Here is a 57,540-nt window from a genome sequence, read left to right as displayed (position 1 = left end):
CCGAAGACCTGGTCGGGGTTGCTCTTGGGCGTGCCGAGCGGGTTGCCGTCGGCGCGCTTGACTCCGAAGGCCTCGGCGGTCTGCTTGATCTTGCAGAGGTCGGTCATCTGCGCCATGGCGGCGAACGCCGAGTTCACCGAGTACTTCGTCGCGTCGACCGCATTGTTCGCGACGTTCGAGTCGTCGTTCAGCGGGTTCCACGGGTCGCCGCGCCAGGTGCCGTTGCAGCTGTCGGGGAAGGAGGTGAAGGCTCGCCGCGAACCGTTGAACGTCTCGGTGAGCGAGTGCCCCTCGTTCAGCCATTCGGCGAGGGTGAAGACCTTGAACGTCGACCCGGGCTGGAAGCCTCCCGAGCCGCCGTAGGCGTAGTCGGTCGCGTAGTTCACACCCGTGAAGTTCGGGTCTTGCGCCTGCTCATCGGAGTTCGTGTAGTGCTTGTTGACCGACATCGCGAGCACCTTGCCCGTGCCCGGCTGGACCGAGACGGCGACCGAACCCACGTCGAACCGCGGATCGCTCGAGGGCACGTTCTCCGCCATCGCCTGATCTGCACGGGTCTGCAGCTCGAGGTCGAGGGTCGTGTCGATCTGCAGACCGCCGCGCTGCAGCATCCGCAGGCCCTCGTCGACATCCTCGGTCGCAGGGTCGTCGTAGTTGTTGCGGATGACCCACGTCACGTAGTCGCAGAAGAAGGCGGCGCCGCCGGCCGTCGTGCAGCCGGTGCTCGGTTCGCTGATATTCGGCTCGACCGCGGTGGCGAGCGCCTCGTCGGCCTGCTCCTGCGTGATCGTCTTCTCTTTGAGCATCTCACGGATCACGTAGTCGCGACGCTGCTTGTTCGCCGCGTACGGGACGAGCTCGCCGGTCTTCTCGTCGACCGACTCGGCGCCGTTCGCCGGGTCGTCGGGCTGGTCGAGGCGGAACTTCTGCGGGTGGTTCACGATCGCGATGAGGCTCGCGGCCTGGGCGATCGAGACATCCTTCGCGCTCACGCCGAAGTAGTACTGCGCCGCCGATTCGATGCCGTAGACGCGGCCGCCGAAGGCCGCGATGTTCAGGTACCCCTGCAGGATCTCGTCCTTCGAGTACTTCTTCTCGAGGGCGATGGCGTAGCGCATCTCCTTGAGCTTGCGGTCGGCGCTGACCTCGGTCGCGGCGTCGTACGCGGCCTCGACCTCTTCCTGCGTGTTCGCCTTGCTCACGCCGTTGTTGATGAGCACGTTCTTCACGTACTGCTGCGTGATCGACGAGCCGCCCTGCGTGTTGCCCTTCAGCACGGTGTTGACCGCACCTCGGATCGTGCCCTGGATGTCGATGCCGCCATGCTCGTAGAAGCGCGGATCCTCACCGGCGATCGCGGCATCCTTCACGAACTGGCTGATGTCGTCCCACGCGACCTCTTCGCGGTTCTCGACGAAGAACGAGGCGAGAAGCTGCTTCGAGCCGTCGGGCTTCGTCGCGTAGATGTCGGACTTCTCGGCGAGCTTGTCGATCTCGAGGTACCCGGGCAGGTTCTCGAACATGCTGATGCTGCTCGTCGCCGCGATACCGGTGACGGCGATGGCCGGGGTCACGGATGCCGTGACGAGCACTCCGGCGAGCGCGCTCATGCCGACGAAGCCCAGGAGGCCGCCGGCCATACCGCTCATCGATCGTTTGGGGGCAGACATATAGTGGAGCGTAGCGGAGATGGCTGGTAATACGCGCGATGCGGGCGCTGATTCGGCGTCTGCCCAGCCGCCTGGCAGCCCCTCCCATGCTGTTCGCGAACTCGAGACAAGGAAGCCGAATGCCCACCTGGGAGTACGTAACCACGCCGCTGCTGATCCACAACACGGCCGCGATCCTGAACAACTGGGGTTCCGAGGGGTGGGAGCTCGTGCAGATCGTGCAGGGCCCCGAGGGCGGCCTCGTCGCCTACCTGAAGCGCCCCGTCGGCGGCGAGAGCTCCCAGGCCGCGCAGGCGGGTGCGGCCGCCGCGGCCGAGGCCGCGAAGCAGTTCGAGGGCGAGCAGTGAGCGCCGAGGCGCGCCTGGTCGAACTCGGCATCGCCCTGCCCGACGTCGCCGCGCCCGCGGGCGCGTATGTGCCCGCGGTCATCCACGGCGACCTCGTCTACACGGCCGGTCAGCTGCCCTTCGTCGACGGCGCGCTGCCCGCGCAGGGCAAGGTCGGCGACGGCCACGGCCTCGTTCCCGCAGCGGATGCCGCCGAGTACGCCCGCCGGTCGGCGCTGAACGCGCTGGCGGCCGTCAAGAGCGTGCTCGGCTCCCTCGATCGGGTGACGGGCGTCGTCAAGGTCACCGGCTTCGTCGCCTCCGACCCGTCGTTTACCGGCCAGCCCGGCGTCATCAACGGCGCCTCGAACGTGCTCGGCGAGATCTTCGGCGAGGCCGGCCGCCACGCCCGTTCGGCCGTGGGCGTCGCCGTGCTGCCGCTCGACTCGCCCGTCGAGGTCGAGCTCGTCGTCTCGTTCGCGTGAGCCCGGCGCGGCCGAGCGCCGCTCCCGCCTGAGCGCGCCCGACATGAGGATGCCGCGGACGGGAGACCCCGCCCGCGGCATCCACTCGGGGAACACCCCGATGAAGCTCAGCGGACCTGCGAGCTGATGACCTCCATGATCGAGGTGTCGGCCAGCGTCGTCGTGTCGCCGATCTGACGCCCCTCGGCGAGGTCGCGCAGCAGACGCCGCATGATCTTGCCCGAACGCGTCTTCGGCAGTTCCGGCACGATGAACACCTGCCGCGGCCGGGCGATCGCGCCGATCTGCGTCGCGACGTGCTTGCGGAGCTCCTCGCTCGTCGTCGTGAAGTCGGCCGCGAGCACCGCCTGGCTCTCCTTCAGGATGACGAAGGCGACGACGGCCTGGCCGGTCGTCTCGTCGCTGGCGCCGACGACGGCCGCCTCGGCCGTGTACGGGTGGGCGACGAGGGACGACTCGATCTCGGCCGTCGACAGGCGGTGCCCCGACACGTTCATGACGTCGTCGACGCGGCCGAGCAGCCAGATGTCGCCGTCCTCGTCGCGGCGGGCGCCGTCGCCGGCGAAGTACTTGTCGCCGAACTTCTCCCAGTACGTCTCCTTGAAGCGCTCCGGGTCGCCCCAGATGCCGCGCAGCATGCTCGGCCACGGCTCCGTGACGACGAGCAAGCCGCCGCCCTCGCCCTCCACGGGCGTGCCGTTCTCTTCGAGGATGTCGACCGAGATGCCCGGGATCGGCGTCTGCGCGCTGCCCGGCTTCAGATCGGTCACGCCCGGCAGCGCCGAGATCATGATGCCGCCCGTCTCGGTCTGCCACCACGTGTCCACCACGGGGATCGAGCCGCCGCCGATGACGTGCCGGTACCAGATCCACGCCTCGGGGTTGATGGGCTCGCCCACCGACCCGAGCAGGCGCAGCGAACGCAGGTTGAACTGCTGCGGGATCGAACGGCCCTGCTTCATGAAGGAGCGGATCGCGGTCGGCGCGGCGTAGAGGATCGAGACCTTGTACTTCTCGATGATCTCCCACCAGCGCCCGGCGTGCGGGGTGTCGGGCGTGCCCTCGTAGATGACGCTCGTCGCGCCGTTGGCGAGGGGCCCGTAGACGACGTAGGAGTGGCCGGTGATCCAGCCGACGTCGGCGGTCGACCAGTAGACATCCGTCTCGGGGTGCAGGTCGAAGACGTTCTTGTGGGTGAACGCGACCTGCGTGAGGTAACCGCCCGAGGTGTGCAGGATGCCCTTCGGCTTGCCGGTCGTGCCGCTCGTGTACAGGATGAACAGCGGGTGCTCGGCGCCGAAGGCCTTCGCCTCGTGCTCGGGAGATGCGGCATCCCGCGCCTCGTGCCACCAGATGTCGCGATCCGTCCAGGCGATGTCGTTCTCGCCGCGGCGGACGACGAGCACGTGCTCGACCGAGCCGCCGCTCTTGGTGACCGCATCGTCGACGGTGGGCTTCAGCGGGAAGACCTTGCCCTTGCGGTACCCGCCGTCGGCGGTGATGACGAGCTTGGCCTCGGCGTCGTCGATGCGCGAGGCGAGGCTGTCGGAGGAGAAGCCGCCGAAGACGACGGAGTGGATCGCGCCGATGCGCGCGACGGCGAGCATCGAGATCACGGCCTCGGGGATCATCGGCAGGTAGACGGCGACGCGGTCGCCCTCGCCGACGCCGAGGGACTCGAGCACGTTCGCGGCACGCTTGACCTCCTCGGTCAGCTGCGCGTACGTGTAGCTCTTCGAGTCGCCGGGCTCGCCCTCCCAGTGGAAGGCGACGCGGTCGCCGTTGCCGGCCTCGACGTGACGGTCGAGGCAGTTGACGGCGACGTTCAGCTCGCCGTCTTCGAACCACTTGGCGAACGGGGGATTGCTCCAGTCGAGCGTGCGGGTGAACGGCTTCGACCAGGTGAGCAGCTCGCGGGCATGGTCGGCCCAGAAGCCGAGCCGGTCGGCCTTCGCCCGGTCGTAGAGGTCCTCGGAGGCGACCGCTTGAGCGGCGAACTCGGGGCTCGGGCGGAACCGCCTGATCTCCTCGAGGGTGTGATCGATCTCGACAGTCATCGTCGTTGTCGCTCCTTCGCGAATGGGTCTTGCACAGTGGGATTCGCCTGCCCCACCAGCACCCTACCCGCGTTTCGCCGGTGCGCTGCATCCGCCCGTCACGCTCCGACGTGCCGTGTTCAGGGGTGCTCGCAGAGCCGGCTCGGAGCCGTCAGACTGTGAAAACACTGCAGTCTTCTGTATGTCGGCACAAATGAGGACAAAAAGTACTTGCGTATGGAACGGGAATCCGTAAACTGGTCTCCGCCCGAACAACTTCGTTTTTCGAGGCCTGCAGCGCCTTGGATTCCCCCCAATCCACGCGCTGCCGAGGCGGCACCTGTTCCCCCCAATGGGTGCCGCCCCCTTCTTTAATATCGGCGGTTCAGCAGAACGGCAGAGCGCGAGTCCCTCTCCACAACGGCGTGGAGGGGGACTTTCGCGTTGGCGGGTGGATGCGCCGGGTGCGGGTCTCGGGTCTCTGGTCTCTGGGCCGGTGTGGGCCGGTGCGGGCCGGTGCGGGCCGGGCGCGTGGCGGCTGCCCGTTCGTAGGAGTACCGATCTCCCGCTGGAGTGCCGGAAAGTCAGCACTCCCACGGGAGATCGGTACTTCTCGGGGTACCCGGACGCGAGATCGGTACTCCTGTGGGCGGGCGTGCCGCGCGGGCGGGGTGGATGCGGTGGACGGGGCGCGGGTGGATGCGTCGGGTGCGGGTGCGGGTGCGGGTGCGGGTGCCGGTGCGGGTCTCGTGTCTCGGTTTCTGGGCCGGCGCCGGGCCGGGCGCTGCGTGCCGCCGGCTGCGACCGGTCCTCCACAGGGGCGTGCCGTGAACGGGTTCTCCAGAGATCCGCCGGAACGGCCCCGGCGGGCCCGGCGCTCCGCATAGCCTCGCCGGCATGATCGTTCCGTTCGTCGCGACGCCCTCCTGGCTCGCCGAGGGCCGCCCGGCGGCCGTGCCCCGAGTGGATGCCGTCTCGCGCCCCGCCCGGGGCTCCGCCGGCCCGGGTGCCGCTGCGCGCCCGGCGCCCGTCGAACGCGCGGCGGCGTCGGAGGGTGCGGCGGTGTCGGAACGCGCCGCTGGACAGCGCGGGCCGGCGGGCGTGTTCGTCGCCGCGCCATCGGGTGGGGCCTCGGTCGCGCCGTCGGGTGCGAGCGACGGCGCGGCGTCCGGCACCGAGCGCGACGCGGCATCCGTCGACGTGTCGGCGCTCGGCCCGCTCGCCCCGTTCGCCGACGACGAGCGCGTCACCGACCTCTTCGTGAACGGCGAGAGCGGATTGTGGGTCGACCGCGGCGACGGGGTCGTGCCGGCCGCCGGCTGGGAGGCCGACGAGGCCGAGGTGCGCCGGCTCGCCGTCGCCCTCGTCGCCGCCGGCGGCCGCCATATCGACGAGGCGACGCCCGCCGTCGATGTGCGTCTCGGCGCGGGGATCCGCGTGCACGCCGTGCTGCCGCCCGTCTCGCGCTCCGGCACGCTCGTCTCGGTGCGCATCCCGCGGCAGGCCGGGCGCACGGTCGCCGAGCTCGCCGCCGGCGGCATGCTGACCTCCGCCGAACTCGGGCGCCTCCGCGCCGCCGTCGCCGCCCGCGAGAACCTGCTCATCACCGGCGCCGCGGGCACCGGCAAGACGACGCTGCTCGCAGCCCTCCTCGCCGAGGCGCCGCCGCGCGAACGGATCGTCGTCGTCGAAGACGTCGGCGAGCTCGAGATCGCCCACCCCCACGTCATCGGCCTCGAGGCCAGGCAGGCGAACCTCGAGGGCGCAGGCCGCGTCGGGCTCGACGCGCTCGTCCGCGAGGCGCTCCGCATGCGCCCCGACCGGCTCGTCGTCGGCGAATGCCGCGGCCCCGAGCTGCGCGAACTCTTCGGCGCCCTGAACACCGGCCACGACGGCGGGGCGGGAACCCTGCACGCGAACTCCCTCGACGACGTGCCGGCGCGCCTCGAAGCGCTCGGCGCATCCGCCGGCATGGGCCCGACCGCCGTCGCACGGCAGGCGGCCAGCGCCTTCGACCTCGTCGTGCACCTCGAACGCGCGGGCGGTCGCCGCCGCGTGCAGGGCATCGGGCGCCTCGAACTGCGCGGCGAGCGGCTGGAGGTCGCGGCATGATCGCCGGGACGCCCGCACCGCTGCGCGCACGGCTCGCCCCGCGGCTGCGCGCCCGACTCGCCCGCCGCCCCGACGAGATCGCCGAACGCGAACGTCTCGCCCAGCTCGCCGAACGTCTCGCGGTGCTGCTCGGCGCCGGCGTCGCGCCGGCCGCGGCCTGGCGTCATCTCGCCGAACTCGGCGGCACCGATGCCGAGCGCATGCGGCGCGCGGCCGAGCTCGCCGCGCACGGGCATCCGCTCGCCGAACTGATCACCGGTGCGGATGCCGCAGCCCACGGCCCGGCCGAGCCCGGCTGGCGCACCCTCGTCGCCGCCTGGGACGTCGCCGTCGCCGCCGGCGCACCCCTCGGCGACGGGCTGCACGCGCTCGCAGAGGCCCTCCGCGGCGAAGCGGAACTCCGCCGCGAGGTCGCGACCGCGCTCGCCGGGCCGCGCTCGAGCGCCCGGCTCGTCGCGTGGCTGCCCGTCGTCGCCGTCGGCTTCGGCGCCGTGCTCGGCTTCGACACCATCGGCACCCTCACCGGCACCCCGATCGGCGCCGCGAGCGGGGCGGTTGGGGTGCTGCTGCTCTGGGCCGGGGCCGCCTGGAACCGGCGGCTCGCAGCCAGGGCGGCACGCATGCCCGACGCGCCCGGGCTCGAACTCGAGCTCGTGGCGATCGCCATGTCGGGCGGCGCCTCGCTGCCGGCCGCGCGTCGGCTCGTGCGCGAGACGCTCGGCCGGCTCCTGCCCGACGCCGGCGACGGCCGATCCGCCGACGAGGTGCAGGCCCTCGCCGAACGTGCCGGCGCACCCGTCGCCCTCCTCTTGAAAGCCGACGCCGCAAGGCTCCGACGCGACGCGCGCGCCGCCGGCGAACTGCGTGCCGCATCCCTCGGCACCGCGCTCATGATCCCCCTCGGCGTGTGCGTGCTGCCGGCCTTCGGGCTGCTCGGCGTCGCACCGCTGCTCATCTCGGTCGTCACGGGAACCCTCGGATGACCCCCCAGACCTCGTGCCGCCATCGCGCCGGAACCCCCGGCCAGACGAAAGGAACCCACCATGACCCGTGACCGCGCTCTCCGACGACCCTTCGACGCCGCTCCGCGACGGAACGCCCTGCTCGGCCGCCTCGCCGAGGACCGGGGCGCCGCGACCGCCGAATACGTCGTCGCGACCCTCGCCGCCGTCGGCTTCGCCGGGCTGCTCGCCGTCATCCTCGCCGGCGACGAGGTTCGCGGCATCCTCACCGATCTCGTGCGCAATGCGCTCACGGTGGGCTGACGCCGGCGACCGGGGCAGCGTGACGGCGGAGTTCGCCGTCGCGCTGCCCGCGGTGGCGCTCGTGCTCGCCGCATGCCTGGCGGCGGTGCAGCTCGTCACCGCCCAGGTGCGGCTGACCGATGCCGCAGCGGATGCCGCACGCGCGCTCGGCCGGGGCGAGGCCGCCGCATCGGCGGCCGCACTCGTCGAACGGATGGTCGGCGGGGCGGCGCTCGCCGAACGCCGCGAGGGCGAGTTCGTCTGCGCGACCGTCACCGCCGGCGGCGGGGGGCTCTTCGCCGCCGTCGAGCTGCGGGCGGACTCGTGTGCGCTGGCCGGCGGGCTGTGAGGGGGGCCGTGCGGCCGGCGGACGCGCCGGGGCCGGTCGCCGCCGAGGCGGATGCCGGGCCGCCGATCTCCTCCGAGCGCGGCGCGGCCACCGTGCTCGTCGTCGCGATCGTCGCGGCGATCATGACGGTGACGGCGGTCGTGCTCCCCGTGCTCGGGATGCTCGTGCAGAGCGCGCGTGCCGCGAATGCGGCGGACGCGGCGGCGCTGGCCGCCGCCGACGCGGTCGCCGGGGTCGTCGACGCGGTGCCCTGCGAGCTCGCCGCGCGGGCCGCGGCGCTCGGCGGAGCCGAGCTGACCGGCTGCGCCCTCGACGGCCCCGTCGCCGACGTCTCGGTCTCGATCGCGCTCGGGCCCTTCGACACGACCGCGACGGCACGCGCCGGCCCGCCGGGCTGGCCGGGGTGATCCGGTCGCCCGTCGGTCGATCGGTCAGTCGACGCTGGTCTCGATGAAGCGGTACTCGACGGCGCTCGGGCGATCGCCCGAATCCTCGTACTCGAGCCCGGCGCCGCGCGAATAGATATAGCGCTTGCCCGCTCCGGGGATCTCCAGCCGCGGCCGCGGATCACCGGATTCGAGGAAGGCGGTCGAGATCGTGCGGCCCTCCAGCGGGCCGTCGCTGAGCTTCGCCGTGTAGGTGCCGAGTGCAGTGCCCATACCGTCATTCTCGTCCGGTCCGCGACGGATGCAAGGAAGAAGGGACGGCCGTTTCGGAGAGTCGGCTTGAGGGCGCTCCCGGCGGATATGTGTATCGTGTGGCTGACGGAGGGCATCCGTCGCGCCGCACGCGCACCGCTCGGGGGAGCTTCTCGCCGTGCGCAATCCGCCATGACGTGTGAATAAGAGGAGTCTGGTGCCAACACTGGTCATCGTCGAGTCGCCGACCAAGATGAAGTCGATCGCCCAGTACCTGGGCGACGGCTACGAGGTGCTGAGCTCGGTCGGGCACATCCGCGATCTCATCGAGCCGAAGAACCTGCCCGCGGACCTGAAGAAGGGATCCCTCGGCAAGTTCTCGGTCGACGTCGAGAACGGTTTCGAGCCCTACTACGTCGTCTCGGACTCGAAGAAGAAGACGGTCGCCGAGCTGAAGCGTGCGCTGAAGAACGCCGACGAACTCCTCCTCGCCACCGATGAGGACCGCGAGGGCGAAGCGATCGCCTGGCACCTGCTGCAGGAGCTGAAGCCGAAGGTGCCCGTGCGCCGCATGGTCTTCCACGAGATCACGAAAGACGCGATCCAGAAGGCGAAGGACCGGACCCGCGAACTCGATACCGCCCTCGTCGACGCGCAGGAGACCCGACGCATCCTCGACCGCCTCTACGGCTACGAGGTCTCGCCCGTGCTCTGGCGGAAGGTCGGCCCCGGGCTCTCGGCCGGCCGGGTGCAGTCGGCGGCGACGCGCCTCGTCGTCGACCGCGAACGCGAACGGATCGCCTTCGTCACCGCCGCCTACTGGGACCTTTCGGGCCGCTTCGCGCCCGACGCCGACGAGCCCGCCAAGAACGCCTTCGAGGCACGACTCGTCCGCCTCGACGGTCGCCGGGTCGCGACCGGTCGCGACTTCGACGACCGCGGGCGGCTGACGAGCGACGCCGTCGTCCTCGACGGGCCGACCGCGAACGCCCTCGCCGACGCCCTCCGCGACGACACCGTGCCCGCGCGGGTCTCCAAGGTCGAGTCGAAGCCCTACTCGCGCCGCCCGGCCGCCCCGTTCACCACGTCGACCCTGCAGCAGGAGGCCGCCCGCAAGCTCCGCCTCTCGGCGCGCGACACGATGCGCGTCGCGCAGTCGCTCTACGAGAACGGCTACATCACCTATATGCGCACCGACTCGACCTCGCTCTCGCAGCAGGCGATCACGGCCGCGCGCACCCAGGCGACCACGCTCTACGGCGCCGACTCCATCCCCGACAAGCCCCGCAGCTACGCCTCCAAGTCGAAGAACGCGCAGGAGGCGCACGAGGCGATCCGCCCCTCGGGGGAGGTGTTCCGCCTGCCCTCCGAAGTGCAGTCGGCACTCCGCGGCAGCGAATTCAAGCTCTACGACCTCATCTGGAAGCGCACCGTCGCCTCGCAGATGGCCGACGCCAAGGGGCAGACGGCGACCATGACCATCGAGGTCGGGCCGACGGCGGATGCCGCGGGCACCGGCATCGACACGACCGCCTCGATCGGGGGTGCGACCGCCGAGTTCACCGCGAGCGGCACCGTCATCACCTTCCGCGGCTTCCTCGCCGCCTACGAGGAGAGCCGCGACGAGGACGAGCGCGACGAGACGCCCGGGGAGGCGAAGCTGCCCGCGCTCGCCGAGGGCCAGCAGATCCACCTCGCCGAACTCGAGGCCAAAGACCACGAGACGAGCCCGCCGCCCCGCTTCACCGAGGCGAGCCTCGTCAAACGCCTCGAAGAACTCGGCATCGGCCGCCCCTCGACGTTCGCGTCGATCATCTCGACCATCCTCGACCGCGGCTACGTCACCCGGCGCGGCCAGGCGCTCGTGCCGAGCTGGACGGCGTTCTCGGTCGTCAGGCTCCTCGAAGACCACTTCGGCGACCTCGTCGAATACGACTTCACCGCCGAGATGGAGGACGACCTCGACCGCATCGCCGCCGGCGACGCCGACCGCCTCGACTGGCTGAACGAGTTCTACTTCGGCGGCGACCGCCACCGGGGCCTCCGGAACGTCGTCGACAACCTCGGCGATATCGACGCCCGCGAGATCAACTCGGTGCAGATCGCCGAGGGCATCACCCTGCGCATCGGCAAGTACGGCCCCTACCTCGAGGTCGCCGACCCCGACGCCGGGCCCGACACCCCGCCCCGCCGCATCAACGTGCCCGAGGACCTCGCGCCCGACGAGCTCACCCGCGAGAAAGCCGTCGAGCTCATCGAAGCACCGGTCGCCACCGACCGGGTGCTCGGCCGGCATCCCGAAACCGGCAAGGAGATCGTGTTGAAGGACGGGCGCTTCGGCCCGTACGTCACCGAGCTCGAACCGGAGCCGGAGACGGCCGGGGGAGCAGGCGCCGCGGCATCCACCGGGGAAACCGCGAAGCCGAAGAAGGGCACGAAGAAGGCCGCCGCGGTCAAGCCCCGCACGGCATCTCTGTTCAAGACGATGGACCCGGCCGAGGTCGACCTCGACACCGCCGTCAGGCTGCTCTCGCTGCCGCGCGTCGTCGGCGCCGACCCCGGAACGGGCGACGAGATCACCGCGCAGAACGGCCGCTACGGGCCCTATCTGAAGAAGGGCACCGACTCGCGTTCGCTCGCCACCGAGGACGAGATCTTCTCGATCGACCTGCCGGCGGCGCTCGAGGTGTTCGCCCAGCCGAAGTACGGCGCCAGGCGCGGACCGAGCGCCCTGAAGGAGTTCGACGCCGACCCCGTCAGCGGCAAGCCGATCAAGGTCAAGGACGGCCGGTTCGGCCCGTACGTCACCGACGGCACGACGAACGCGACGATCCCGCGCGGCGACTCGGTCGAGGACATCACCTTCGAACGCGCCGTCGAACTGCTGCAGATCAAGCGCGACAAGGGTCCGGCGAAGAAACCGGCCGCGAAGAAACCTGCCGCTGCGAAGAAGCCTGCGGCCAAGAAGCCCGCGGCGAAGAAGCCCGCCGCGAAGAAGGCGCCCGCGAAGAAGGCGCCCGAGGCGTGAGCGGAGCCGACGGACTCTTCATCACCTTCGAGGGCGGCGACGGCTCCGGCAAGACGACGCAGGCCGAACTCCTCGGCGCCTGGCTCGCCGAGCAGGGCCGCGCGGTCGTGCGCACCCGCGAACCCGGAGGCACCGCGTTCGGAGCCGACGTGCGCGAGATCGTGCTGCACAGCCGCGGCGACATCGATCCGCGCGCCGAAGCACTGCTGTACGCGGCCGACCGCGCGCACCACATCGCGACCATCGTGCGCCCGGCCCTCGACCGCGGCGACGTCGTACTGCAGGATCGCTACATCGACTCCTCGGTCGCCTACCAGGGCGCCGGCCGCGTGCTCGACCCCGAGGCGGTGCGCGGCATCTCCGCCTGGGCGACGGGCGGGCTCGCCCCGCAGCTGACGGTGCTGCTCGACCTCGACGCGGCGACCGCGCGAGGCCGGCTCGACGCGGCCCGCACCCGCTACGACCGGCTCGAGGCCGAGGCCGCCGAGTTCCACGAGCGGGTGCGGGAGGCGTACCTCGCGATCGCGGCCGCCGAACCCGGCCGGTTCCTCGTGGTGGATGCCGCGCTGCCCGTCGACGAGATCGCCGCGCTCGTGCGCGACCGCGTCGCCGAGCTGCTCTGACCGCGCTGTCGGCGGCGCCGGGTAGCGTGGACGCATGAGCGTGTGGAGCGAACTCACGGGGCAGGACGCGGCCATCGCGGTGTTCCGTGCCGCGGCGGGCGCCGGCGGCGGTTCGCAGTCGATGACGCACTCGTGGCTCGTGACCGGCCCGCCCGGCTCGGGCCGCTCGAACATCGCCTCCGCATTCGCGACCGCCCTCATCTCCGGATCGCCCGACGGCGACGAACCCACCCGCATCCAAGTCGAGGCGCGCAGCCACCCCGACCTGCACGTGCTCGCCACCGAAGGCGTCATCATCAAACGCGACGACGTGCGCGAGATCGTGCGGCGCTCGCACTATGCGCCGAGCGTCGGCCGCTACCGCGTCATCATCGTCGAGGACGCCGACCGCATGACCGAGCAGACCTCGAACTTCCTGCTCAAAGAACTCGAGGAGCCGCCGGCCGAGACCGTGTGGATCCTCTGCGCCCCGAGCGAGGCCGACCTCATCCCGACGATCCGCTCGCGGGTGCGGAGCGTCCGCCTGCAGGTTCCGTCCGTCTCCGACGTCGCCGAGCTGCTCGTGCGGCAGGGCGGCGTCGAACCGGCGCTCGCCGAGCGGGCCGCGCGCGAGGCGCAGAGCCATATCGGCATGGCCCGCAGGCTCGCCCAGAACGCCGAGGCCCGCGAACGCCGTGCCGAGACCCTGCAGCTCGCGCTCGGCATCCGCAGCACCGCCGACGCCGTGCTCGGCGCCGCCCGCCTGCTCGCGATCGCCGGCGAGGATGCGAACGCGATCGCCGAGACGCGCGACGCCGAAGAGCGCGAGCAGGCGCTGCGGTCGCTCGGCCTGCAACCGGGCCAGCCGGTGCCGGCGGGCCTCCGCGGGCAGCTGCGCGCCCTCGAAGACGACCGCAAGCGGCGTGCGACCCGCAGCCTCCGCGACGGCATCGACCGCATCCTCGTCGACCTCGCCTCCCTCTACCGCGACATCGTGCTCGTGCAGCTCGGCGCCGGCCTCGAGCTCGTCAATGCCGCCGTCGAAAGCGAGGTGCGCCGCGCCGCCGAAGCATCCACCCCAGAGGAGACCCTGATGACCCTTGACGCCGTCCAGACCGCGCGCGAGCGCATCGAGGGCAATGTGCAGCCCGCGCTCGCCCTCGAGGCGATGCTCGTCGCCGCGATCCGTCGGCCGGCCGAGCGGAGGGTCGCATGAGCGCCGTCGGCCGGCGCACGCGGCGGCGGATGCTCGCGGGCGCAGCGATCGCCGTGGCCGGCGTGCTCGGGCTCGCCGGATGCGTGCCGTCGTTCTTCAGCGAGCCGGAACGCACCTCGACGCCCACCGACGAGAAGGTGGATGCCGAACTGCAGCCGTTCTATTCGCAGCGCCTCGAATGGGAGGACTGCGGCGAGCTCAGCTGCGCGACCGCGACCGCGCCGCTCGACTGGGACGACCCGGCCGCCGGCGAGATCGAACTCGCACTCGTGCGCGCATCGGCCACCGGCGAGAAGATCGGCTCGCTGCTCGTGAACCCGGGCGGCCCCGGCGGCTCCGGCTACGACCTCGTCGCCGACTCGCTCGACTTCGCCGTCGGCCAGCCGCTGCAGAAGCGCTTCGACGTCGTCGGCTTCGACCCGCGCGGGGTGAACCGTTCGACCGCCGTCGCCTGTTTCGACCCGGCCGAAATGGACGACTACCTGTACGGGCTGCCTGAGAACCCGCGCGGCAGCGACGAATGGATCGCGGAGGCCGAGGCATCCACCGAGGCGTTCGGGGCGGCCTGCGCCGAGAACACCGGCCCGCTGCTCGGCGAGGTCGACACCGTATCCGCCGCCCGCGACATGGACCTGCTGCGGGCCGTGCTCGGCGATGAACGGCTGAACTATCTCGGCTACTCGTACGGCACCTTCCTCGGCGCGACCTACGCCGAGCTGTACCCCGACAAGGTCGGCCGCCTCGTGCTCGACGGCGCCATCGACCCGTCGGCCAGCGATTTCGAGGTCACCAAGGCGCAGGCCGTCGGCTTCGAAAGCGCCCTCGCCGCATACCTGGAGGACTGCCTCGGCGGGCGGGACTGCCCGTTCCGCGGAAGCGTCGACGACGCGATGGCACAGGTGCGCGGGATGCTGGATGCTGCCGACCAGAGCCCGTTGCGCGGCAGCGACGGCCGCTACGTCGGCGCCGACACCCTGCTGACGGCGATCATCTCCCCGCTCTACAGCCAGGACTCGTGGACGTACCTGTCGCAGATGATCGCCACCGTCATGCAGGGGCAGGCAGACGCTGCCCTGCAGTTCGCCGACCTCTACAACGGGCGCAACGAAGACGGCACGTACCTCGACAACTCCACCGAGGCGTTCCGCGCCATCAACTGCCTCGACTACGAGTACCAGGACGACGCCTCGGTCATGCGGGAGCGCGCCGCCGAGATGGAGCAGGCGGCACCCGTCATCGGCACGTACATGTCCTTCGGCGACACCGCCTGCGTCACCTGGCCCGAGCAGGGCCGGCGTGAGCGGGCGGAGATCCACGCGAGCGGCGCCGACCCCATCCTCGTGATCGGCACGAGCAACGACCCGGCGACCCCCTACGCGTGGGCCGTCGCGCTCGCCGAACAGCTCGATTCGGGCGTGCTCGTCAGCTACGAGGGCGAAGGCCACACCGCGTACAACAAGTCGAACTCCTGCGTCGGCGACGCCGTCGAGGACTACCTCATCGACGGCGTCGTGCCCGAGCAGGACCCGAAGTGCTGACCTCCGCCGGGCGCCCGATCCGGGCCTTCCGCTCCGCGGATCGGGCCGCCTCGGCGCGCCCGGAACGGGTATTCCGACCTCGGTTCGAGGCTGCCGGCCGGCACCCCGTCCGGCCCTCCGGCCCTCGGTTCGGAGTTGCGCCGGAACTCCGCTAACATGGACTCTCGTGCCGATCGCAAGCGATCGACGCGCCGCCTTAGCTCAGTCGGCAGAGCGTCTCACTCGTAATGAGAAGGTCGTGGGTTCGATTCCCACAGGCGGCTCCATATCCCCATTCCACGTCGACCCGGGCGTCGCGTCCGCAACGGGGATGCCCGTCGAGGTCGAAGGCGTCACCACCGGAAACCCGGCGCCCGCGATCACCTCTCGGATGATCAGCCGTGCTGTCGTCGGGCTCGTTCGCCGAATGCATCCAGCGCGGACAGAATCTCGCGGGCCTGCCAAAACCGGTTGCGCCGGCCTTCACCGATCTGTGTGAGGACTCCGGCTTCGACGAGTCCGTTGATCGCGTTCTGCGCGGCGACCTCGCTGATGTGCAGTCCGATTGCGACGCTCTTCGCGTTCACGACCGGCTGCGCAATGAGGTACTCCTTCAGCCGGTGGATGGAGGAGTCGCTGCGGGCGGCGACGCGCTCGTCCCAGCTCGCCGCCGCTGCTCGGATGTCGGAGACGAGGACCCGGCCGTTTCCGACCGCCGCGAACGCGGTCTCCGCAACGGCAGCGACGATCGCATCCGGATGCCCGGAGCGATACAAGGTCAAGGCGTCGAAGTAGCCGTCGGTGTCCTGAAGGAGCCCCGCCGAAACCGGTACGGCGACGTTGCGCGTGAGTCGGCCGTGACGGAGCATGCCCTGCAGCAGTGCACGACCGGTGCGGCCGTTGCCATCGGGAAACGGGTGCACCGTCTCGAATTGGGCGTGCGCGATCGCGGCCTGCACCAGCACGGGGATGTCGGTGCGTTCGGCGAACTCGACCAGGTCTGCCATCACCCGGGGCACGCGCTCATGATGCGGAGGAACGAACCGCGCGTCGTGCGGGGAGATACGTCCACCGCCGATCCAGACTTGCACGTCCCGCCAATGACCTACGTAGGAGGGCGCGGAGTCTGCGAGCAGTGCATCGTGCATGGTGATGATCGATTGCTCGTCGAGCTGGTCCGCCAGCGCGATGGCAGCCTGCATGGCACGGGTATTCGACACGACCAGCCGGGCATTCTCATTTCGGGCACGGCCGAGTTCTGCAAGGGCGACCTGCTCTGCGCTCGACGTGAGATTCTCGACCTCGGAACTCGAGGCGGACTCCGTGCGGAGCAGAATCGAGGCGAACGGTGCGGCGATGACGCCCGCCTCCGCGCCGAAATGCGCGAGCTCCTGGCTCGCATCGTCGGCCAGCGCCATCGTCGCGGGTTCCAACTCGACCTGCCTGGTCGCGATGAGCGGCGGCACGGCCGCCTTACCAAAGATAAACCGATTAACCTTTGGTATGGATGTTCCGTGTTCCGCGAGTGGATCACCTCTCCGCGAGTGCACGAAGCCCTTCCAGTGCTTCCGTGACGGCGATGCTCGGCGGTCGGGGGTCGTCGTCGACGGCCCAGCGGGCGAGGCCCTCCATCATCGCCGCCTGCAATGCCGCCGCGGCCGCGCGCGGGCCGGTCGTGGACTCGGGGACATCCAGGCGGCGGGCGATGAAGGCGACGAGTTCGGTGCGCCAGCGCTCGAACGCGTCGGAGCGGATCGCCTGCAGTTCCGGGGTGGTCGCGATCAGGCGGAGTCGCTGCCGGCTCGTCTCGAGCTCGTCGACGCCCCGATCGAAGGCGATCGACATGGCCGTGGCGACGGCGTCGACCAACGGCGTTCGCTCATCCGCATCCGAGAGCGCCTCGCGCACGATGTCGAAGGAGGACTCGATGCTGCCCCACACGAGATCGGCCTTCGTCGGGAAGTAGCGGTGCAGGGTGCGCAGGCTCAACCCGACCTCGTCGGCGATGCGCGACATGGTGACGTTCCCGTAGCCCTCGCGGATGACGGTCTCGAGGGCGGCGGCGCGCACGGTGCCGACATCGGCGATCGGCGGTCTGCCGGTTCGTGCCACGATGCCTCCCGAACGACCACGCTAAGCCCTTGTCGGCGGATTCAACTTATGACAGAGTGTGTCAGAAGTTGCGCGCACACCCGAGCGGCGCGCCGGTGCGACAAGGAGGTCGCTGCAGATGCAAGCTCAAGAGTTCGATGTGATCGTGGTCGGCTACGGCGACGCCGGGGCTGCGGCCGCGATCGAAGCCGCCGACGGCGGTGCGCGGGTGCTCGTGCTCGACGTGGCGTCCGGCGGCGGGGCGAGCGCGCTCTCCGGCGGAGTCGTCTACGCCGGCGGCGGCACCGCCCAGCAGCGCGAGGCAGGGTACGACGACACGGTCGAGAACCTCTACGCGTATCTGCGGCAGGAGGTCGGCGGCGTCGTCGACGACGCCACCCTCCGACGCTTCTGCGAGCAGAGTCCCGCCACGATTCCGTGGCTCGAGGCGCAGGGCGCGACGTTCGGCGGCAGTCTCGCGCCGTACAAGACCTCGTACCCCACCGACGAGCACTACCTCTATTACTCCGGCAACGAGAAGGCGTACCCGTACATCGAGCACGCCGAGCCCGCACCGCGCGGCCACCGGACGGTGGCGAAGGGCCTCGCCTCGGGCAAGGTGCTCTGGCAGGCGCTTGCCGCATCCGCACGTCGCAAGGGCGTCGTCTTCGTCCCGCTCGCACGCGTCGACGAGCTCATCATCGAAGACGGCGCTGTCGTCGGGGTGCGGTACCGCGTGCTCGAGCAGTCGCACCCGAACGCGGCCAAGCACGCCAAGCTCACCAAGCGCAGCGGCAAGATCGGCAACTGGGCCCCGGGTTTGGTCGCCGGAACCGTCGCCGAGATCCACCGTCTCTGGGAATCCGGGGCCGTGCGCCGTGAGGCGCGTGCGGCGGCCGTGGTGCTCGCAGCGGGCGGCTTCGTCTACAACGCCGAGTGGATGCGGCGTCATGCGCCCGAGTTCACCGGGATCTCGCCGCTCGGCACTCCCGCCGACGACGGCTCGGGCATCGCCCTCGGAATGGCCGCCGGCGGGGCGACGGCCGAAATGGGCAAGGTCACCGCATGGCGGTTCCTGTCGCCGCCGAGCGGATTCATCGAGGGCGTCACCGTGGGCCTCGACGGCCGGCGGATCGCGAACGAGGACCTCTACGGAGCCACGCACGGCAATGTGCTCATGCGCGAATTCGGCGGCAAGGGCTGGGCCGTCTACGACTCGGTGTCGTGGAAGAAGGCCCGCAGCCAGTTCTGGTCTCAGACCCAGATCTTCCAGAAGCTGCAGGCCGCGTTCCTCTTCACGATCGGGCATAAGAAGGCGCGTTCGCTCGAGGCGCTCGCCCGCAAGGCGGGTGTGGATGCCGGTGGGCTCCGCGCCACCGTCGACGCCTACAATGCGGGCATCGCCGCAGGCGCAGACCCGGCTCGCAAGGACCTCGAACTCTGCACGCCGGTCGCGAAGGGGCCGTTCTACGCCTTCGATATCTCGGTGGATGCCTCGCCCTTCTACCCGATCCCCGGGCTGACACTCGGGGGCCTCGTCGTCGACGGCGAGACCGGGCTCGTCGCACGTGAGGACGGCTCGCTCATCGACGGCCTCTACGCGGCCGGCCGCAATGCCGTCGGCGTGTGCTCGAACAGCTATCTGAGCGGCCTCTCGCTGGCCGACTGCATCTTCAGCGGCCGCCGCGCCGGAGCCCATGCGGCGGCGCTCGCACGCACCGCAGGTCCGAGTGCGGCGGCACCGGCGGTCGCCGCCGACTGACACCGGCGCGAGCGCGGCGGGCGCAGCGGTGACCGCGCGCGCCCGCCGCCTCCGCTATCGTCGTGCCATGACTCGACTGCGCTGGGGCATCCTCGCGACGGGCGGCATCGCCCACGCCTTCACGTCCGATCTGATCGCGAACGCCTTCACCGTGCAGGCGGTGGGGTCGCGGCGCGAGCATGCGGCGCGGGCCTTCGCCGAGGAGTTCGGGATCCCGAACGCGCACGGCAGCTACGAGGAGCTCGTCGCCGACCCCGAGGTCGACATCGTCTACGTGGCCACGCCGCATCCGTTCCACGCCGAGAACGCCCGGCTCGCGCTCGAGCACGGCAAGCACGTGCTCGTCGAGAAGCCGTTCGCGCTGAACGCGGCCCAGGCCGAGAGCGTCGCCCGCCTCGCGGCCGAACGCGGCCTGCTCGCGATGGAGGCGATGTGGACGCGGTACCTGCCGCATATGAACCGCATCCGCGAGATCATCGCGGCCGGCACGCTCGGCGAGATCCGCTCGGTGCACGCCGACCACACGCAGGATCTGCCCGAGGACCCGGCCCACCGTCTGAACGCCCCCGAGCTCGGCGGCGGCGCGCTGCTCGACCTCGGCATCTACCCGATCTCGTTCACCTGGGACGTGCTCGGCGCGCCGGCGACGATCGATGCGCGGGCGACGTTCAAAGACACAGGAGTGGATGCCGGAGTCGCGACCGTCTTCGGCTACGCCGACCCCGCGCAGATCGCCACGACGTTCTCGGCGAGCGACACCGCCGGCCCGAACCGGGCGGTGATCCTCGGCACCGAGGCCCGCATCGAGATCGAGGCCGTCTGGTACACGCCGACCTCGTTCCGGGTGATCGCGAGCGACGGCACCGTGCTCGAGGACTACTCCTCGGTCGTGAACGGCCGCGGCATGCACTTCCAGGCGGCCGCAGCCGAACGGTACGTGGCAGCCGGAATGACCTCCAGCGACATCCTGCCGATCGAGCAGACGGTGCAGATCATGGCGACCCTCGACGACATCCGCGGGCGCATCGGCCTGCGGTACCCCGACGAAGGCGCCTGAGCACCGCCCGACGCGCCGCCCCGTTCGCGCGAGGGATGCTCAGGAACCTTCTGGGTGAACCCCGGCATCTTCTCCACACCCGCCAGTAAGATGCGGGAAGATATGCGCGATCATCCGAACGGGCCGCGAGGCGAGGGCGGACGCCGCCCCCCGGAAGAGGGGGACGACCTCCTCGCCGCTCTGCTGCGCCGTCCCACCGGAAAGCCCGGCGCGGGCGACGCATCCGAAGAGCACCCGGCCGAGGACGGTGCGCGCGGCGACGAGGCGCGTGACGGTCGCGACTCCCACGACGCGCGCGGCGACGAGTGGATGCCCCGGGCCGGCGCCGCCGAGGAGCACCGCGACGATCGCGAACCCGGCGCCCGCCCGGCGGCCGAACCGCCGTGGGCGGCCGGCGAGCCCCTCGCGGGGCCGGATGCGGCTGCGCCCGCGCCGTCGGTCGAACACTCCGCCGCAGGCGGCGAACCGGTGCAGCTCGCCCCCCGCCCCTCGGATGCGGCCGCGTACCTCGCCGACATGCACGAGCGCGCCCGCGACGAGCGGGCCGCCGCCGAGCTCGACCCCGGGCAGCAGGCGGCCGCGCCGTGGTGGCTCGGCGCCCCCGGCGCCGGGGCCGACGCGCTCGAACCGGATGCGGGTGACACGACGCTCGAGCCGGATGCCGCTGCGGCATCCACCGCGGCCGATGATGCATATGCCGGCGGCGGAATGCCCCGCAGCTGGTCGCTCGAGGGAGAGACCGCGGCGGGCGCCGAAGCCCGGGCGGGCGCGGGCGAACCGGACGCCGCGACGCGGTGCATGGATGCAGCCACCGGCTCGGGCGGCTTCGGCGGTGGCGGAAGCGGCGGCGGCCCGGGCGGTGGCGGGAGCGGCAGCGGCGCGGGCGGAAGCGGCAGCGGCGCGGGCGGAAGCGGCGGCGGCGGATCCGGCGGCCCCGGCGGCATGGGCGACCGGTTCTCGGGCGCCATGGCATCCATCGGCGCATGGGCGAAGAAGCATCGCATCGCGCTCCTCATCGCGGTCGGCGTCATCGGCTTCGGCGGGCTCGGCGGGGGAGCCCTCGCGATCGGCCTTGCCTCGAACCAGCAACCCGCGGCGGCGCCGGCGACCGCGACCCCGACCGAGGAGGCTCGCCCCTCGCCCGACGCGGCAGAGACGCCGACGCCCGTCGTGCCGCCGAAGATCCGCGAATGCTCGGTCGCCGAAGCCGCCGCCGATCCGCGCCTTGCCGAGATGCAGGCGCAGGTGAAGAACGCGACGACCGGCGAGGTGCTCTTCGACCGCGGGGGCGACACCCCGAACCGCACCGCGAGCGCCCTGAAGGTCATCACCTCCGCGGCCGCACTGGCGACCCTCGGTCCCGACCACCGGGCGACGACGACGGTCGTGAAGGGGTCCGAGCCGGGCTCGGTCGTGCTCGTCGGCGGCGGCGATGTGACGCTTTCGCGGACGCCGAGCGGATCCGAGACCGTCTACCCGGGTGCCGCCCACCTCGACGATCTCGCCGCGCAAGTGCAGGCGGCGTGGGCCGCCGACCCGGCGAACCCGCCGATCCAGAAGATCATCCTCGACACCGATTTCTTCGGCGGCGTCGAATGGCAGCCGAGCTGGAACGAGGTCGAACGCTGGGACGGCTACATGCCCTCCATCACGGCGCTCATGGTCGACGGCGACCGCGACGACCCCTACGCCGACGTCTCCGCGCGCAGCACCGACCCCATCGGCCGGGCCGGGCAGGCCTTCGCCGAGACCATGGGCGTCGGCGTCGTCGAACGCGGCAGCGCCCCCGACGGCGCGCAGGTGCTCGGCAGCGTGCAGTCGCCGACGGTCGCGCAGCTCATCGACAAGTCCCTGATCGTCTCCGACAACACGACCGCCGAAATGCTTGCGCGCCTCGTGGCGATCGAGGTCGGCACCGGCAACTCCTTCGACGCGATCGACGCGGCCTTCAAGCAGGCCCTTGCCGGGTACCGCATCGATCTCAGCCAGGTGCACTTCGCCGACGGGTCCGGTCTCTCGGACGACAACTCGGTCGCGCCGTCGTACTTCACCGAACTGTTCCGTAAGGTCGAGGCGCGCGAGGGCGCCCTCGGCATCATCTTCGATTCGCTGCCCGTGGCGGGTGGCCCGCGCGGCTCGCTGTCGTACGACGACCGCTTCATGGGCGACAACGCCGAAGCCGACGGGCAGGTGTTCGCCAAGACCGGGTGGATCGAGACCGGCTACACGCTCGCCGGCATCATCCACGCGGCCGACAGCACCCCGCTGACCTTCGCGATCTACGCCCTCGGTGACGTCACCGACGAGGCCAAGCAGGCCATCGACACCCTGACGACCGCGTTCTACCGTTGCGGCGACAGCCTGTCGAACGAGTGATCGCGCCCGGAGCGAACGTCGGGACCGCGCGACCGCGCGAGGTGCGAGGATGGATGCAGGGGGCCACGGCATCCACTCGTGAGGAGCGATCATGAGCCGCGCACTACTCGTCGTCGACGTGCAGAACGATTTCACGGAGGGCGGCGCCCTCGGCGTGCAGGGCGGCGACCGCGTCGCCGGGGCGATCAGCGACTACCTCCGCGGGCATCGCGGCGAGTACGACCTCGTCATCGCCTCGCGCGACTGGCACGACCCCGAAAGCGACAACGGCGGCCACATCGTCCTCGACGGCGAGCCCGACTTCCGCGATACCTGGCCGCCGCACTGCATCGCCGGCTCGAAGGGCGCCGAGTACCACCCGCTGTTCGACCTCGACGGCGTCGACGCGCACTTCCGCAAGGGGCAGGGCAAGCCCGCCTATTCGGTGTTCGAGGGCGAAGCGGACGACGGCACCACCGTCGCCGAGCTCCTCATCGAGCGCGGCATCGAGTCCGTGGATATCGTCGGCATCGCCACCGACTACTGCGTGCTGCAGTCGGGGCTGGATGCCCTGGCGCACGGGCAGCATGTGCGCATCCTCACCGACCTCGTCGCCGGCGTCGCGCCCGAGACGAGCGCGGCCGCGCTCGCCGAACTCGGCCACGCAGGCGCCGTCATCGCCGAGGGCGAGGCCCGGTGACTCCCGAATCGGCCGGTCCGCCGCTGTATGCGGAGGCCCACGACGGCACGCTCATCGCCTATCGGGTGAGCGCGGCATCCGCACCCGACGACGCCCGGCCGGTGCTGCTCGTGCACGGCTTCGCCTCCGACGCCGAGACGACCTGGATCCGCACCGGGTGGGTTCGGGCGCTGAACGCGGCCGGACGGCCCGTCATCACGGTCGACCTGCGCGGGCACGGCGCGAGCGACGCACCGATCACGGCCGATGCGTACGCGCCGGCCGTGCTCGGCGCCGACCTCCTCGCCGTCCTCGATTCGGCCGGCGCCGACACCGTCGACGTCGTCGCGTATTCGCTCGGCAACCGCGTGGTCTCCGCCCTCGCCGAACTCGCCCCCGAGCGCATCGCCTCCGTCGTCATCGGCGGGGCCGGGCCGCGCGAGCTCTTCGCCGCCTGGGACCTCGACGAGGCGCGCGCCTACATCATCGAGGACCGGAAGCCGGGCAACCCCCTGATCGCGCAGGTGCTCGGACCGGCCCTCGAGGCCGGCGCCGACCCCTCGGTGCTGCTCGCGGTGATCGCCGGGATGAGCGGCTCGGAACTCGCGGTGCCCGGCGGCATCCGCACCCTCTTCGTCGTCGGCGAGAACGACCCGGTGCCGGCCGGCGCACAGGATCTCGCGCACGAGTGGGGGGCCGGGTTCGTCACGGTCCCGGGTCGCGACCACATCTCGACGCTGACCTCGCGGCATTTCAAGGACGCGGTGCTCGGATTCCTCGATGGCGGGGGCGCGGATACCGCGTAGGTCCGGGCCGTGCCCGCCGGCTTCGGCGAGGTCTGCGGCTGAGCGGCCCGCGGACGCGGGCCACGCACTTCGGCACTGTACATATCGCACAGTGATCCGGGGTGCATAGCCCGCAGCATGGACAGCATGCCGTATCGGAGCCGGGCGCTTTGCCCGGCTCCGATACGTGTTCCTACACTGACGACGAGTGCGGCGAACCCCATCGCCCCGTCGAAGAGGACTGCAATGAAGCAACACCGTGACGTCGGCCGACCGGCTGCGCCCGAATCGGCGGCGCAGAGAACTTGGGGTACCTTCGAATGGTCGCGCACCGCCGCGCCGATCCCGGTCCGAGCCACCGGCTCCCGATCGCGCGAGGCATCCGCCGCCAGGATGCCGGCATAACTCCCATCCCCAGAACGTCCCCTCCGTCCCGTGCCCGCACTGCACGGGCCGACTGCACACACACACCGAAGTGAAGGATCCGATCATGCAACGTCCGCTCATCCGCACCGCCGCCGTCTTCGTGGCGGCCGGCGCCCTCGCCCTGACCGGTTGCTCGGCCGACGGCGGCGACACCGCCGGCGGCGACGAGAAGCTCACCATCGGCATCAGCCAGATCGTGCAGCACCCCGCGCTCGACTCGGCCCGCGAGGGCTTCAAGGAGGCCTTCGCCGACGCCGGCTACGTCGAGGGCGAGGATGTCGAATTCGACGAGCAGAACGCGCAGGGCGAGCAGGCCACCGCCACCACGATCGCCTCGAAGTTCGCCACCGACGGCGTCGACCTCGTGCTCGCGATCGCCACCCCGACCGCACAGGCCGCAGCCCAGGCGATCGCCGACATCCCTGTGCTGTTCACCGCCGTCACCGAGCCCGAAGAGGCCGGCCTCGTCGACAGCTGGGACGCGCCCGGCGCGAACATCACCGGCACGAGCGACCTGAACCCGGTCGACGAGCAGCTCGCCCTCATCACCGAGGTGCTGCCCGACGCGAAGAAGGTCGGCATCGTCTACAGCTCGGGCGAGGTCAACTCCGAGGTGCAGGTCGACCTCGCCAAGGATGCGGCGAAGGAGCTCGGCATCGAGATCGTCGAAGCGACCGTGACGAACTCGAGCGAGGTCGCCCAGGCCACCGAGTCGCTCGGCGCCGTCGACGCGATCTACGTGCCCACCGACAACCGCGTCACCGAGGGCATCGAGGCGGTCGTCCAGATCGCCGAGCAGAAGCAGATCCCGCTGTTCGGCGCCGAGGGCGGCCAGGTCGAGTCCGGTGCGATCGCCACCTACGGCATCGACTACACCGAGCTCGGCTACCAGACCGGCAAGATGGCGCTGAAGATCCTCGAAGACGGAGCCGATCCGGCCGAGATGCCCGTCGAGACCCTCGACACCCTCTCGCTCATCGTGAACCCCGCCGCCGCCGAGCGCCAGGGCGTGAAGCTGCCCGCTCGCCTCACCGACGAAGCCGACCAGACGATCGAATAACCCCGAACCGGCCGGTGCCCCCAGGGCACCGGCCGGTGCACCATCCGGCACCACCGAAAGGCCCCCTGCATGAACGCCGCGCTCGAACTCGGCCTGCTCTACGGCATCATGGCGCTCGGCGTCTACCTGACGTTCCGCGTGCTGAACTTCCCCGACCTCACCGTCGACGGAAGCTTCACGACCGGCGCGGCCGTGGCCGCGTCGCTCATCATGCAAGGGGTCCCGGCCCCGCTCGCCACCCTCGCCGGCGCCGGATCCGGTGCGGTCGCCGGCGTCGTCACCGGCTTCCTGTACACCAAGGGCCGCATCGACGGCCTGCTCGCCGGCATCCTCACCATGATCGCGTTGTGGTCGGTGAACCTGCGCATCATGGGCACCTCGAACCTGTCGCTGCTCCGCGAAGACACGGTGATGACGCCGCTGCGCGAGGCGAAGCTCCTCGGCGGCCCCTGGAGCATCCTCGCCTTCGCCGTCTTCGCGCTCATCCTGAAGTTCCTCATCGACTGGTTCCTGTCGACCGACCTCGGCCTGTCCATCCAGGCCACCGGCAACAACGAGCAGATGATCCGCTCCCTCGGCGTGAATACGCACGCCACCACGATCCTCACCCTCGCGATCTCCAACGCCCTCGTCGCCCTCTGCGGCGCCCTCGTCGCCCAGTACCAGGGCTTCGCCGACGTCTCCATGGGCATCGGCCTCATCCTCGTCGGCCTCGCCTCGGTCATCATCGGCCAGGCGATCATCCCGGGCCGCCCGGTCTGGGCCGCCACGATCGCCGTGCTCGTCGGCGCCGTCGTCTACCGTCTCGTCATCTTCCTCGCGCTCGCCGCGGGCCTGAACCCGAACGACATGAAGCTCATCTCCGCCGTGCTCGTCGTCGCCGCGCTGCTGCTGCCGCGCTGGGGCTTCCTGAAACGCATCCCGAGCTTCCGGCAGCTGAACCGCCAGTCGGCGAAGGCCTGAGAGGAACCGCCATGCTCACGATCGACCACGTCACCAAGACCTTCTTCCCCGGCACCGTCAACGAGCGCGTCGCCCTCTCCGACGTCTCGCTGCACCTCGACGAGGGCGACTTCGTCACCGTCATCGGCTCCAACGGCGCCGGCAAGTCGACCCTGCTGAACATCATCTCGGGCAAGCTGCCGCTCGACACGGGCGAGCTCACGATCGACGGCCGCTCGATGAAGCGTCTGAAGGACTTCCAGCGGGCCCGCTACATCGGCCGCGTCTTCCAGGACCCGATGGCCGGCACCGCCCCCGACCTCACCATCGAGCAGAACCTCGCCCTCGCCCTCCGGCGCGGGCAGCGCCGCGGCCTCGGGCCGAGCCTCACGAAGGCCCGCCGCGAGCGCTTCCGCGAAGAGCTCACGAGCCTCGAACTCGGACTCGAGAACCGCCTGAAGGCGCGCGTCGGCCTGCTCTCGGGCGGCCAGCGCCAGGCGCTCTCGCTGCTCATGGCCGGCTTCACCTCGCCGCGCATCCTGCTCCTCGACGAGCACACCGCCGCCCTCGACCCGCAGCGCGCCGACCTCGTCACGCGCCTCACGAAGTCGATCGTGGAACGCGAGGGCCTCACCACCCTCATGGTCACGCACAACATGGAGCAGGCCCTCCGCGTCGGCAACCGCCTCATCATGATGCACGAGGGTGAGATCATCCTCGAGCTCGACGAGCAGCAGAAGAATGCGATGACCGTCGACGGCCTCCTCGCGGAGTTCGCGAAGATCAAGGGCGCCGTGCTCGACGACCGGGCGATGCTCGGCTGACATCGGGCGCGGGCGCAGGGCGCGGGCGCGCGGGGCGGCGAGTGGATGCCGCGGCGCGCCCCGGCATCCACTCCGCGTAGCCTGGGAGCCATGCCGATCGATCGACTCGACGCCCGACTCATCGCGCTCTTCGCCGACGAACCGCGCATCGGCGTCTACGAAGCCTCGCGCCGGCTGGGCGTCGCCCGCGGCACCGTGCAGGCCCGCCTCGACCGTCTGATGCGTTCCGGCGTCGTCACCGGCTTCGGCCCGGACGTCGACGCGGCCGCACTCGGCTACCCGGTCACGACCTACCTCGAGATCGAGATCTCGCAGGGCGAGCGCACGAGCGGCATGGTCGACGAGCTGCGCGCGATCCCCGAGGTCATCGAGGCGCACACCATCACCGGCCGCGCCGACCTGCTCGTGCGCGTCGTTGCCCGCTCGAACACCGACCTGCAGCGCGTCGTCGACCGCATCGTGCGGGTGCCGGGCATCGAGCGCACCTCGACCCTCGTCGTGCTGAGCACCCCGATCCCCTCGCGGATGCGCCCCCTCGTCGAGGCGGCCCCGGAGGGCTGAGCCGAAGGCGGGGGCCCGGGGCTCGGTCGCCCCGATCAGCGGAGCGCGGCGCGCCGAACGTGGCTGCGGGCGTGTTCGGCGGCGGCGTCGAGGGAATCGAAGAGGTGCTTTCGGTGCCGCAGCGAATCGATGACGCCGACCCGGCGCACGAGTTCGAGGTGTCGCGACTGCACGCCCTTGACGAGCACCGTGATACCGCGCCGTTCGAGGGCCCGGATGAGTTCCGTCACCACCTGCGCGCCTGTCGCGTCGAGCAGCTGCAGTTGCGACATCCGCAGGATCACGACATCCACATCGCGCAGCGCGGCGATGCGTTCGAGCATGCGCTCGGCAGCCCCGAAGAACAGGGCGCCGTCGAGCCGGAACAGGGCGATGCGCTCGTCGCCGGGCTCGGCGGCACCGGGGAGCTCCTCGCGGTGCACCCCGGAAGACCGGGCGAGGTTCCGCAGGGCGAGGAGGCCGGTGAACGCGACGCCGACGAGCACGGCGGTGATGAGGTCGACGCTGACGGTGACGACCGCCGTCACCACGAACACGAGCGCATCCTGACGGGAGGACCGCAGCACCGCGCGCACCGTGGAGGGCGCGACCATGCGGGTCGCGGTGACCATGAGCACGCCCGCCAGTGCGGCGAGGGGGATCGCGGCGACGAGCGCGGTGCCGACGAGCACGATCGCCAGCAGCGCGAGCGCGTGGACGATCGCCGCGACCCGACTGTGTGCGCCCGAGCGCACGTTGACGGCGGTGCGGGCGATCGCGCCCGTGGCCGGCATCCCGCCGAACAGTGCGGAGGCGATCGAGGCGAGGCCTTGTCCGACGAGTTCGCGATCGGCGTCCACCTCGCCCGTGTCGGCCATCGATGCAGCCACCCTGGCCGACAGGAGCGACTCGATCGCCGCGAGGGCGGCGACCGTGAGCGCCGGCGGCAGCAGCGTCCTGAGCGAGGCGGGATCGAGCGCAGGCAGTGCCGGCGCAGGGAGCCCGTGCGGCAGCGCGCCGATGGTCGCCACGGGTGCGCCGGCGGCGACGGCGATGATCGTCACGATGGCGATCGCGATGATGGGGCCGGGCACGAGCGGGTGGATGCGCGGTGCCGCCAGCATGATGGTCGCGACGATCGTCACCGCGCCGATCGTCCAGAGCGCCCCGGGCCAGGATGCTTCGCCGAGTGCGTGGATCGCACCGATGACGGCCGACTCGCCCGCGGCGGCGGGCACGCCGAGGAGCGCGGGAACCTGTTGCAGGAAGATGATGACGGCGATGCCGAGGCTGAAGCCCTCGATGACGGGCCAGGGGATGAGGGCGACCGCACGGCCGAGGCGCAGCATCCCGGCGACGAGCACGATGACTCCCGCGAGGAGCCCCACCGCGGCGAGGGCGCCGAGCCCGTGCGCGGCGATGATGGGCGCCAGTACGACGACCATGGCGCCGGTGGGGCCCGATACCTGCACGTTCGAGCCGCCGAACACCGCTGCGACGGCACCGGCGACGATCGCCGTGACGAGGCCGCTTGCGGCGCCGGCACCGCTGGAGACCCCGAAGGCCAGGGCGAGCGGGAGGGCGACGATGCCGACGGTGACGCCCGCGAGCAGGTCGCCCTTCCAGTTGCGCCGGAAGCCCCGGTAGTCGGCGGCGTTCGGCAGGAGGCTGCGGAGGCGTCGACCGAGGCTCGGCGAAGCGCTGGCCCCGTTCATCGGCGGCGCGACGCGGCGGGCGAGGAGGCCGCGGGTCCGGGCGGGTCGGGCGGCTCGACGTGCGCGACGAGACGGGACTCGACGTCATGCAGAGGGCGGTTCGATTCGGTGGGCACCCGGACTCCGTTCAGTCGCTGGCATCGAACCACGGGTCGATGAATCCATCAAGGCCCCGAAGACGGGGGATGCCCCGCACCGAAGGCCGGCGCGGGGCATCCACTCGTGAAACGGCTTACAGGGTGTTGCCGAGCTTGAAGCCCTGCTCCTCGTCGCCCTTGCGGGTGTACGAGAAGCCGTCGGCGCCGATGGTGACCTCGAGCTCCGAGTCCTCCTCGCGCGCCTTCACCGGCTGCGGCTGGCCGTCGAGGTCGAGCACGAGGGAGGCGTCGGTGTACCACGAGGGCACGACCGGGTTGCCCCACCAGTCGCGGCGCTGGTTGTCGTGCACGTCCCAGGTGACGACGGGGTTGTCGGGGTCGCCCGTGTAGTAGTCCTGCGTGTAGATCTCGACGCGGTGGCCGTCGGGGTCGCGCAGGTAGAGGTAGAACGCGTTCGAGACGCCGTGGCGGCCGGGGCCGCGCTCGATGCGGTCCGACATGCGCAGCGCGCCGAGCTTGTCGCAGATCGCGAGGATGTTGTGCTTCTCGTGCGTCGAGAAGGCGACGTGGTGCATGCGGGGGCCGTCGCCGCCGGTCATGGCGGTGTCGTGCACGGTGGGCTTGCGGCGCATCCACGCGGCGTAGACCGTGCCCTCCTCGTCCTGGATGTCCTCGGTGACGCGGAAGCCGAGATCCTGCATGAACTTCGTCGCGCGCGGCACGTCGGGCGTGACCTGGTTGAAATGGTCGAGCCGCACGAGCGCGCCCGGCGTGTACAGGTCGTAGCGCCACGCGAGCCGCTCGACGTGCTCGACGTCGTAGAAGAACTCGTACGGGAAGCCGAGCGGGTCGATGACGCGCACCGAGTCGCCGATGCCCTTCGTGTATCCGTTCTTCTCGCGGCGCACCTCGCAGCCGAGCTCCGTGTAGAAGGCGACGGCCTTGTCGAGGTCCTCGGGGGTGCGCACGCGGTAGGAGAACGCGGCGACGGCGGCCACGGGGCCCTGGCGGAGCACCAGGTTGTGGTGGATGAACTCCTCGAGGGAGCGGAGGTAGACGGTCTCCTCGTCCTCCTCGGTGACCGTGAGGCCGAGCACGTCGACGTAGAAGTCGCGCGAGCGCGCGAGGTCGGTGACGACGAGCTCCATGTACGCGCAGCGCAGGATGTCGGGGGCCGGGGCCGTCGGTGTGGGAGTGGGGTTGTCGCAGCTGATCGGCGCCTCCTGGCTCACGTAGAAGCCGGAGGAGGTGGGGGTCATGTCGTTGCGGTTGCTCATTTCAGCGTCCTTGCTCAGGGGGTGGGGTCTTGGGGGAGCCGCGGTGGATGCCGTGGCGCGGCTGTTGTTCAGCCGCGGCCGAAGCGCGGGGAGTGCGCTTCGTTCAACGTGATGTGCACCGCCTGCTGGTCGGTGTAGAAATCGATCGAGCGGTAGCCGCCCTCGTGGCCGAGGCCGGAGGCCTTGACGCCGCCGAACGGGGTGCGGAGGTCGCGCACGTTGTTCGAGTTCAGCCAGACCATGCCGGCCTCGACGGACTGTGCGAAGTTGTGCGCCCGCTTCAGGTTGTTCGTCCAGATGTAGGCGGCGAGGCCGTACCTGGTGTTGTTGGCGAGTTCGAGCGCTTCGTCGTCGGAGTCGAAGGGGGTGATCGCGACGACCGGCCCGAAGATCTCCTCCTGGAAGATGCGGGCGTCGGGGGCGACGTCGGCGAAGACGGTCGGGGCGACGTAGTTACCGGTGGGGAAGCCGTCGGGGCGGCCGCCGCCGGCGACGAGGCGCCCTTCGCCCTTGCCGATCTCGACGTAGGACATGACCTTGTCGTAGTGCTCGGGGTGCACGAGCGCGCCGACCTCGGTCTTCGGGTCCTGCGGGTCGCCGACGACGACGTTCTTCGCCCGCTCGGCGTAGCGCTCGACGAACTCGTCGTAGATCGCACGCTCGACGAGGATGCGGCTGCCGGCGGTGCAGCGCTCGCCGTTCAGGCTGAACACGCCGAAGACGGTCGCGTCGAGCGCGGATTCGAGGTCGGCGTCGGCGAAGACGACGGCGGGGCTCTTGCCGCCGAGCTCCATCGAGAGGCCCTTCAGGAACGGCGCGGCGTTGCCGAAGATGATCTGGCCGGTGCGGCTCTCGCCGGTGAAGGAGATGAGCGGCACGTCGGGGTGCTTGACGAGCGCGTCGCCGGCCTCTTCGCCGAGGCCGTTGACGAGGTTGAAGACGCCCTTGGGCAGCCCGGCCTCCTCGAAGATGGCCGCCCACAGCGAGGCCGACAGCGGGGTGAACTCGGCCGGCTTCAGCACGACCGTGTTGCCGGTGGCGATGGCGGGCGCGAGCTTCCACGACTCGAGCATGAACGGCGTGTTCCACGGCGTGATGAGGCCGGCGACGCCGATCGGCTTGCGGTTGACGTAGTTCATCTGCCGGCCGGGCACCTTGAACGCGTCGTCGTGCTGGGCGACGATGAGGTCGGCGAAGAAGCGGAAGTTCTCGGCGGCGCGCTGCGCCTGGCCGAGCGCCTGGGTGATCGGCAGACCCGTGTCGAAGGTCTCGAGCTCGGCGAGGCGCTTGTCCTGCGCCTCGACGAGGTCGGCGATCCTGTGCAGCACGCGGGAGCGCTGGCGGGGCGGCATCTTCGACCAGGGGCCTTCGTCGAAGGCGCGCTTGGCGGCGGCGACGGCGAGGTCGATGTCGGCCTGCTGGCCGGCGGCGGCCTGCACGTAGGTCTCGTTGGTGACCGGGTCGAGCACGTCGAACGTCTCGCCGCCCACGGAGTCGACGAAGGCGCCGTCGATGTAGTGGCGGATGCGGTCGGGCAGCCCCTCGGGGCGATGGGTGGTGGCCATCTCGTGTCTCTCTTTCGTGGGGTCGGGGGTGTGGATGCCGTGGGGCGCTCAGCCGGCGGCGGTGCTCACGGCATCCGCACCCTGATGCTTGTGCTCGGCGTTGTAGTCGAGCATCGCGTCGAGGGTCGCGGTGCGGTGGGCCCGGGCGGCGAGTTCGATCTCGAGCGGGTCGGCGCCGGATTCGAGGAGTCGAAGCAGGCGTTCGTGCTCTTCGACGGATTCGCGGGCACGGCCGGGCACGAAGCTGAAGGTGGAGTCGCGCAGCACCTTCAGCCGGTTCCAGCCGCGGTGCACGAGGTCGAGGATGTGCGGGTTCGGGCATTCCTCGAAGAGCACGGCGTGGAAGTCGAGGTTCAGGGCCGTGAAGCGCACGGGGTCGAACTCGTCGAGGCTCTGCCGCATGCGTTCGTTGACCTCGCGGGCGCGGCGGATGTGGTCGGCGGTGAGGGTCGGCGCCGACAGCGCGGTCGCTGCGCCCTCGACGAGCGCGAGCGTCTGCATGGTGTGCAGGTACTCGGTCTCTTTGATGAGGGCGACCTGGGCGCCGACGTTGCGTTCGAAGGTGACGAGCCCTTCGGCTTCGAGCAGGCGGATCGCCTCGCGCACGGGCACCACGGAGACGCCGAGTTCGCGTGCGATCTGGCCGAGCACGAGCCGGTAGCCGGGGGAGTAGCGGCCGTCCTCGATCCGCTCGCGGATGAAGCCGTAGGCGCGCTGCGCTTTCGAGACCTCGCTCATGCGCCCGTCTCCCGCTCGTACCTGGCGCGCCATTCGGCGTTCATCGGGAAGAGGCCGTCGACGGGTTCGCCGTTGCCGACCTGGCCTGCGACCCAGGCGTCTTCCGCGTCCTGCTTCTCGGCCTCGGCGAGGACCTCTTCGACGAGGGCCGGCGGGATGACGATGACGCCGTCGTCGTCGCCGACGATGACGTCGCCGGGCTGCACGGCGGCGCCGCCGCAGGCGATGGTGACGTCGGTCTCCCACGGCACGTGCTTGCGGCCGAGCACGCTCGGGTGCGGGCCTTGCGAGTACACGGGGATGTCGAAGGCGGCCACGGCGGCCGCGTCGCGCACGCCGCCGTCGGTGACGATGCCGGCGGCGCCGCGGACCTGGGCGCGGAGGGCGAGGACGTCGCCGACGGTGCCCGTGCCGCGTTCGCCGCGGGCTTCGACGACGAGCACCTCGCCGGGTCCGACGGTGTCGAAGGCGCGCTTCTGGGCGTTGTAGCCGCCGCCGTGGGTCTTGAACAGGTCGGGGCGGAACGGGACGAAGCGGAGGGTCTTCGCGCGGCCGGCGATGCGGGCGCCGGGGTGGTTGGTGGTGACGCCTTCGATGAAGATGTCGTGGTAGCCGCGCTTGCGGAGGGCGACGGAAAGGGTCGCGACGGCGACGGCGCCGAGGCGCGAGCGCAGTTCGTCGGTGAGGTCGAAGGCGGCCTCGCCGGCTGCGGGTGCGGATGCCCGGCCCGCTGCGACGGCGGCGTCGAACTCCTCCTGCGAGCCCCAGGCTTCGAGGCGCTGCAGTTCGTCGACGGCGGGTTTCGTGCCGAAGTCGCCGAACGGCGTCTCGCCCTGGGCGATGGTGGTGACGAGCCGGCCGCTGGAGCGGTCGCCGGCGATGGAATCGACCTCGACCTCGACGACGTCGCCGGGCACGACGACGGAGGAGCCGGCGGGGGTGCCGGTGAGGATGACGTCGCCGGGTTCGAGGGTCATCAGCTGGGAGAGGTCGGCGACGAGGCGGCCGAACGGGAAGAGCAGGGTGTCGCTGGTGTCTTCCTGGACGAGGGTGCCGTTCACCCAGGTGCGCACGCGCCAGTCGCCTTCGCCGAGGCCGTCGACGGGCACGAGGCGGGGGCCGAGGGGGGTGAAGCCGTCGCCGCCCTTGGAGCGGACGTTGGAGCCCTTGTCGGCGGCGCGCATGTCGTAGATGCCGAGGTCGTCGGCGGCGGTGACGTGGGAGACGTGCGCCCAGCCGTTCTCGGGGGAGACGCGGCGGGCGGCGGTGCCGATGACGAGGGCGATCTCGCCCTCGAAGGCGAGCAGTTCGGTGCCGGCGGGGCGTTCGAGGGTGCTGCCGGTGGCGGCGAGGGAGGACTGCGGCTTCAGGAAGTAGCTGGGCTGCGCGGGCGTGCGGCCGCGCTGCGCGGTGCGCGACGGGTAGTTCAGGTGCACGGCGACGATCTTGCCGGGCGTGGGGATTCCGTCGATGGTCATGAACATCCTCGTTTCAAGGTATCTCAAATGATATACGATCTGGCGGCGGCTGTCGAGCGCCCCGGGTGGATGCCGCGGGGCGGCTGCATCAGTAACTCGCGCGCTCGGCCCCGTCGCCGCCGATGAAGCGCTCCGCGAGCGCCTCCGAGCCGCGCGCGAGCATCGACACGTCTGCCGCGACGAGCACGAAGCTCGCACCCGCGGCGAGGTAGCGCTCGGCCGTCGCCGGAGCGAAGGCGTTCACCCCGGCCGGCTTCCCGGCATCCACCGCGGCCCGGATGCTGCGTTCGACGGCCGCGACCACCTCGGGGTGCTCCTGCTGCCCGAGCACGCCCATCGAGGCCGCCAGGTCCGAGGGGCCGATGAAGATCGCGTCGACGCCCTCGGTGGCGAGGATCGCCGGCGCGGCATCCACCGCGGCCGCCGACTCGATCTGCACGGTCAGCGAGATCGTCTCGTCGGCGTTCGCGAGGTACCCCTCGACCCGGTTCCAGCGGGCCGCACGCGCCAGGGCGCTGCCGACGCCGCGGACGCCGGCCGGCGGGTAGCGCACCGCGCGCACCATCGCCTCGGCCTGCTCGGCCGAGTCGACCATCGGCACGAGCAGGTTCTGCACGCCGAGGTCGAGGTACTGCTTGATCGTCACGACATCGCCGGAGGGCACGCGCACGAGCGGCGTCGCCGGGTAGGCGGCCACGGCCTGCAGCTGCGCGAGGATCGTCTCGAGCGTGTTGGGGGAGTGCTCGCCGTCGATGAGCAGCCAGTCCAGGCCGCTGCCGGCGGCGATCTCGGCCACGAGCGGGCTGCCCGAGCACACCCACATGCCGATCTGGGGGCGGTCGGCGGCCGCGAGGCGCTTCGCGAAGGTGTCGGGAAGGGTCATTCGAACCGGCATGTGATCGCCCCCAGGTCTCCGTAGTCGGCGTGCACGGTGTCGCCGCGCTCGACCCACATGGGCCGGGTGAACGAGCCGGCGAGGATGATCTCGCCCGCCTCGAGCGACTGGCCGTGCTGGGCGAGTTTGTTCGCGAGCCAGGCGACGCCCATCGCGGGGTGGCCGAGCACGGCTGCGGCCACGCCCGATTCCTCGATCGTCTGGTTGCGGTAGAGCAGCGCCGAGACCCAGCGCAGGTCGACCTCGCCGATCTTGACCGGGTTGCCGCCGACTACCATGGCGCCCATGGCGGCGTTGTCGCTGATGGTGTCGACGATGGTGCGGCCGGCCATCTCGATGTGGGAGTTCAGGATCTCGAGGGCGGGCACGACGTACGCGGTCGCGTCGAGCACGTCGAAGATCGTCGTGTTCGGCCCGGCGAGGGGTGTGTCGAGCACGAAGGCGAGCTCGACCTCGATCCGTACGTTCGAGAAGCGGTCGAACTCGACGCTCGCGCCCGACTCGATGACCATGTCGTCGAAGATCACGCCGTAGTCGGGTTCGGTGATGCCGGTGGCGACCTGCATCACCTTGGAGGTGAGGCCGATCTTGCGGCCGACGAGGCGGGCGCCGGCATCCGTGCGGCGTTCGGCCCAGAGCTTCTGCACGGCGTAGGCGTCCTCGACGGTCATGTCGGGGTTGCGGGCGGTCAGCAGCGGCACGATGGATCTCGTGCGGTCGGCTTCGAAGAGTTCGTCGGCGATGGCGGTGATGCGGGATGGATCCACGGATGCTCCACTTCGTTGTCGGGTCCCTCGAATCGTATACGATCGCACGCTGGGCGCATGCAATATGCAACCCGAGCCGCGCTCAGGATCCTGGTATCCGGTTTCGTATATGATTGCCCGGTCAGCGTCGACCCGCGGCGCTGGACCGGTCCCCTCGCGAGGCCGGGCAACACCCAAGCGGTTTCCCGACAGAGGAGTCGCCCGCAATGAGCACCACCGCAGCATCCACCCCCGGCACGAGCCCCGCCAAACAGCGCGAACTGCGCCGCGTCGCCTTCGCCACCGTCATCGGCACCACGATCGAGTGGTACGACTTCTTCCTCTACGCGAGCGCCGCCGGCCTCGTGTTCAACACGCTCTTCTTCCAGCCCGCCGGGCCCGAGTTCGCGACGATCCTCTCGTTCGCGACCATCGGGGTGAGCTTCCTGTTCCGACCCCTCGGCGCCTTCCTCGCCGGCCACTTCGGCGACAAGCTCGGCCGCCGGGCCATGCTCGTGCTCACGCTCATCCTGATGGGCGCGGCCACGACCCTCATCGGCGTGCTGCCCACCTACGAGCAGGTCGGCATGCTCGCCCCCGTGCTGCTCGTCCTGCTCCGCATCCTGCAGGGGCTGTCGACCGGCGGCGAATGGGGCGGCGCCGTGCTCATGGCCGTCGAGCACGCCCCCGACGGCAAGCGCGGCCGCTACGGCGCGTTCCCGCAGATGGGCGTGCCCATCGGCCTCCTCCTCGCCTCGGGCGTGCTCGCCCTCATGACGGGCGTCATCTCGCCCGGCGCCGCCTTCCTCGAATGGGGCTGGCGCGTGCCGTTCCTGCTGAGCGTCGTGCTCGTCGTCGTCGGCTTCGTCGTGCGCCGCAGCGTCGAGGAAAGCCCCGTCTTCGCCGAACTGGCCGCGAAGAAGGAGCAGACGAAGGTGCCGATCGTGCAGCTCTTCAAGAAGCACTGGCTGCTCGTCATCCTCGCCGCCCTCACCTTCGCCGGCAACAACGCCGCCGGCTACATGACCACCGGCGGGTACATCCAGAACTACGCGACGACCCCGGTCGCCGACGGCGGCCACGTCGGCATGGAGACCACGCCGGTGCTCTTGGCGGTCACCGCCTCCGCACTCGTCTGGCTCGGCTTCACCTGGCTCGCCGGCGTCGTCTCGGACCGCATCGGCAGGCGGAACACGTACATCATCGGGTGGATCGTGTTCCTCATCACGGTGTTCGCCCTGTTCCCGCTCGTGAACACCGGCAACGTGTGGCTGCTGTTCGTCGGGCTCGCCCTCTTCGTCGTCGGCAACGGCTTCACCTACGGGCAGCAGGCCGCCTACTTCGCGGAGCTCTTCCCGGCATCCATCCGCTACTCGGGCGTGTCGATCACCTACGCGATCGGCGCGATCCTCGGCGGTGCCTTCGCCCCGATGATCTCCGCCTGGCTCGTGCAGACGACCGGGTCGTCGACCTCGGTCGCGTTCTACATCGCCGGCGTCATGGTCGTCGCCTTCATCGCGACGCTCCTGCTGAAGGACCGCACGGGCATCCCGCTCGGCGCCGACCACGAGGACGAGCAGGCCGAGAGCGCCGTCTACGGCGTGAAGTGAACGGCCGCGGGGGTGGATGCCAGGTCGCCCGGCATCCACCCCCGCGCCGTAAGGTGTTGCGGTCGTCGGCGGTGCTTACGGATCGTTCTTCAGCGCTCCGGCAACCCGCTGCGCGAAGCCCGGAGCGCCACTCCGCGCAAGCCGATCGAGCAGTTTCGTGATTTCCACGGGCGGGTGACGCATGGCGGCCGCCTGTTCCGCGATGATCCGGCATACCCCGCTCGGCGAGAGGTCGAACTGATCCAGGAGGAATGCGTCGGTCCTGATGGCCTCGAGTCCCAGGGGTGCGAGCACGGAGTCTGGGAAGTCCTTCACATTCTCCGTGACGATGAGATCGGCTCTGCCGAGGAGCGCGGCAGCCACAACGTGGGCATCGTTCGGGTCGGGCAGTTCGATGCCCTGGACGAGTGGCTCCCACCCTTCTACGAGCGCATCGTCGAAGGCCTCGTTCATCGATCGGAATCGACTGTGGAATCGGCTCGCGTCGACGTCCGGGTGGATGCGCTCGAGAGCTTTGAGTGCTTCGTCGAGCACGTTCTGCGACCAGACCGGGCGGAAGGCTCCAGCGTCAGCCATGCGGAGCATGGTGTCGCACGGCGCCAGCGGTACGATCACACATGCGTCGAGGAATGCCGTGAACCGCGCCACCGCTACGAGTGCTTCCGTGCCTGAGCCAATGCTTCCTTGTAGACGTCCGCATCGACGTCATACAGACCGTCTTCTTCTGCTTGCCGGGTGAGTTCGTCCAAGCGGCTCCGCCTATCAGTGCGCTTTCGGTCGCGATATGCGAGGACGTCGTGCAGTCGCAGTCGCCGGTGCCTGGACTCGCCGAATCGTTCGAAGGGCAGCTCGTGTTCATCGAGCAGCCGGATCAGCGTGCTGCGGCTGATGCCAAGCAGGGTGGCTGCTTGCTGAGTCGTCAGTTGCCGATCGATTGGTTCGACACTGACGGCCTCGCCGCGCTCCATCGCCGAAACCACCTGCCGGAGCACGTCGTACGCCACCATCGGGAGCGGGATCTGCTCGCCGTCGGGACCGAGTAGCAGCGCAGGCGCGGTGTGATGCTCCAGGAATCGCCCGAGTTCGAGCATCTCGCTGAGGTCGCTAGGCGGGTCGACGACCAACGGATCTCTCGTTCGTACGGATGCGGTGCTCATAGCTCTATATTCGTCCAAATCGTCCAAATCCGCCATATTGTTCAGCACTTTGGCGAGAAGCAAATCCGGGTCTACGGCGTGAAGTAAGACGGCGGCGGGGGTGGATGCCGGGTCGCCCGGCATCCACCCCCGCGCCGCCCCCGTCACTCCCAGCGGAAGGCCGCCGCGGCCGCCCCGCCGCAGACGAGCGTCGCCGCCGACAGGGCGATGAGCGAGGCCGGCTCGATCGGCCAGCCCGCCCACGCCGCCGACAGCGCCTGCACGCTCGCCCCGAACGGCAGCACCTCGCCGACCGCCGCGAGCGGCTCCGGCAGGGTCGTCATGCCGCCGAACAGGCCGCCGAGCGCCCCGAGGGCGAAGAACGCCACCAGGCCGATCGCGACCGCCGAGTTCGGCGTCGGCGCCAGGGCGGCCACCAGCATGCCGACGGCGTACATCGCCGCGATGCCGAGGGCGACGGCCATGGCCGCACCGACCGGATCGAGGGGCGGCCTGGCGCCGAATGCGAACACGGCGACGGCGAAGGCGACGGAGATGCCCACGAGCGCCTGGGCGAGGCTCACGACAGCCTGCGCGACGAGCACCATCGCCGGCGAGGCCGGCGTCACGGCGAGCCGGCGGAGGATGCCCGAACGCCGGTAGTACGCGAGGAAGCTCGGCATGTTGATCACCCCGATCGAGGCGATCACGACGGTGAACACGAGCGGCAGCACGAAGACCTCGAGCGCGGTGAGACCGCCGACCGGCTCCGAGGCGGCCGACTGCGCGCTCATCACGAGGATCAGCAGCGGCATCCCGAGCGGCACGATGAGGCCGGCCGTGTCGCGGGCGACCATCTTCGCCTCGCAGGCCATGAGCACGAGCCACGAGCGCGGGCCCGGCCGCGCGATACGGGCGGGGGCGGATGCGGGTGCGGCGGTCATGCGGTCTCCTCCAGTTCGCCGGGGCGGGTGCCCGTGATCGTCACGAATGCCTCTTCGAGGTCTGCGGCGCCGACGGTCGAGACGAGCCCGGCCGGGGTGTCGTCGGCGACGATACGGCCGGCATCCAGCAGCACCACGCGATCGCAGAGCCGTTCGACCTCGTCCATGGCGTGGCTGACGAGCAGCACGGTCTCGTGCTCGAGCTGCTCGATCGCGCTCTGCATGCGTCGGCGGGCGTGCGGGTCGAGGCCGGTCGTCAGTTCGTCGAGGATGACGACGCGGGGCCGCCCCGCGAGGGCGAGCGCGATCGACAACCGCTGCTGCTGACCGCCGGAGAGCTTCTCGAAGCGGGTGCGGCGCTGCGCCGTGAGATCGACGAGATCCAGCAGTTCGCCGGCCGAACGCGGGTTCGGGTAGAAGCTGCGGAAGAGCCCGATGAGCTCGTCGACGGTCAGCGCATGGTGCACGGTCGCCTGCTGCAGTTGCACGCCGAGCACCTGCCGGAGCGCCGCCCGGTCGCGGCGAGGGTCGAGGCCGAGGACGCGAACGCGGCCGGCATCGGGGCGGCGGAGGCCGGCGATGAGCTCGACCGTGGTCGTCTTGCCCGCACCGTTGGCGCCGAGCACGCCGACGACCTCGCCGGCCCGCACCCGGAGGCTGACGCCGTCGACCGCGACCGTGGAACGGTAGCGCTTGTGCAGATGTTCGGCGACGATCGCCGTGTCGTGATCCATGGCTCCGACGCTACGGACGGCGCCGGTACGCCTGCAGTCCCGTTCGTCACGCCGCGGATCGTGACCGATGGCACGGGTGCCGGCCGGGCCGGTTCCGTAGGGTGGACGGATGCGACGCATGGTGCCGGAACTGTGGTCCGGGCTCGCGATGGTCGTCGTCTGCGTCGGCATCGGGGCGCCCGTCATGTTCGGCGCCGTGCCGGCCGCCGTGCCGCAGTGGGTGTGGACCGCGGTGTTCCTCTGCTCGCTGGCCGCCGCCTTCGCCGCGGTCTGGAGCGGGCACGTCTCGCCCCCGGGCCGGCGCAGCCGGGTCATCGCGCTCGCCGCCTACGGCGTCGCCGTCGCCGCGTCGTCGGCGGCCGTGCTGCTGGCCCCCTCCGCCGGGTGGCTGCCGATCCTGCTGGTCTTCCACGCCGCGCTCGGCGTCTACCTCGTGCCGCCGGCAGGCGTGGCCGGCGTGATCGCCTGGAACACGCTCGTGCTCTTCGTCCTCTTCTCGATGCAGAGCGCTCGCCCCGGCGAGGTCGTGCTGAGCACGGGCCTCTACCTGCTCATCCAGATCGCCTCGGCGTTCTCGACCGGGGCGCTCGTGCGCGAGCAGCGCACCCGGGCGAGCCTGGCTGCGGCCAACGTCGAGCTGCGCGCCGCGAACGCGTTGCTCGCCGAAAGCGCCCGCACCGCCGAACGGCTGCGCATCTCGCGGGAACTCCACGACCTCATCGGCCACCAGCTGACCGTGCTCACCCTCGAGCTCGAGGCCGCGAAGCACCGCGACGGCCGGGCCGCCCGCGAACACGTCGAGCGCGCCGACGGTGTCGCCCGCGGGCTGCTCGCCGATGTGCGGGCGACCGTCGGCCGCCTCCGCGAATCCGGCACCGGCGAGCTCGCCGAACTCCTGGGCGACGTCGTCGCCGGCATCCCGGGGCTCGAGATCGCCCTCGACGTGCCGACCGGGCTCACGACCGACGACGACGAGACGGCTGCGCTCGTGCGCGCCGTGCAGGAGATCGCGACGAACACGCTGCGGCACGCCGAGGCCACCCGGCTCGAGATCCGCGTGTCGCGGGATGCCGCCGGCATCCGCCTGACCGCTCTCGACGACGGCCGCGGCGCCGGCCGGCCCGTCGCCGGCAACGGGCTGCGCGGCCTGCAGGAACGCTTCGCCGCCCTCGGCGGCGACGTCTCCTTCGACGGCGCGCACGGCTTCCGCGTCGAGGCGAGGGTGCCGGCCCGATGAGCCGCGTGGTGATCGTCGACGACCAGGCATTGGTGCGCACCGGCATCCGCACCCTGCTCGGCATCGCCGGCATCGACGTCGTCGCCGAAGCCGCCGACGGCATCGAAGGGCTCGCGGCGATCGAAGCCGAACGGCCCGACGTCGTGCTCCTCGACCTCCGGATGCCCGGCCTCGACGGCATCGGCGTGCTCGCCGAACTCGCCGCCCGCGGCGACCCGACGCCCGTGCTCGTCCTCACCACCTTCGACGACGACGAACTGCTCGTGCAGGCCCTCCGCCACGGCGCGCGCGGCTACCTGCTGAAAGACGTCACCGTCGAACGCCTCACCCACGCCGTCGACACCCTCGCCGCAGGCGGCACCCTCATCTCCCCGTCGGTCACCGACCGGCTGCTGCGGGCCATCCGCGCGGGCGCGGCCACCGACCCGCCCCCGGCGGAACCGCTCACGAGCCGCGAGGTCGACGTGCTCCGCCTCATGGCCGAGGGTTACGGCAACCGCGAGATCGCCGGCGCCCTGCACCTGGCCGAGGGCACCGTGAAGAACCACGTCTCGGCGATCATCGCCAAGCTCGGCGCCCGCGACCGCACGAGCGCCGTGCTCCGCGCCCTCCGCGACGGAGTGCTCGGGTGAGGTCGTGTCGTGATGTCCAGGCAGGATCGTGGAGTGAATGCCCGTGGGGCTTCCGGGCGATTCAGGCCGTCGCAGAATTCCCAGTACCGGTTGTCACGTTTTGACCTTCTTCGAACATATCCATGTATGAAGCCGTCATCCGATGAAGAGCTCGATGATCGTATCCGACGTCTCGGACTCGTATCTCTGACCAAGGAAGTCCAGGACCTTCTTGACGAACAGGCAACGAGCCTCCAGGATCCGCATGTGCGGGAGGATGCCGAGCGTCAACTCGACGGGCGGGGCCGAAAGCGCGGGCTCAAGAAGCGCTGGCACGTTGGTGGGGCCGTTGCTCTCGCGAGTCTCTCAGTCGCAGTGCCAGCGGCGGGTACAGCTCTATGGCTGGCCAGGACGGGTGAGTTCGGAGATCCATCGCGGAGTACGGAGGAAGATTCGAGCGAGTGGATCGACCTCACGGCACCTGACGTTCCCGAAGTCGTTGACGATAGCTATCCGGCGTATCTCGATCTTCCACCGGGAGCCTCTCCATCCGACGCGGTCGAGGATGTTCAGCGAATCATGGGCCGGCTCGGCGTGGACGCCGGCGGCTCTGGTATCGCGCAGGACGGTCTGATCGTATCCACGTACGAGGGGTGGGCGATCTGCAGCTGGTTCGACTACTGGCTCGACGGTGATGATGCCGCGAAGGCCGTCGCGGTCGACTGGCTCGGCGACGTCGCGAACTATCCGGCCATAACCGCGCTCGACAGCGGCGGTGTCGTGGACGGTCTCCACAAGTCCGTAAGCTCGGCGCGAGACGGTGACTCGGCTGCCGTTGAACGTGGGTACGCCTTCTGGGACTGCTACGGGGTGATGGGGGAGGAACATTGACGCAGCAGCCAGAGCTGGTCAGCGATTCGGCAGCTCTGCGGATCGATGACCTTGTCCGGTCGCTGTCTCCGGCTTTGTTGGCGTATTTCGCGAGACGGGTCGTCCCCCAGGAGGATGCGGCCGACTGTCTGTCCGAGACACTCTTGGTGCTGTGGCGCCGACGAGCTGATCTTCCGAAAAACGAGGACGACCGGCGAGCTTGGGCATACGGTGTCGCCCGCAGGGTGCTTCTCGCGCAGCGACGCGGGGGCGCTCGGCAGGCCATGTTGGCTGCGCGGATTCGAGATGAACTCCGCACCACCCCTATCGCTGCGGACGTTCAGGATGGACCTGCGATCAAAGCGTTGTCCCGGCTGAAGGAACGCGACCGAGAGCTCGTCGGGATGGTCGTGTGGGATGGATTATCCGTGAGCGAGGCCGGCGCGGCACTCGGGCTCCGCCCCGATGCGGCACGTGCACGCTACTCACGGGCAAGGCGGCGCCTGCGCGCAGCGTTGAACCGGAGGAACGAATCTCTCTGAACGTGAAGATCCCAAGCGAACGACCGGACTGCCGGGCGCCGTGTGGAAGCGCCCTCCCGGCATCACCACCACGTTGCTGTGCGAGCATGGGCCTCCCGCGAGAGCCACACGTTGTCGAGCGAACGGAGGTGTCGCCGTGTTCGTCTTCCTTATTGGGCTCTTCGGACATCCGGTGGGGGTCATGGGGTGAGGCCGCCGGCGGCGAGGAGCATGCGGAGGCGGTAGTTGTGGCGGTTGCGGAAGCCTCTGGCGAGGCGGCGGTGGAGTTCGATGATGCCGTTCACGGCCTCGGTGCCGCCGTTGGATGAGCGGCCGGTGGTGAAGTAGGCCAGGAACGCGTCGCGCCACCGTCTCAGGGTGCGGCCCAAGCGGGCGATCTCGGGGATCGGGCAGGTGTGGAACGTGTCGACGACGGTGACGGCGATCCGTCGTCCTTGGGCCAGATCCTTCGCGTGGTAGGCGGCGCGGAGTTGCTGTGCACACTGCCAGGCGATGAAGACTTCCTCGTGGGCGGGGTCGGCGTTGATCGCGGCGACCAGACGTGCTCGTTGCTTGTCGGTGAGGTGCTCGGCCCCGGCGCGGAGGATGGTCTGGATCCCGTAGAGCGGGTCGCCCTTCCGGCCGCGATGGCCGAGGGTGTCCTGTTGGACCCGGCGGCGGACCTCGTCGACGGCGGCGGTAGCGAGCTTCACAACGTGGAACGCGTCCAGCACGGCGATCGCGTCGTGGAGCTTGTCGTCGATGGCGGCCTTGTAGCCGGCGAAGGGATCCAAGGCGGCCACTTTCACGTTCCGACGGAAGTCCTCGCCGCGTTGGTCCAGCCAGGCCTTGTAGACGCGCCCGGAACGGCCGGGCACGAGGTCCAGCAGCCTGGCGTGCGTCTTGCCGTGCTCGTCGCGGGTCAGGTCGACCATCCCGGTCAACTCCTTCGGGCCGCGCATGCGGGGATCGACGTGGTGCCAGATGTGTTCATCGACACCGAGGGTGCTGACCCCGTCGAACCGGGACTCGTCGGCGGCAAGCTGCTCGAGTTCGGGTTCGACGGCCCGCCAGAGCGTCTTCCACGACGTGTCGAGCTGACGAGCCAAGCCTTGGACGGTGGCGTGTTCGCGACGCAACTGCCCGATCGCCCAGACCACGGCACGGGCCGTGATCGATCCGCGTGGGGCGACCAACGACGGGAGCTGTTCCATGAACGTCTTCCGGCCGCAGTCGGTGTCCTCGCAGCGGAAGACGCGTTGCCGCCATACCAGGCGCACCCGGTCAGCGCCAGGCACGTCCCGCAGCACCCGGCGTCGGCGGCCACGACCGGTCGCGATCACCCCGCACGATGGGCACCCGGCAGGTCCCGGCGGGCTGGAGACCGTGACCGTCAGCAGGCCGTCACGGCGATCGACATGCTCGACGTGGACCCCGTCCAGGCCCAGCAGCAGGTCACAACGGTCACAGGGATCAGCAGCCGGACGCGCGTCAACGCGCCCCGAAGTAAGGTGAAGCACGTCGAGGTCCTCGGTCGGAATCAGGTGGTTAGCGCTTCTGATCCTCGGGGACCTCGACCCCTACACGCCAGTCACGCCCCGGACACCTCACCCCCACCAGATCTCCGAAGAGCCGGAATGGTGGCGCTGGTCGTCGCGCCGCCTGCACAGCGTAGGCTCATAGTGGCCGCAGATCCGAGTGTGGTCAAGGACCTCAGATGTCACCCATCCGTGCAGCAGGCCCCACCCCCCCTGTGCGGGGCATTGCTCGTTTTGCCTCATCATGCCCTGATCCTGCGCGTCCCCCAACCTCCACTCGAAGCCAGAAGAGTTGGATTCTCGCGCCCCTCGGCACCAGCTGGAACCAGAGTGTCCAAGACCAGGGACCAAACGCACGGCCTTAGGGGCGGTGCATACGTCTGGCGAAACATGACTTCCTTGACATATCTCGCCCGACCTATCACTGTGAGGTACGAGCAGCGAACGATTGCTCCCTTTGGGCTATGGATGAGTCAGAGGCTAACCAAAGAGAGTGGCTGAATATTGCGAAACAGGACACTTTTCCGGCTGGTGACGACTACCGCTGCCGCTGCACCGCTCGTGTATGCGATCGGCATCGCGCCGGCGCAAGCGAGCACCGACGATGACGTTGTCCCGGTGTGGATCGAGAGCGAGGTCCTCATCACAGGGGATGAGATCACTCTCATGGGCCCCGGCGGTTCATTCGGGCTTGAGCTGGTCGAAACGACACCGACTGATTCCATCGATGTTGTCGAGTCCGAATCGCTCGTTGAGCTCGGTGCCGTCTTCGAGGATCCTCAGGCTTCGACCGTTGAATACGAGCTCGACCTTCCCAGCGGCGCTTCGGCTGAGATCGTCGTGAACGACGATGGCGAAGAGTCGATCTTGCTGACGAACGAAAATGGAGATCTCCTTGGCGGGATCATGCAGTACGAGGCCCTGGACGCTGCCGGGGAACCGGTGCAGGCTGCACTCGGTATCGAAGGAACGATGGTTACTCAATCGTTGGTCGCACCGGCGAACGTCGTCTATCCTGTCGAGGTTTCGATTGCCAGTGGCACGGTCTGGTACAAGAACGCGTGGGTGCACAAAGTCACGAAGGGGTACATCGTGAACGCTGATCCCACTCCGTTGGGGCGCCAACAGATCGCCTGGAACACGCATTCGACGCACGTGCTCCATGTGAAGAGTATCCTCGGGACCGCAATGACCAATACCTACTGGAACTGGAACATCGAACAGCAGTTCGTTTGCCACGTGGTCGGCGCCTATTTCCCGAGCGGCGTGTACAATATGGAATCGTGGCAGCCCGCGCTCTCTTGGGGGGAGATCGCGAACCCCTGGGACCGCTGCAATCGCATCAAGTAGCCCTCAGGAGGAATTCCCGTGAAAGTCGCATTCAGAATCGTGCTCGCGAGTTTTTTTCTTAGCATCATCGTGTTCCTCAGTATGATGCTACTTGGGCGGGTATCGGGATATGACTGGGGAAGCCTAACTGGACCAGAGCCTGTTTGGCCTTCTGTTCTCGGGTTCAGCGCCTTGTACGGAATTGCTATCAGCGGAGCGCTGCTTGTCATCCTTGGCGCGGTGTCCGTTGTTCGGTTCTTTCGCTGCAGTCGAAAGCGAGATGTGGCTGCCTCTGAGGCTTATTCAGGCGTAGATGAAGAATAGGCCGAGGGTTGCGGTGATGGTGGTGGGGAATGTGTTGAGTGGGCGGCGGTAGTCGGTGGGGAGGATGTGCCAGTTCTTGAGGTGGGCGATGGTTCGCTCGACGGGCCATCGGAGCTGGTTCGTGGGTGTGTCCGGGCAGCGGTCGGATACCCACACGACACGCCCGGTGAGCGGAATTTGTCAAGGCGGATGAGGCCGGTGGGTGTTATGCGGCGAGTTGGAGCTCGTCCGCTGGTGGCTGGTTGATCCAGGCGGCTGGGTCGCGGTCGAGGATCTTCGGGCGGGTCTGAGCGCGGGTGCCGAAGCGTTCGGGGTGCGCGCGGCGGGCCTGATCGAGCGCGGTGTCACGGTCACGGTCGATGGCGTCCGCGTGGCCGTAGTGGACGTCGGCGGGGGTGTGCATCCCGATACCGGTGTGCCGGTGATGGTGGTTGTACGCGTTGACGAATTCGTCCAGGAACTCGCGGGCCGCGGTGAGGGAACTGAATCGTTCGGGGAAGTCGGGCAGGTATTTCATCGTCTTGAACAGTGCCTCGGAGTACGGGTTGTCGTTGCTGACGTGCGGGCGCGACCTCGACTTCGTGACACCGAGATCGGACAGCAGCGTGGTCACGGTCTTCGAGGTCATCGACGGGCCACCATCGGAGTGCACGACCTGCGGGGTGCCGTGGATCCCGAACGCGTCCAGCATCATCTCTTTCGCGAGGATGCCGTCCTCGGTGGCATGCACGATCGCGCCGACGATGTACCGGGAAAAGATGTCGATCATCACGTACGCGTCGTAGTAGACGCCTTTCACGGGGCCGGCGAGTTTCGTGATGTCCCACGAGTACACCTGCCCGGGCCCGGTCGCGATCAGCTCCGGGATCTTCCGCGGCGGGTGTGTGGCAAGCCGTCGCCGTTCCCGCACCTGCGTGTTCTCCCGCAGTACCCGGTACATCGTCGAGACCGAGCCGATGTACTGGCCTTGTTCGAGGAGGATCGCGTAGACCTGCAACGGCGGCTTATCGACGAACTCGTCGCTGTTGAGCACCGCGAGCACGCGGGCCCGCTCGTCGCAGTCGAGCTTGTTCGCCGGCGCCGGACGCGGCAGCGGAGGCTCCCGGTCAGGGCGCCGCTCACGACCAGTCCGTCGAACCGCGCTCGCCCGTGGAACCCCGGTCAGTGCAGCCGCATCCCGGGTCGGCGTGCCAGCCAAGGCCAGCTCCCGGTACGCGTCCATCAGCGGCGTTTCGGCGTCGGGTCGGTGTCCGCGCTCTCGGAGAGCTGTTCCAAGAGCGCGTGTGCTTTTCCCATGATCTGCAACGCCATCTCGGTCGTCGCGAGTTTCTGTTCCGCTTTCGCGAGTTGCCGGCGCAGCGCCGCGATCTCGGCCTGCTCACGCGAGGGCCGCCCCACCGCCTCGCCGGGCTGCTTGCCTTCGAGAAGACCCGCGTCGCGCTGCTTGCGCCATTCCGAGATCAACGACGAGTACAGGCCCTCGCCCCGCAGGAACGCGTTCCCCCCACCGGTCTCGCACGCGGTCTCATACTCGGACAGGTACTTCAGCTTCTGCGCCGGCGTGAACGTACGGCGACGGGCGCGACCGGCAGGATTCGACGGGGCAGACACCACTCCATCATCGGTGGCCGCGGGAACCGTGGCCAGAGAACTCGAACTCATCAGATTGGGTGATCCTTCACGCCCCGCAGGCGAACTTGCTATGAACCGGTGGACTCACCCAACCCTGACACGCAGGGGAGCTCGGCTGCCACTTGGACGTTGAGTCCGCTTGTGTCTCGGCTTGCCCGAGTCGAAGTCGCTCATGGTCTGTCTTTCACGCGATGCCGGGTAGTGGAAGCCGAGTCTAGGTGTACTTCCCTGACAGGTTGTGAACGGCTGAGGTAGTGAAGACCTCCGGGGCAGGATGTGGGTTACCACACTCACCGTCCTGACCACGGAGGTCTTCGTGACTCACGCTAACGCGCCCTTGACGCCGGAGGGGCGTCGACGTCTTGCCGTTCTGATCGTCGATGACGGTTGGACTGTCCGCCGTGCGGCCGAACGCTTTCAGTGTTCGCCGGCGACGGCATCTCGGTGGGCTCGCCGGTACCGCGCCGGCCTGCCGCTGACCGACCGTAGTTCGAGGCCTCACTCGTCACCGGGCCGGCTGCCGCGCAAGACAGAACGGCGAATCCTCGCGTTGCGGTTCGTCCGTCGGTGGGGGCCGCACCGGATCGCGTATCACCTGGGGCTGCACCGTTCCACGGTCGGCCGGGTGCTCGCACGGTATCGGATGCCGAAGCTGGCGAACATCGACCAGGCCACAGGGCTGCCCGTCCGCAAGCCCAAGCCGGTGCGTTACGAAGTCGCCAAACCGGGTCAGTTGGTGCATGTGGACATCAAGAAGCAAGGCCGGATCCCCGACGGCGGCGGCTGGCGCGTCCACGGCCGCGGGTCCGCCCAGGACCGCCACGCTGGCCTCGCCCGCGACAAAGCCGCCCGGGCCGGCGCGGCAGGTTCACGCGGCTACCGCTACCTGCACCACGCCGTGGACGACTACTCACGGGTCGCGTACTCGGAGATCCTCGACGACGAACGCAAAGAGACCGCCGCCGGGTTCTGGAACCGCGCGAACGCGTTCTTCACCGGCCTCGGGGTGACAGTGACCGCGGTAATGACCGACAACGGTGCCTGCTACCGCTCCCACGCCTTCGCCGACGCCCTCGGCGAGAACGTGAAGCACAAGTGGACCAAGCCCTACCGGCCCCAGACCAACGGCAAAGTCGAACGGTTCAACCGAACCCTCGCCGCCGAATGGGCCTACGCGAAGCCCTACACCAGCGAAGCCGAACGAACCGCCGCCTACGACACCTGGCTCCATGACTACAATCACCACAGACCCCACACCGGCATCGGCGGCCAAACACCCTCACAACGCGTTCACAACGTCACGGGGAAGTACATCTAGGGGGCCGGTGTTTGCGGGCCTGTGGCGAGGTGGCTTTCATCGTCGGCGCATACCTCGAACAGCGATGGGGCATCGATGCCGGGACCGGCGCCATCCGAGGTGACGCGGACTCGGGTGGTTGTAGCAATCGTGGGGGTGCAGTCGTACGTGCTGATCCTCGTGAGTTCTGCATCCGTATGCGTGGATTCTCCCGGCGCCAGCGTCCCCGGTTCGGGGGTTTTCGATCCGATCGAGGTGTCGGTGCTGGTCTGCACGTTGCCGTCGTCATCGAGGAGCAGAACGCCGGGCCATCCGAAGTAGCTGCAGGCCTGATCCGACGCGTTCGTGAGCACGATCGTGAATCGTTCTATCTCTGCATCGGAGTATTCCCGTCGAGCTACGACCTCTGCGGTGAGCTGCTCGTCCACGCACCGTTCGTCCGACCACTTCGGGCCTACCGGCTTGGCACGCGGCGCCGCCGCCGCAGTCGGTGACGCTTCGGCGGACAGGGTTGTCGGCGTCTCGCCGGTCGGGGCGGTGCACCCGACCAGGGTGAGAACGGCGGCGGCGAACAGGGTTGCGGGCGCGGCTGGATGCATTCGGGTTGCGGGCACGCGGCAACGGTATCGGCCTTCGCGGACGGAGCGCTGTCCCCCGGACGCGTGACCGGCCCCGTCTAGGAGTTCACCCGGATGACCTCGTGCTGGTACGGGGCGATGATGTGCGGGGAGACGCGGCAGTCCAGCAACAGGAAGGGGCGCTCGGCGGCCGGCCGGGCCGCCCAGTCGGCGAGGCGGTCGAGGGCGGCGAGCGAGTCGACGACGACGCCCTCGGCGCCGAAGCCGCGGGCGACGGCCGCGAAATCCACCTGGGGGATGCGCATGGGCGCCTCGGCGAGGCCCTTCAGGCCGTAGAGGTTGACCTCGGCGCCGTAGGCGGTGTCGTTCCAGACGACGGCGAGGCCGCGGCCGCCGGCCGAACGCACCGCCGACTCGAGGTCGGCGATCGCCATCAGGCCGCCGCCGTCGCCCGTGGTGAGCACCACCGTCGAATCGGGTTTGGCGGCCGCGGCGCCCGGCACGCTCGGGAAGCCGAGGCCGATCGACTGGAACGCCGTGCCGACCATGATCATGCGGTCGGGGGAGGCGACAGGCCAGTACATGTTCGCCCAGCCGATGAAGTGCCCGCCGTCGGAGACGACGACGCGGTCGGCCGGCAGCAGTTCGCCGATGCGGGCGGCGACCGTGCGAGGGTCCAGGCGGCCGTCGGGGGCGAAGCCCGTGCCCGTATCCAGCGGTCGAAGCGGCGCGAAGTCGACGGTGTCGCGCCAGGGGAGGGCGTCGGTGCTGCCGCCTGTTTCGGGCCGCGTCGCGAGGGCGTCGGCGAGGGCCGCGGCGGCGAGCGCGGCATCCGCCCGCACGAAGTCGTCGACCCGCGGGTGCGTGGCCGCCCCCGCCACATCGAGCTGCACGACCCGCGTGCCCTCGGCGAAGAGCCCGCCGAAGCGCAGCGTGAACTGCGAGAGCGAGGCGCCGAAGACGAGCACGACATCGGCGTCGCGGATGAGACCCATCGCCTGTTCCTGCCCGAACCCGCCGGTGACGCCGAGGTCGAACCGGGCGTCGGGGAAGACGCCGCGGCCGAGCGCGGTGGATGCCGTGACGGCACCCGTCGCCTCCGCCAGCCGCCCGAGGGCGGGGCCGGCGCCGGCGAGCCAGGCCCCGCGGCCGGCCAGCAGCAGCGGGCGGCGGGCGCCGGCCAGCAGCGCGGCGACCCGGGCGATATCGTCGGCGGCCGGCTCGACCGGCTCCGGAAGACGCAGCTCGCGAAGGGCCGTCAGCGGCCCGGCATCCCGCGCCGCGAGGTTGTACGGGATCGCGAGGACGACGGCCGTGCGCTCGGCGAGCGCGTGCTCGATCGCTCGCGCCGCGGTCTCGGACGCATCGTCCACACCCGCGACGAAGGTGCGGGCGCCGGCGGCCTGCGCCATCGCGATCTGATCGACGTCCCACGGGCGCGGCCCGGTCGTGGGGGCGTCGCCGACGACGAGGAGCACGGGGATGCGGGCCTGCACCGACTCGGCGAGGGCCGTCAACGTGTTCGTGAAGCCCGCGCCGTAGGTCGCCGTCGCGACCGCGATCCGGCCTGAGGCGCGGTAGTAGGCGTCGGCGGCGACGACGGCGCCGGCCTCGTGCCGCACCGCCGTGAACCGCACCGGGGTGCGGTCGAGGGCGTCGAGGAAGTAGGCGTTGCCGTTGCCCATCAGCCCGAAGGCCTCGGTGACGTGGGCGGCGGCGACATGCGCGATGTGCGCGGAAACGGTGGGCATGCGGATGCTCCTGAGACGACGGACGGACGTGATTCCGTGTGTGTCTCGCGCGGCTCGCGCTACGTGCCCCTTTTTCGAGCACCGGCCTGGCGGGCCGGACGGATCGAGTATAGGCGAGCCGAGCCGTCGCCCCGGCGGGGTGTGGATGCCGCGGGGCGCCCCACGGCATCCGCACCCGGATCGTTCAGCCGTTGACGACCTGCGGCACCGACACCGACTTCAGACCCTCGACGCCGAACTCCATGCCGTAGCCGGACTGCTTGACGCCGCCGAACGGGATCATCGGGTGCACGCCGCCGTGCGAGTTGATCCACACCGTGCCGGCCTGGATGCGTGCGGCGATCCCGCGGGCCCGGTCGCGGTCGGCCGACCACACCGAAGCGCCGAGGCCGACCGACAGCTCGTTCGCGAGCCGCACCGCCTCATCGACGTCGGAGTAGCGGATGATCGGCAGCGCCGGACCGAACTGCTCCTCGACGACGAGCGGGTTGTGCGGGTCGATGTCGGCCACGAGCGTCGTCGGGTAGAAGTTTCCCAACTGCTCGCGGTCGGGCTCGCCGCCCGTCAGCACCCGGGCGCCGGATGCCTTCGCGGCCTCCACGAGGCGGTCGACGACACCGAACTGCATGCGGTTCTGCAGCGGGCCCAGCACATTCTGCTCATCGAGCCCGGTGCCCATCGGCATCTTGGCGGCGACGTCGACGAGAGCCTCGCAGACCGCGTCGTACACGTCGTCGTGCACGTAGAGGCGCTTCATGGCCGCGCACGTCTGGCCCGTGTTGATGAACGCGCCCCAGAACAGGTCCTCGGCGATCGCGGCCGGGTCGACGTCGGGCAGCACGATGCCGGCGTCGTTGCCGCCGAGCTCCAGCGTGAGGCGCGTGACGTTGCCCGCGGATGCCTCGATGATCTTCTTGCCGGTCGCGGTCGAACCCGTGAACATGATCTTGCCGAACTCGGGCCGGGCGACGAGCTCTGCGCCGATCGCGCCGTCGCCGGCGACGACGTTCAGCACGCCCGCGGGCAGCTCGGCGTTCAGCACCTCGACGAGGGCGAGACCCGAAAGGGTCGTGTACTCGCTCGGCTTGGCGACGACCGTGTTGCCCATGCGGAGGGCCGGCGCGATCTGCCAGATCGCGATCATCATCGGCCAGTTCCACGGCGTGATGACGCCGACCGTGCCGACCGGGCGGTAGTGCAGTTCGGCGTAGTCGGTGCCGTCGTCGACGACGACCTCCGTGGGCAGCGGCGTGTCGGCGGTGACGCGCAGCCACGTCGCGCACGCACCGACCTCGAAGCGGGCGTTCGGCCCGTTCAGCGGCTTGCCCTGCTCGCGCGAGAGCAGCTCGGCGAGGGGCTCGGCGTGCGCCTCGACGGCGTCGGCCATGCGATGCAGGGCGGCGCGGCGCGCCTCGTCGCCGGCGGCCGCCCAGTCGGGCTGCGCGGCGACGGCCGCCTGGATCGCGGCATCCAAGTCGGCGACGGTGCCGACCGGTGCACGGCCGATGAGTTCGCCCGTCGCCGGGTCGAAGACCTCGCGTCCGGCGCCTTCCGGGGCGGCGACGGCGGCGAGGAGGGAGTCGTACTGTTCCATGGGACCTCCAACGGTGGTCCGTCAAGTCTCGCGCGGCCGGCGCGCGGCCGGTTGACCGGCGCGGCACGGCGATTGACCGTGGGCGAACAGGTGCCCGCCGGCACTCGCGCGCCGAGGCATCCACCGGCAGGCTCTGAACAGGCCCGCCGCCTCGCGGGCCGCGCAGTTCAGAGAGGAACCCCCGGATGCCAGCAGCAGAATCAGCCCCCGCGAGCGGAGCCCGTCGCGTCATCGTCGTCGGCGCAGGATCCGCCGGATCGGTCATCGCCCGGCGCCTGGCCGACGCCGGCGACGAGGTCACCGTGCTCGAGGCCGGCGGCGAGGACACGAACCCCGCCATCCACGACCCGAGCCGCATGGGCGAACTCTGGCACAGCGCCGACGACTGGGACTACTACACGGTGCCGCAGCCCGGCGCCGCCGGCCGTCGCCTGCACCTGCCGCGCGGCAAGGTGCTCGGCGGCTCGCACTCCCTGAACGCGATGATCTGGGTGCGCGGCGCCCGCGAGGACTACGACCACTGGGCGAGCCTCGGCAACGACGGTTGGGCCTGGGACGACGTGCTGCCCGTCTTCCGCGACATCGAAACCTTCTCGGGCGGTGCGAGCGAACTGCACGGCGACGCCGGCCTCCTCGACGTCACCGACGACTACCCGCTCGAGCCCATCCAGGCATCCATCGTCGACGCGGCCGTCGAAGCCGGCCTCGAACGCAACCCCGACTACAACGGCGAACACCTCGACGGGGTCTCGCAGCAGCAGATCACCGTGCGCGACGGCAAGCGCCTGAACACCTACCTCGCCTACCTCGCGCCCGTGCGCGACCGGGTCGAGGTGCGCGTCGGTTGCCATGTGCACCGCCTCATCCTCGAAGGGGCCGGCGACGAGGTCCGCGCCGTCGGCGTCGTCTTCGAGCAGGACGGCGAGATCCGCGAACTCCGCGCCGACGAGGTCGTGCTCGCCGCCGGCGCCATCGACTCGCCCCGGGTGCTGCTGCGAAGCGGCATCGGGCCTGCCGACGAACTCGCCGGCATCGGCATCGAATCGGTCGTCGACCTGCCCGGCGTCGGCAAGAACCTCCACGACCACCTGCTCGCGCCCGTCATCTTCACGACCGACACCCCCGTCGGCCCGCCCCGCGAAGGCGTCTCGGTCACCCAGAGCCACCTGTTCTGGAAGAGCCGGCCCGAGCTCGAGGTGCCCGACACCCAGCCCATCCACTTCAGCGTCCCCATGTACTCGGACGGCATGGAAGGCCCCGCCGACGGCTTCTCGCTGCTCGCCGGGATCGTCTCGCCGAAGAGCCGCGGCACGCTGCGCCTCTCGGGGCCCGAACCCCACGATCCGCTGCTCATCGACCTCGGCGCCCTCGATCACGACGACGACGTCGCGAGCCTCGTCGCCTCCGTCGCGCAGTGCCGCGGCATCGGCCGTCAGGCGGCGCTCGCGGAGGGCTGGGGTGCGACCGAGCTGTTCCCGGGTCCGGATGTCGCCGACGACGAGCTCGAGGAGTACGTGCGCCGCACGACCGTGACCTACCATCACCAGGTCGGCACCTGCCGCATGGGGGTGGATGCCGGGGCCGTCGTCGACCCGCGGCTCAAGGTCCACGGGGTCGCGGGGCTGCGCGTGGCCGACGCGTCGATCATGCCGCGCGTGACCACGGGCAACACGAACGCGCCCGCCGTGCTCATCGGCGAGCAGGCGGCGCGCTTCATGCTCGCCGAGCGGGCGGATGCCGCCGGTGCCGCGGACGCCCTGGAGACCGCCGCCGGCTGAGCGCAACGCGGCCGGCGCGCTCAGCGACGTGCGCCGGCCGCGTCGGCCGCGGGGTCGCCGGCTGCGGCGGGGCCCGCCGCCGCAGCCGGCATCCACCGGCGCGATCACGCGCGCACGAGCTCGCCGTCCTCTTCGCTCGGCACCTTCGCGTCACGGCGGAACGGGGAGCCGACCGCGTTCAGGTCGCTGCCGCGGGTCTCCTTCATGATGAGCGCACCGACGATCGCGAGCGCCGCGAGCACGCTCGTCCAGATCCAGAACAGCCACGGCATACCGATCTCGCCCGTCCACGTCAGCAGATACGGGGCGGTGCCGCCGAACAGCGCCACCGAGATGGACGTCGCGATCGCAACGCTGGTCGCACGGATCGGCGTCGGGAAGAGTTCGGAGATGAGCGCCGGATACATCCCCGCGCCCATCGCCCACACGCTCATGCCGACCGCCTGCGCCACGAAGAGCGTCCACGGCTCGTCCGAGATCAGCGCCGAAAGCGGGTAGAACGAGACGATCGCGGCGATCCCGAAACCGATCATGAGCGGCCGGCGACCGATCCGGTCGGACAGCTTGCCCCAGCCGGCCAGCGCGAGGAGCGCCACGGCCTGGGCGAGGAGGCTCGCCGTGAAGGCCGCCGTCGGGTCCATGCCGCGGTCAGCGATCGCCAGCGACGACGCGAAGATCGCCCACACGTAGTACGCGCAGTTGTGGCCGCAGGCCAGGAGGATGACGAGGACGCCGGCGGAGAAGCGGCGCCCGCGGCTCCACCCCTGCAGTTCGGTCGCCGAACGGTCGGACTCCTCATCGGTGACGGACTCGAACTCCTCCGTCTCCATCGCCGAGCGGCGCAGGAACAGCACGAGCAGGCCGAACACGGCGCCGAAGACGAACGCGTACCGCCAGCCGACGTCCGCGACCGCCTCGGGGCCGAGCACCGTGTTGAAGCCGGCGCCGAGCAGCGTCGCGAGCATGACGCCGACCGTGACCGCGATGAACACGGAGCTCGACCACAGGCCCCGTCGAGCCGGCGGCGCGATCTCGGAGACGTAGGTGTACGAGACGCCCGATTCGCCGCCGTGGGCGAAGCCCTGCAGGAGCCTCGCGATCACGAGGAGGACCGACGCCCAGATGCCGATCGTGTCGAAGCCGGGGATGACGGCGATCAGCAGGCTGGCCGCCGACATCGTCGTGATCGTCGCGACGAGCACGAACTTGCGACCGCGCACATCCGCGATCCTGCCGAAGACCAAGGCTCCGACCGGTCGGGCGAGGAAGCCGACGGCGAAGACCGCCAGAGTCGCCAGCAGCGCGGAGGTCGGGTTGGAATTGTCGAAGAAGTGCGCGGCGATGTACGTGGAGAAGACCGCGTAGAGGGTCCAGTCGAACCATTCGAGGATGTTCCCCATGGCGGCGGCCCGGAGGGAACGCCGTTGGGTCGTGCGTGCACTGGCGGGGGTTGACATGTGCGACCTGCTTTCGGTGAGGGGAGGGGGATGTCAGGAACCGGTGGTGCCGGGGGCCGTACCGAACCGGACGGGCTCCTTGCGCCCGGTGTCGACGTGCAGGGAGAAGATGTCGGGCCGGGCGTAATGCCCGGTCACGTCGAAGTCGAAGCTCATGCGTGCGACCTCGGCCGGGTCGATATCGGCGGTGAGCATGCCTTCTTCGTCGTACAGCGGACCGGCGATGATCTCGCCCCGCGGCGAGACGATGACGCTGCCGCCGCGCATGAGGATCGCATCGGGCTCGGTGCCGAAATCGGCGTCGTAGTCGTCCGGGTAATCGGAGCGGCGCATCACCTGGCAC

Annotated in this window: 51 protein-coding genes and 1 tRNA gene (2 of these 52 only partly in view); 29 read left to right on the top strand and 23 right to left on the bottom strand. The window is 70.2% G+C overall.

Translation table 11 applies throughout. From position 1 onward, the window contains the following. Positions 1-1,670, bottom strand: partial view of a transglycosylase domain-containing protein gene (locus G127AT_RS04150; protein WP_244857734.1) — the 5' portion only. The gene continues 994 nt to the left of window position 1, outside the view; only the first 1,670 of its 2,664 coding nucleotides appear in the window; the start codon lies at positions 1,668-1,670; its stop codon lies off the left edge, out of view. A 119-nt stretch (positions 1,671-1,789) separates the two neighbouring features. On the opposite strand from G127AT_RS04150, the gene sp36 reads away from it, so the two are divergent. Beyond that, complete coding sequence (sp36, locus tag G127AT_RS15985) at positions 1,790-2,017, top strand: Sp36 family protein (protein WP_244857733.1); 228 nt, start codon at positions 1,790-1,792, stop codon at positions 2,015-2,017. Continuing rightward, complete coding sequence (locus tag G127AT_RS15980) at positions 2,014-2,481, top strand: RidA family protein (RefSeq protein WP_244857732.1); 468 nt, start codon at positions 2,014-2,016, stop codon at positions 2,479-2,481. Before sp36 ends, G127AT_RS15980 begins: the two co-directional genes overlap by 4 nt. Positions 2,482-2,588: 107 nt before the next feature. Here G127AT_RS15980 and acs read toward each other — a convergent pair whose 3' ends face one another. Next, the gene (gene acs, locus G127AT_RS04140) at positions 2,589-4,538 is read right to left on the bottom strand and encodes an acetate--CoA ligase (RefSeq protein ID WP_210900211.1); all 1,950 of its coding nucleotides are present in this window, start codon (positions 4,536-4,538) and stop codon (positions 2,589-2,591) included. An 876-nt stretch (positions 4,539-5,414) separates the two neighbouring features. On the opposite strand from acs, the gene G127AT_RS04135 reads away from it, so the two are divergent. Genes G127AT_RS04135 through G127AT_RS04115 form a run of 5 tightly spaced genes read left to right on the top strand, consistent with a single transcriptional unit; the run spans position 5,415 to position 8,629 of the window. Further along, the gene (locus G127AT_RS04135; RefSeq protein WP_210900208.1) at positions 5,415-6,629 is read left to right on the top strand and encodes a TadA family conjugal transfer-associated ATPase; all 1,215 of its coding nucleotides are present in this window, start codon (positions 5,415-5,417) and stop codon (positions 6,627-6,629) included. Then, positions 6,626-7,612 (top strand): type II secretion system F family protein, encoded by a 987-nt coding sequence (locus G127AT_RS04130; protein WP_210900205.1) that lies wholly within the window; start codon positions 6,626-6,628, stop codon positions 7,610-7,612. The genes G127AT_RS04135 and G127AT_RS04130 overlap by 4 nt, the downstream gene beginning before the upstream one ends. A gap of 60 nt (positions 7,613-7,672) precedes the next feature. Beyond that, positions 7,673-7,894: a DUF4244 domain-containing protein gene (locus tag G127AT_RS04125; protein ID WP_210900202.1), complete on the top strand. Its 222-nt coding sequence runs from the start codon at positions 7,673-7,675 to the stop codon at positions 7,892-7,894. Positions 7,895-7,913: 19 nt separating this feature from the next. Further along, complete coding sequence (locus G127AT_RS04120) at positions 7,914-8,222, top strand: TadE family type IV pilus minor pilin (protein ID WP_244857731.1); 309 nt, start codon at positions 7,914-7,916, stop codon at positions 8,220-8,222. An 8-nt stretch (positions 8,223-8,230) separates the two neighbouring features. Then, complete coding sequence (locus tag G127AT_RS04115; protein WP_244857730.1) at positions 8,231-8,629, top strand: Rv3654c family TadE-like protein; 399 nt, start codon at positions 8,231-8,233, stop codon at positions 8,627-8,629. Between the two features lie 24 nt (positions 8,630-8,653). On the opposite strand, the gene G127AT_RS04110 is transcribed toward G127AT_RS04115, so the two are convergent. Further along, on the bottom strand, positions 8,654-8,881 hold the full coding sequence (locus G127AT_RS04110; protein ID WP_210900196.1) for a hypothetical protein: 228 nt from the start codon (positions 8,879-8,881) through the stop codon (positions 8,654-8,656). Between the two features lie 232 nt (positions 8,882-9,113). On the opposite strand from G127AT_RS04110, the gene topA reads away from it, so the two are divergent. From topA to G127AT_RS04085, 5 genes are all read left to right on the top strand, one after another. After that, positions 9,114-11,888, top strand: coding sequence for a type I DNA topoisomerase (gene topA / locus G127AT_RS04105; protein ID WP_244857889.1), 2,775 nt, complete (start codon positions 9,114-9,116; stop codon positions 11,886-11,888). Further along, positions 11,885-12,511, top strand: a complete 627-nt coding sequence (gene tmk / locus G127AT_RS04100) for a dTMP kinase (protein WP_210900193.1) — start codon at positions 11,885-11,887, stop codon at positions 12,509-12,511. Before topA ends, tmk begins: the two co-directional genes overlap by 4 nt. A 34-nt stretch (positions 12,512-12,545) precedes the next feature. Then, positions 12,546-13,706, top strand: coding sequence for a DNA polymerase III subunit delta' (locus G127AT_RS04095; protein WP_210900190.1), 1,161 nt, complete (start codon positions 12,546-12,548; stop codon positions 13,704-13,706). After that, entirely contained in the window at positions 13,703-15,244 is a 1,542-nt protein-coding gene (locus tag G127AT_RS04090) for an alpha/beta hydrolase (RefSeq protein WP_210900187.1), read from the top strand. Before G127AT_RS04095 ends, G127AT_RS04090 begins: the two co-directional genes overlap by 4 nt. A gap of 190 nt (positions 15,245-15,434) precedes the next feature. Further along, positions 15,435-15,510: transfer RNA gene (locus G127AT_RS04085), tRNA-Thr, on the top strand. A 108-nt stretch (positions 15,511-15,618) separates the two neighbouring features. On the opposite strand, the gene G127AT_RS04080 is transcribed toward G127AT_RS04085, so the two are convergent. Then, complete coding sequence (locus tag G127AT_RS04080) at positions 15,619-16,689, bottom strand: Fic family protein (RefSeq protein ID WP_244857729.1); 1,071 nt, start codon at positions 16,687-16,689, stop codon at positions 15,619-15,621. Between the two features lie 64 nt (positions 16,690-16,753). Beyond that, positions 16,754-17,335, bottom strand: coding sequence for an acyl-CoA-like ligand-binding transcription factor (locus G127AT_RS04075; protein WP_210900184.1), 582 nt, complete (start codon positions 17,333-17,335; stop codon positions 16,754-16,756). A gap of 118 nt (positions 17,336-17,453) precedes the next feature. Here G127AT_RS04075 and G127AT_RS04070 point away from each other — a divergent pair, with 118 nt between their 5' ends. From G127AT_RS04070 to G127AT_RS04030, 9 genes are all read left to right on the top strand, one after another. Beyond that, a complete protein-coding gene (locus G127AT_RS04070) occupies positions 17,454-19,076 on the top strand; it encodes an FAD-binding protein (protein WP_210900181.1) in 1,623 nt (540 codons plus the stop codon). 67 nt (positions 19,077-19,143) lie between these two features. Further along, positions 19,144-20,133: a Gfo/Idh/MocA family protein gene (locus G127AT_RS04065; RefSeq protein ID WP_210900178.1), complete on the top strand. Its 990-nt coding sequence runs from the start codon at positions 19,144-19,146 to the stop codon at positions 20,131-20,133. Positions 20,134-20,235: 102 nt separating this feature from the next. Next, on the top strand, positions 20,236-22,509 hold the full coding sequence (locus G127AT_RS16235) for a D-alanyl-D-alanine carboxypeptidase (RefSeq protein WP_280527600.1): 2,274 nt from the start codon (positions 20,236-20,238) through the stop codon (positions 22,507-22,509). A gap of 91 nt (positions 22,510-22,600) precedes the next feature. Further along, the gene (locus G127AT_RS04055; protein ID WP_210900175.1) at positions 22,601-23,188 is read left to right on the top strand and encodes an isochorismatase family protein; all 588 of its coding nucleotides are present in this window, start codon (positions 22,601-22,603) and stop codon (positions 23,186-23,188) included. Continuing rightward, on the top strand, positions 23,185-23,973 hold the full coding sequence (locus tag G127AT_RS04050) for an alpha/beta fold hydrolase (RefSeq protein WP_210900172.1): 789 nt from the start codon (positions 23,185-23,187) through the stop codon (positions 23,971-23,973). Before G127AT_RS04055 ends, G127AT_RS04050 begins: the two co-directional genes overlap by 4 nt. 469 nt (positions 23,974-24,442) lie before the next feature. Next, positions 24,443-25,438, top strand: coding sequence for an ABC transporter substrate-binding protein (locus G127AT_RS04045; protein WP_210900169.1), 996 nt, complete (start codon positions 24,443-24,445; stop codon positions 25,436-25,438). Positions 25,439-25,507: 69 nt separating this feature from the next. Next, complete coding sequence (locus tag G127AT_RS04040; RefSeq protein ID WP_210900166.1) at positions 25,508-26,401, top strand: ABC transporter permease; 894 nt, start codon at positions 25,508-25,510, stop codon at positions 26,399-26,401. Between the two features lie 11 nt (positions 26,402-26,412). Then, positions 26,413-27,204, top strand: coding sequence for an ABC transporter ATP-binding protein (locus G127AT_RS04035; protein ID WP_210900163.1), 792 nt, complete (start codon positions 26,413-26,415; stop codon positions 27,202-27,204). A 90-nt stretch (positions 27,205-27,294) separates the two neighbouring features. Then, the gene (locus G127AT_RS04030; protein WP_210900160.1) at positions 27,295-27,765 is read left to right on the top strand and encodes an Lrp/AsnC family transcriptional regulator; all 471 of its coding nucleotides are present in this window, start codon (positions 27,295-27,297) and stop codon (positions 27,763-27,765) included. A 35-nt stretch (positions 27,766-27,800) separates the two neighbouring features. Here the strand turns inward: G127AT_RS04030 and G127AT_RS04025 are convergent, their stop codons facing one another. The 7 genes from G127AT_RS04025 to hpaH all read right to left on the bottom strand — a co-directional run bounded on the left by G127AT_RS04025 (position 27,801) and on the right by hpaH (position 36,277). Beyond that, positions 27,801-29,459 (bottom strand): SulP family inorganic anion transporter, encoded by a 1,659-nt coding sequence (locus tag G127AT_RS04025; RefSeq protein WP_210900158.1) that lies wholly within the window; start codon positions 29,457-29,459, stop codon positions 27,801-27,803. A 232-nt stretch (positions 29,460-29,691) separates the two neighbouring features. Continuing rightward, complete coding sequence (gene hpaD / locus G127AT_RS04020) at positions 29,692-30,834, bottom strand: 3,4-dihydroxyphenylacetate 2,3-dioxygenase (RefSeq protein ID WP_210900155.1); 1,143 nt, start codon at positions 30,832-30,834, stop codon at positions 29,692-29,694. A gap of 68 nt (positions 30,835-30,902) precedes the next feature. Next, on the bottom strand, positions 30,903-32,399 hold the full coding sequence (gene hpaE / locus G127AT_RS04015; protein WP_210900153.1) for a 5-carboxymethyl-2-hydroxymuconate semialdehyde dehydrogenase: 1,497 nt from the start codon (positions 32,397-32,399) through the stop codon (positions 30,903-30,905). A 48-nt stretch (positions 32,400-32,447) separates the two neighbouring features. Then, positions 32,448-33,137, bottom strand: coding sequence for a GntR family transcriptional regulator (locus tag G127AT_RS04010; RefSeq protein ID WP_210900151.1), 690 nt, complete (start codon positions 33,135-33,137; stop codon positions 32,448-32,450). After that, positions 33,134-34,615, bottom strand: coding sequence for a fumarylacetoacetate hydrolase family protein (locus tag G127AT_RS04005; protein ID WP_210900149.1), 1,482 nt, complete (start codon positions 34,613-34,615; stop codon positions 33,134-33,136). The genes G127AT_RS04010 and G127AT_RS04005 overlap by 4 nt, the downstream gene beginning before the upstream one ends. A gap of 88 nt (positions 34,616-34,703) precedes the next feature. Next, positions 34,704-35,510, bottom strand: a complete 807-nt coding sequence (locus G127AT_RS04000; RefSeq protein ID WP_210900147.1) for an HpcH/HpaI aldolase family protein — start codon at positions 35,508-35,510, stop codon at positions 34,704-34,706. Beyond that, positions 35,495-36,277, bottom strand: a complete 783-nt coding sequence (gene hpaH / locus G127AT_RS03995; protein ID WP_244857728.1) for a 2-oxo-hept-4-ene-1,7-dioate hydratase — start codon at positions 36,275-36,277, stop codon at positions 35,495-35,497. The genes G127AT_RS04000 and hpaH overlap by 16 nt, the downstream gene beginning before the upstream one ends. A 206-nt stretch (positions 36,278-36,483) precedes the next feature. Here hpaH and G127AT_RS03990 point away from each other — a divergent pair, with 206 nt between their 5' ends. Continuing rightward, complete coding sequence (locus G127AT_RS03990) at positions 36,484-37,866, top strand: MFS transporter (RefSeq protein ID WP_210900143.1); 1,383 nt, start codon at positions 36,484-36,486, stop codon at positions 37,864-37,866. Between the two features lie 75 nt (positions 37,867-37,941). Here the strand turns inward: G127AT_RS03990 and G127AT_RS03985 are convergent, their stop codons facing one another. From G127AT_RS03985 to G127AT_RS03970, 4 genes are all read right to left on the bottom strand, one after another. Then, positions 37,942-38,481 carry a VapC50 family PIN domain-containing toxin gene (locus G127AT_RS03985; RefSeq protein WP_425305895.1) on the bottom strand — a complete coding sequence of 180 codons (540 nt, stop codon included), beginning with the start codon at positions 38,479-38,481 and terminating at the stop codon, positions 37,942-37,944. 35 nt (positions 38,482-38,516) lie between these two features. After that, positions 38,517-39,023 (bottom strand): helix-turn-helix domain-containing protein, encoded by a 507-nt coding sequence (locus G127AT_RS03980; protein ID WP_210900138.1) that lies wholly within the window; start codon positions 39,021-39,023, stop codon positions 38,517-38,519. A gap of 143 nt (positions 39,024-39,166) precedes the next feature. Further along, positions 39,167-39,946: an ABC transporter permease gene (locus tag G127AT_RS03975; protein WP_210900135.1), complete on the bottom strand. Its 780-nt coding sequence runs from the start codon at positions 39,944-39,946 to the stop codon at positions 39,167-39,169. Next, positions 39,943-40,680: an ABC transporter ATP-binding protein gene (locus G127AT_RS03970; RefSeq protein ID WP_210900132.1), complete on the bottom strand. Its 738-nt coding sequence runs from the start codon at positions 40,678-40,680 to the stop codon at positions 39,943-39,945. Before G127AT_RS03970 ends, G127AT_RS03975 begins: the two co-directional genes overlap by 4 nt. A gap of 109 nt (positions 40,681-40,789) precedes the next feature. On the opposite strand from G127AT_RS03970, the gene G127AT_RS03965 reads away from it, so the two are divergent. The 4 genes from G127AT_RS03965 to G127AT_RS16355 all read left to right on the top strand — a co-directional run bounded on the left by G127AT_RS03965 (position 40,790) and on the right by G127AT_RS16355 (position 43,940). Then, entirely contained in the window at positions 40,790-41,917 is a 1,128-nt protein-coding gene (locus tag G127AT_RS03965; RefSeq protein WP_244857726.1) for a sensor histidine kinase, read from the top strand. Beyond that, the gene (locus G127AT_RS03960; protein ID WP_210900129.1) at positions 41,914-42,549 is read left to right on the top strand and encodes a response regulator; all 636 of its coding nucleotides are present in this window, start codon (positions 41,914-41,916) and stop codon (positions 42,547-42,549) included. The genes G127AT_RS03965 and G127AT_RS03960 overlap by 4 nt, the downstream gene beginning before the upstream one ends. A gap of 126 nt (positions 42,550-42,675) precedes the next feature. Further along, positions 42,676-43,419 carry a hypothetical protein gene (locus G127AT_RS03955; RefSeq protein WP_210900126.1) on the top strand — a complete coding sequence of 248 codons (744 nt, stop codon included), beginning with the start codon at positions 42,676-42,678 and terminating at the stop codon, positions 43,417-43,419. Beyond that, entirely contained in the window at positions 43,416-43,940 is a 525-nt protein-coding gene (locus tag G127AT_RS16355; protein WP_210900123.1) for an RNA polymerase sigma factor, read from the top strand. Before G127AT_RS03955 ends, G127AT_RS16355 begins: the two co-directional genes overlap by 4 nt. A 179-nt stretch (positions 43,941-44,119) precedes the next feature. On the opposite strand, the gene G127AT_RS03945 is transcribed toward G127AT_RS16355, so the two are convergent. Then, a complete protein-coding gene (locus G127AT_RS03945; RefSeq protein WP_425305851.1) occupies positions 44,120-45,439 on the bottom strand; it encodes an ISL3 family transposase in 1,320 nt (439 codons plus the stop codon). Between the two features lie 549 nt (positions 45,440-45,988). On the opposite strand from G127AT_RS03945, the gene G127AT_RS03940 reads away from it, so the two are divergent. After that, positions 45,989-46,807, top strand: a complete 819-nt coding sequence (locus G127AT_RS03940; RefSeq protein WP_210900120.1) for a hypothetical protein — start codon at positions 45,989-45,991, stop codon at positions 46,805-46,807. Between the two features lie 508 nt (positions 46,808-47,315). Here G127AT_RS03940 and G127AT_RS03935 read toward each other — a convergent pair. Beyond that, positions 47,316-48,721, bottom strand: a protein-coding gene (locus tag G127AT_RS03935; RefSeq protein WP_425305894.1) for an IS3 family transposase whose coding sequence is annotated in 2 segments (ribosomal slippage) — positions 47,316-48,364 and positions 48,364-48,721 — 1,407 coding nt in all. Because the reading frame shifts where the segments join, the coding sequence is not laid out codon by codon here. A 337-nt stretch (positions 48,722-49,058) separates the two neighbouring features. On the opposite strand from G127AT_RS03935, the gene G127AT_RS03930 reads away from it, so the two are divergent. Continuing rightward, a complete protein-coding gene (locus G127AT_RS03930; RefSeq protein ID WP_210900117.1) occupies positions 49,059-50,060 on the top strand; it encodes an IS481 family transposase in 1,002 nt (333 codons plus the stop codon). Here the strand turns inward: G127AT_RS03930 and G127AT_RS03925 are convergent. From G127AT_RS03925 to G127AT_RS03915, 3 genes are all read right to left on the bottom strand, one after another. After that, the gene (locus tag G127AT_RS03925) at positions 50,057-50,653 is read right to left on the bottom strand and encodes a DUF4232 domain-containing protein (RefSeq protein WP_210900114.1); all 597 of its coding nucleotides are present in this window, start codon (positions 50,651-50,653) and stop codon (positions 50,057-50,059) included. The genes G127AT_RS03930 and G127AT_RS03925 overlap by 4 nt on opposite strands. Before the next feature lie 62 nt (positions 50,654-50,715). Beyond that, positions 50,716-52,368, bottom strand: coding sequence for a thiamine pyrophosphate-binding protein (locus G127AT_RS03920; protein ID WP_210900111.1), 1,653 nt, complete (start codon positions 52,366-52,368; stop codon positions 50,716-50,718). Positions 52,369-52,552: 184 nt separating this feature from the next. Continuing rightward, a complete protein-coding gene (locus G127AT_RS03915; protein ID WP_210900108.1) occupies positions 52,553-53,962 on the bottom strand; it encodes an aldehyde dehydrogenase family protein in 1,410 nt (469 codons plus the stop codon). 185 nt (positions 53,963-54,147) lie between these two features. Between G127AT_RS03915 and G127AT_RS03910 the strand changes: the two genes are divergently transcribed. After that, positions 54,148-55,740, top strand: a complete 1,593-nt coding sequence (locus tag G127AT_RS03910; RefSeq protein ID WP_210900105.1) for a GMC family oxidoreductase — start codon at positions 54,148-54,150, stop codon at positions 55,738-55,740. Between the two features lie 104 nt (positions 55,741-55,844). Here G127AT_RS03910 and G127AT_RS03905 read toward each other — a convergent pair whose 3' ends face one another. Both G127AT_RS03905 and G127AT_RS03900 read right to left on the bottom strand, forming a co-directional pair. Then, positions 55,845-57,197, bottom strand: coding sequence for an MFS transporter (locus G127AT_RS03905; protein ID WP_210900101.1), 1,353 nt, complete (start codon positions 57,195-57,197; stop codon positions 55,845-55,847). Positions 57,198-57,230: 33 nt separating this feature from the next. Next, positions 57,231-57,540, bottom strand: the end of a protein-coding gene (locus tag G127AT_RS03900) for a carbon-nitrogen hydrolase family protein (protein WP_244857725.1). Its footprint extends 656 nt past the window's final position; only the last 310 of its 966 coding nucleotides appear in the window; its start codon lies off the right edge, out of view; its stop codon occupies positions 57,231-57,233.

Origin of the sequence: Agromyces archimandritae, from assembly GCF_018024495.1 — a bacterium.
GTDB lineage: Bacteria > Actinomycetota > Actinomycetes > Actinomycetales > Microbacteriaceae > Agromyces > Agromyces archimandritae.
This window is presented reverse-complemented; position numbering and strand designations above follow the sequence as displayed.

Coding starts and splice junctions, on each gene's coding strand:
- acs (WP_210900211.1), bottom strand. CDS start 4,538: ATGACTGTCGAGATCGATCACACCCTCGAGGAGATCAGGCGGTTCCGC.
- G127AT_RS04035 (WP_210900163.1), top strand. CDS start 26,413: ATGCTCACGATCGACCACGTCACCAAGACCTTCTTCCCCGGCACCGTC.
- G127AT_RS04090 (WP_210900187.1), top strand. CDS start 13,703: ATGAGCGCCGTCGGCCGGCGCACGCGGCGGCGGATGCTCGCGGGCGCA.
- G127AT_RS03905 (WP_210900101.1), bottom strand. CDS start 57,197: ATGTCAACCCCCGCCAGTGCACGCACGACCCAACGGCGTTCCCTCCGG.
- hpaD (WP_210900155.1), bottom strand. CDS start 30,834: ATGAGCAACCGCAACGACATGACCCCCACCTCCTCCGGCTTCTACGTG.
- G127AT_RS04070 (WP_210900181.1), top strand. CDS start 17,454: ATGCAAGCTCAAGAGTTCGATGTGATCGTGGTCGGCTACGGCGACGCC.
- G127AT_RS03990 (WP_210900143.1), top strand. CDS start 36,484: ATGAGCACCACCGCAGCATCCACCCCCGGCACGAGCCCCGCCAAACAG.
- G127AT_RS04130 (WP_210900205.1), top strand. CDS start 6,626: ATGATCGCCGGGACGCCCGCACCGCTGCGCGCACGGCTCGCCCCGCGG.
- G127AT_RS03955 (WP_210900126.1), top strand. CDS start 42,676: ATGAAGCCGTCATCCGATGAAGAGCTCGATGATCGTATCCGACGTCTC.
- G127AT_RS03915 (WP_210900108.1), bottom strand. CDS start 53,962: ATGGAACAGTACGACTCCCTCCTCGCCGCCGTCGCCGCCCCGGAAGGC.
- G127AT_RS03910 (WP_210900105.1), top strand. CDS start 54,148: ATGCCAGCAGCAGAATCAGCCCCCGCGAGCGGAGCCCGTCGCGTCATC.
- G127AT_RS04095 (WP_210900190.1), top strand. CDS start 12,546: ATGAGCGTGTGGAGCGAACTCACGGGGCAGGACGCGGCCATCGCGGTG.
- sp36 (WP_244857733.1), top strand. CDS start 1,790: ATGCCCACCTGGGAGTACGTAACCACGCCGCTGCTGATCCACAACACG.
- G127AT_RS04040 (WP_210900166.1), top strand. CDS start 25,508: ATGAACGCCGCGCTCGAACTCGGCCTGCTCTACGGCATCATGGCGCTC.
- G127AT_RS03920 (WP_210900111.1), bottom strand. CDS start 52,368: ATGCCCACCGTTTCCGCGCACATCGCGCATGTCGCCGCCGCCCACGTC.
- G127AT_RS03975 (WP_210900135.1), bottom strand. CDS start 39,946: ATGACCGCCGCACCCGCATCCGCCCCCGCCCGTATCGCGCGGCCGGGC.
- G127AT_RS04065 (WP_210900178.1), top strand. CDS start 19,144: ATGACTCGACTGCGCTGGGGCATCCTCGCGACGGGCGGCATCGCCCAC.
- G127AT_RS03965 (WP_244857726.1), top strand. CDS start 40,790: ATGCGACGCATGGTGCCGGAACTGTGGTCCGGGCTCGCGATGGTCGTC.
- hpaE (WP_210900153.1), bottom strand. CDS start 32,399: ATGGCCACCACCCATCGCCCCGAGGGGCTGCCCGACCGCATCCGCCAC.
- G127AT_RS04005 (WP_210900149.1), bottom strand. CDS start 34,615: ATGACCATCGACGGAATCCCCACGCCCGGCAAGATCGTCGCCGTGCAC.
- G127AT_RS04125 (WP_210900202.1), top strand. CDS start 7,673: ATGACCCGTGACCGCGCTCTCCGACGACCCTTCGACGCCGCTCCGCGA.
- G127AT_RS04135 (WP_210900208.1), top strand. CDS start 5,415: ATGATCGTTCCGTTCGTCGCGACGCCCTCCTGGCTCGCCGAGGGCCGC.
- G127AT_RS03970 (WP_210900132.1), bottom strand. CDS start 40,680: ATGGATCACGACACGGCGATCGTCGCCGAACATCTGCACAAGCGCTAC.
- G127AT_RS04000 (WP_210900147.1), bottom strand. CDS start 35,510: ATGCCGGTTCGAATGACCCTTCCCGACACCTTCGCGAAGCGCCTCGCG.
- G127AT_RS04030 (WP_210900160.1), top strand. CDS start 27,295: ATGCCGATCGATCGACTCGACGCCCGACTCATCGCGCTCTTCGCCGAC.
- G127AT_RS04045 (WP_210900169.1), top strand. CDS start 24,443: ATGCAACGTCCGCTCATCCGCACCGCCGCCGTCTTCGTGGCGGCCGGC.
- G127AT_RS04055 (WP_210900175.1), top strand. CDS start 22,601: ATGAGCCGCGCACTACTCGTCGTCGACGTGCAGAACGATTTCACGGAG.
- G127AT_RS16235 (WP_280527600.1), top strand. CDS start 20,236: ATGCGCGATCATCCGAACGGGCCGCGAGGCGAGGGCGGACGCCGCCCC.
- topA (WP_244857889.1), top strand. CDS start 9,114: ATGAAGTCGATCGCCCAGTACCTGGGCGACGGCTACGAGGTGCTGAGC.
- G127AT_RS04010 (WP_210900151.1), bottom strand. CDS start 33,137: ATGAGCGAGGTCTCGAAAGCGCAGCGCGCCTACGGCTTCATCCGCGAG.
- G127AT_RS04025 (WP_210900158.1), bottom strand. CDS start 29,459: ATGAACGGGGCCAGCGCTTCGCCGAGCCTCGGTCGACGCCTCCGCAGC.
- G127AT_RS04110 (WP_210900196.1), bottom strand. CDS start 8,881: ATGGGCACTGCACTCGGCACCTACACGGCGAAGCTCAGCGACGGCCCG.
- G127AT_RS03980 (WP_210900138.1), bottom strand. CDS start 39,023: ATGAGCACCGCATCCGTACGAACGAGAGATCCGTTGGTCGTCGACCCG.
- G127AT_RS03960 (WP_210900129.1), top strand. CDS start 41,914: ATGAGCCGCGTGGTGATCGTCGACGACCAGGCATTGGTGCGCACCGGC.